This window comes from Hymenobacter sp. ISL-91 (assembly GCF_018613725.1).
Classification (GTDB): Bacteria; Bacteroidota; Bacteroidia; order Cytophagales; family Hymenobacteraceae; genus Hymenobacter.
This window is the reverse complement of sequence record NZ_JAGGPS010000022.1, coordinates 57,672-102,959: the sequence shown is the minus strand read 5'-3', so window position 1 is coordinate 102,959 and position 45,288 is coordinate 57,672. Positions and strand designations below refer to the sequence as shown.

Annotated in this window: 37 protein-coding genes (1 of these 37 cut by a window edge); 16 read left to right on the top strand and 21 right to left on the bottom strand. The window is 61.3% G+C overall.

Going from position 1 to position 45,288, the window contains the following annotated elements:
* Nucleotides 1-130 precede the first annotated feature (130 nt).
* From J7E24_RS09980 to J7E24_RS09955, 6 genes are all read right to left on the bottom strand, one after another.
* Nucleotides 131-409 (bottom strand): helix-turn-helix domain-containing protein, encoded by a 279-nt coding sequence (locus J7E24_RS09980; protein ID WP_215137648.1) that lies wholly within the window; start codon nucleotides 407-409, stop codon nucleotides 131-133.
* 148 nt (nucleotides 410-557) lie between these two features.
* Entirely contained in the window at nucleotides 558-3,524 is a 2,967-nt protein-coding gene (secDF, locus tag J7E24_RS09975; RefSeq protein ID WP_215137646.1) for a protein translocase subunit SecDF, read from the bottom strand.
* A gap of 228 nt (nucleotides 3,525-3,752) precedes the next feature.
* Nucleotides 3,753-4,127, bottom strand: a complete 375-nt coding sequence (locus J7E24_RS09970; RefSeq protein WP_215137644.1) for a hypothetical protein — start codon at nucleotides 4,125-4,127, stop codon at nucleotides 3,753-3,755.
* Nucleotides 4,128-4,257: 130 nt separating this feature from the next.
* Nucleotides 4,258-4,890 carry a uridine kinase gene (locus J7E24_RS09965; protein ID WP_176907940.1) on the bottom strand — a complete coding sequence of 211 codons (633 nt, stop codon included), beginning with the start codon at nucleotides 4,888-4,890 and terminating at the stop codon, nucleotides 4,258-4,260.
* 252 nt (nucleotides 4,891-5,142) lie between these two features.
* A complete protein-coding gene (gene rdgB, locus J7E24_RS09960) occupies nucleotides 5,143-5,724 on the bottom strand; it encodes an RdgB/HAM1 family non-canonical purine NTP pyrophosphatase (protein ID WP_215137642.1) in 582 nt (193 codons plus the stop codon).
* Between the two features lie 80 nt (nucleotides 5,725-5,804).
* A complete protein-coding gene (locus tag J7E24_RS09955; RefSeq protein WP_215137640.1) occupies nucleotides 5,805-6,206 on the bottom strand; it encodes a hypothetical protein in 402 nt (133 codons plus the stop codon).
* A 285-nt stretch (nucleotides 6,207-6,491) separates the two neighbouring features.
* Between J7E24_RS09955 and J7E24_RS09950 the strand changes: the two genes are divergently transcribed.
* The 6 genes from J7E24_RS09950 to J7E24_RS09925 all read left to right on the top strand — a co-directional run bounded on the left by J7E24_RS09950 (nucleotide 6,492) and on the right by J7E24_RS09925 (nucleotide 12,222).
* On the top strand, nucleotides 6,492-6,743 hold the full coding sequence (locus tag J7E24_RS09950; protein WP_215137638.1) for a type B 50S ribosomal protein L31: 252 nt from the start codon (nucleotides 6,492-6,494) through the stop codon (nucleotides 6,741-6,743).
* A 157-nt stretch (nucleotides 6,744-6,900) separates the two neighbouring features.
* The gene (locus J7E24_RS09945) at nucleotides 6,901-8,109 is read left to right on the top strand and encodes a GlmU family protein (protein WP_215137636.1); all 1,209 of its coding nucleotides are present in this window, start codon (nucleotides 6,901-6,903) and stop codon (nucleotides 8,107-8,109) included.
* A gap of 147 nt (nucleotides 8,110-8,256) precedes the next feature.
* Nucleotides 8,257-9,393: an ATP-binding protein gene (locus J7E24_RS09940; RefSeq protein WP_215137634.1), complete on the top strand. Its 1,137-nt coding sequence runs from the start codon at nucleotides 8,257-8,259 to the stop codon at nucleotides 9,391-9,393.
* Between the two features lie 198 nt (nucleotides 9,394-9,591).
* Entirely contained in the window at nucleotides 9,592-10,530 is a 939-nt protein-coding gene (gene hemC / locus J7E24_RS09935) for a hydroxymethylbilane synthase (RefSeq protein WP_215137633.1), read from the top strand.
* Between the two features lie 92 nt (nucleotides 10,531-10,622).
* Entirely contained in the window at nucleotides 10,623-11,261 is a 639-nt protein-coding gene (locus tag J7E24_RS09930) for a peptidylprolyl isomerase (RefSeq protein WP_410779728.1), read from the top strand.
* A 49-nt stretch (nucleotides 11,262-11,310) separates the two neighbouring features.
* Complete coding sequence (locus J7E24_RS09925) at nucleotides 11,311-12,222, top strand: SDR family oxidoreductase (RefSeq protein ID WP_215137631.1); 912 nt, start codon at nucleotides 11,311-11,313, stop codon at nucleotides 12,220-12,222.
* A 31-nt stretch (nucleotides 12,223-12,253) separates the two neighbouring features.
* On the opposite strand, the gene J7E24_RS09920 is transcribed toward J7E24_RS09925, so the two are convergent.
* The 6 genes from J7E24_RS09920 to J7E24_RS17890 form a co-directional block, all read right to left on the bottom strand.
* Nucleotides 12,254-12,883 carry a PKD domain-containing protein gene (locus J7E24_RS09920; RefSeq protein WP_215137629.1) on the bottom strand — a complete coding sequence of 210 codons (630 nt, stop codon included), beginning with the start codon at nucleotides 12,881-12,883 and terminating at the stop codon, nucleotides 12,254-12,256.
* Nucleotides 12,884-12,911: 28 nt separating this feature from the next.
* Nucleotides 12,912-13,622 carry a LytR/AlgR family response regulator transcription factor gene (locus J7E24_RS09915; protein ID WP_215137627.1) on the bottom strand — a complete coding sequence of 237 codons (711 nt, stop codon included), beginning with the start codon at nucleotides 13,620-13,622 and terminating at the stop codon, nucleotides 12,912-12,914.
* Nucleotides 13,623-13,674: 52 nt separating this feature from the next.
* Nucleotides 13,675-17,160 carry a hybrid sensor histidine kinase/response regulator gene (locus J7E24_RS09910; RefSeq protein WP_215137625.1) on the bottom strand — a complete coding sequence of 1,162 codons (3,486 nt, stop codon included), beginning with the start codon at nucleotides 17,158-17,160 and terminating at the stop codon, nucleotides 13,675-13,677.
* Nucleotides 17,161-17,325: 165 nt separating this feature from the next.
* A complete protein-coding gene (locus J7E24_RS09905; RefSeq protein WP_215137622.1) occupies nucleotides 17,326-19,368 on the bottom strand; it encodes an OmpA family protein in 2,043 nt (680 codons plus the stop codon).
* Between the two features lie 107 nt (nucleotides 19,369-19,475).
* Complete coding sequence (locus J7E24_RS09900; RefSeq protein ID WP_215137621.1) at nucleotides 19,476-20,531, bottom strand: tetratricopeptide repeat protein; 1,056 nt, start codon at nucleotides 20,529-20,531, stop codon at nucleotides 19,476-19,478.
* Between the two features lie 374 nt (nucleotides 20,532-20,905).
* Nucleotides 20,906-21,085 (bottom strand): hypothetical protein, encoded by a 180-nt coding sequence (locus J7E24_RS17890; RefSeq protein ID WP_317195636.1) that lies wholly within the window; start codon nucleotides 21,083-21,085, stop codon nucleotides 20,906-20,908.
* A 167-nt stretch (nucleotides 21,086-21,252) separates the two neighbouring features.
* On the opposite strand from J7E24_RS17890, the gene J7E24_RS09890 reads away from it, so the two are divergent.
* Nucleotides 21,253-21,675: a BrxA/BrxB family bacilliredoxin gene (locus J7E24_RS09890; protein WP_215137619.1), complete on the top strand. Its 423-nt coding sequence runs from the start codon at nucleotides 21,253-21,255 to the stop codon at nucleotides 21,673-21,675.
* A gap of 251 nt (nucleotides 21,676-21,926) precedes the next feature.
* Here the strand turns inward: J7E24_RS09890 and recQ are convergent, their stop codons facing one another.
* On the bottom strand, nucleotides 21,927-24,125 hold the full coding sequence (recQ, locus tag J7E24_RS09885; protein WP_215137657.1) for a DNA helicase RecQ: 2,199 nt from the start codon (nucleotides 24,123-24,125) through the stop codon (nucleotides 21,927-21,929).
* A gap of 181 nt (nucleotides 24,126-24,306) precedes the next feature.
* Here recQ and J7E24_RS09880 point away from each other — a divergent pair, with 181 nt between their 5' ends.
* Nucleotides 24,307-25,284 carry a KpsF/GutQ family sugar-phosphate isomerase gene (locus tag J7E24_RS09880; protein ID WP_215137617.1) on the top strand — a complete coding sequence of 326 codons (978 nt, stop codon included), beginning with the start codon at nucleotides 24,307-24,309 and terminating at the stop codon, nucleotides 25,282-25,284.
* Between the two features lie 171 nt (nucleotides 25,285-25,455).
* Complete coding sequence (locus J7E24_RS09875) at nucleotides 25,456-26,583, top strand: mannose-1-phosphate guanylyltransferase (RefSeq protein WP_215137615.1); 1,128 nt, start codon at nucleotides 25,456-25,458, stop codon at nucleotides 26,581-26,583.
* A 120-nt stretch (nucleotides 26,584-26,703) separates the two neighbouring features.
* Here the strand turns inward: J7E24_RS09875 and J7E24_RS09870 are convergent, their stop codons facing one another.
* Complete coding sequence (locus tag J7E24_RS09870) at nucleotides 26,704-27,936, bottom strand: NADP-dependent isocitrate dehydrogenase (RefSeq protein WP_215137613.1); 1,233 nt, start codon at nucleotides 27,934-27,936, stop codon at nucleotides 26,704-26,706.
* 178 nt (nucleotides 27,937-28,114) lie between these two features.
* Between J7E24_RS09870 and J7E24_RS09865 the strand changes: the two genes are divergently transcribed.
* Nucleotides 28,115-28,489, top strand: a complete 375-nt coding sequence (locus J7E24_RS09865; RefSeq protein ID WP_215137612.1) for a hypothetical protein — start codon at nucleotides 28,115-28,117, stop codon at nucleotides 28,487-28,489.
* 99 nt (nucleotides 28,490-28,588) lie between these two features.
* On the opposite strand, the gene rlmB is transcribed toward J7E24_RS09865, so the two are convergent.
* The 5 genes from rlmB to J7E24_RS09840 form a co-directional block, all read right to left on the bottom strand.
* Nucleotides 28,589-29,692, bottom strand: coding sequence for a 23S rRNA (guanosine(2251)-2'-O)-methyltransferase RlmB (rlmB, locus tag J7E24_RS09860; RefSeq protein ID WP_251047133.1), 1,104 nt, complete (start codon nucleotides 29,690-29,692; stop codon nucleotides 28,589-28,591).
* Nucleotides 29,656-30,870, bottom strand: a complete 1,215-nt coding sequence (locus J7E24_RS09855) for a GWxTD domain-containing protein (RefSeq protein WP_215137610.1) — start codon at nucleotides 30,868-30,870, stop codon at nucleotides 29,656-29,658. The genes rlmB and J7E24_RS09855 overlap by 37 nt, the downstream gene beginning before the upstream one ends.
* A 118-nt stretch (nucleotides 30,871-30,988) precedes the next feature.
* Nucleotides 30,989-33,985 carry a DUF2723 domain-containing protein gene (locus tag J7E24_RS09850; RefSeq protein ID WP_215137608.1) on the bottom strand — a complete coding sequence of 999 codons (2,997 nt, stop codon included), beginning with the start codon at nucleotides 33,983-33,985 and terminating at the stop codon, nucleotides 30,989-30,991.
* Between the two features lie 246 nt (nucleotides 33,986-34,231).
* Nucleotides 34,232-34,639 (bottom strand): T9SS type A sorting domain-containing protein, encoded by a 408-nt coding sequence (locus tag J7E24_RS09845; RefSeq protein WP_215137606.1) that lies wholly within the window; start codon nucleotides 34,637-34,639, stop codon nucleotides 34,232-34,234.
* Nucleotides 34,640-34,912: 273 nt separating this feature from the next.
* Nucleotides 34,913-35,674, bottom strand: coding sequence for a biotin--[acetyl-CoA-carboxylase] ligase (locus J7E24_RS09840; protein WP_215137604.1), 762 nt, complete (start codon nucleotides 35,672-35,674; stop codon nucleotides 34,913-34,915).
* Between the two features lie 42 nt (nucleotides 35,675-35,716).
* Here J7E24_RS09840 and rsfS point away from each other — a divergent pair, with 42 nt between their 5' ends.
* Both rsfS and ftsH read left to right on the top strand, forming a co-directional pair.
* Nucleotides 35,717-36,109, top strand: coding sequence for a ribosome silencing factor (gene rsfS, locus J7E24_RS09835; protein ID WP_176907965.1), 393 nt, complete (start codon nucleotides 35,717-35,719; stop codon nucleotides 36,107-36,109).
* Between the two features lie 164 nt (nucleotides 36,110-36,273).
* Nucleotides 36,274-38,409, top strand: a complete 2,136-nt coding sequence (ftsH, locus tag J7E24_RS09830; protein ID WP_215137602.1) for an ATP-dependent zinc metalloprotease FtsH — start codon at nucleotides 36,274-36,276, stop codon at nucleotides 38,407-38,409.
* Nucleotides 38,410-38,517: 108 nt separating this feature from the next.
* Here ftsH and J7E24_RS09825 read toward each other — a convergent pair whose 3' ends face one another.
* Nucleotides 38,518-38,715 (bottom strand): hypothetical protein, encoded by a 198-nt coding sequence (locus J7E24_RS09825; protein WP_215137600.1) that lies wholly within the window; start codon nucleotides 38,713-38,715, stop codon nucleotides 38,518-38,520.
* A gap of 289 nt (nucleotides 38,716-39,004) precedes the next feature.
* On the opposite strand from J7E24_RS09825, the gene J7E24_RS09820 reads away from it, so the two are divergent.
* The 4 genes from J7E24_RS09820 (at nucleotide 39,005) to J7E24_RS09805 (ending at nucleotide 44,328) form a co-directional block, all read left to right on the top strand.
* Nucleotides 39,005-39,670: a lactate utilization protein C gene (locus tag J7E24_RS09820; RefSeq protein WP_215137598.1), complete on the top strand. Its 666-nt coding sequence runs from the start codon at nucleotides 39,005-39,007 to the stop codon at nucleotides 39,668-39,670.
* A complete protein-coding gene (locus J7E24_RS09815) occupies nucleotides 39,645-40,427 on the top strand; it encodes a UDP-2,3-diacylglucosamine diphosphatase (protein ID WP_215137596.1) in 783 nt (260 codons plus the stop codon). The genes J7E24_RS09820 and J7E24_RS09815 overlap by 26 nt, the downstream gene beginning before the upstream one ends.
* 136 nt (nucleotides 40,428-40,563) lie before the next feature.
* Nucleotides 40,564-41,487: a hypothetical protein gene (locus J7E24_RS09810; protein WP_215137594.1), complete on the top strand. Its 924-nt coding sequence runs from the start codon at nucleotides 40,564-40,566 to the stop codon at nucleotides 41,485-41,487.
* A gap of 186 nt (nucleotides 41,488-41,673) precedes the next feature.
* The gene (locus J7E24_RS09805; protein ID WP_215137592.1) at nucleotides 41,674-44,328 is read left to right on the top strand and encodes a S8 family serine peptidase; all 2,655 of its coding nucleotides are present in this window, start codon (nucleotides 41,674-41,676) and stop codon (nucleotides 44,326-44,328) included.
* A 311-nt stretch (nucleotides 44,329-44,639) separates the two neighbouring features.
* On the opposite strand, the gene J7E24_RS09800 is transcribed toward J7E24_RS09805, so the two are convergent.
* A protein-coding gene (locus J7E24_RS09800) for a M57 family metalloprotease (protein ID WP_215137590.1) crosses the window boundary here: on the bottom strand, nucleotides 44,640-45,288 show its 3' portion. It continues 158 nt past the right edge of the window; the window shows 649 of its 807 coding nt (coding positions 159-807); its start codon lies off the right edge, out of view — the gene reads right to left on this strand; the stop codon is at nucleotides 44,640-44,642.

The following is a 45,288-nucleotide window of genomic DNA, read 5'->3' as shown; positions in this document are numbered from 1 at the left end:
CGTTTCCAGCGGTAGCCTGCTCGACGAGCCAGCCGCCGTAAGGTGCTTATGTGTAACTTGATACCCCAGGCCCGGCGGATATCGGGCAGCCAGTGGCGCAGTTGTTGGGTGGCCATACCCAGCCAGGCAACTACTTTTTTTTAACAGCCGACGGCAATTTGGTGGGTCGACCGGAGCGGCCGGCTTCAGCTAAGCCCGCCAAGCCGTGGCGCCGCCAGTTGCGCAGCCACTGGCTGAGGGTATTATACTGCACGCCAAATAGGGTGGCCAGCGTGCTGATACTGGCTCCGCGATGATGACCGAGTACCGCTTGCGCCCGGCGGCGCATACGCGGGTGCGGCCCCTGGGCACAAGCCGCTTCCAGGGTGGTTATTTCGAGGGCTGTCAGCGGCAGAGGGGCTAAAATCATGGCCCAAAGATACGCCCATACGTACCACCCGTTTACTTATGCAACACTACTTAAACGGCGTCTATACCTACAAGCAAAAGAGCCCGACCAATTGGCCGGGCTCTTTTGCTTTAGAAGCACACACACAATGCATCTGCAACAGCTGTGCTTAGATGGAGTGCGAGCTGTTGAGCTTGGGAACACCCGCTTCGTCGGTGGTGGCCAGCGTGGTGGTTTCCTTGCTGCCATAGGTGTCGATGATCAGACCAGCCGCAATGAACAGTGAGGAGTAGGTACCGAACACAACGCCGAGCAACATGGCGAACGAGAACGAGCGCAGCGTTTCGCCGCCGAAGATGTAGAGCACGAGCATTACCAGGAACACGGTGGTGAACGTAATCATGGTGCGCGAGAACGTGCTGTTCAGGGCCGGGTTGACAACCTGTGCAAACGTGAGGTGCTTGTTTTCCTGCAGATACTCCCTGATTCGGTCGTAAATCACGATGGTGTCGTTCATCGAGAAGCCGATGGTTGTCAGGATAGCAGCCACGAACACCTGGTCCATCTCGTAGTTGAGGCCAAAGGCCCGCGCAATCGGGAAGGAGGCAATAACGATGAGCGCATCGTGGAACAGGGCCACTACGGCGGCCATCGAGTACTGCCACTTCTCGAAGCGGAAGAGTACGTACACGAAAATGGCCAGCAGCGTCAGGCCCAGGCTCAGCACCGAGGTCCGTTTGATGTCGTCGGCAATGGTAGCGCCAACTTTAGCGGTGCTTTCGATAGTGGGGTTGAGGGCTCCGTACTTGGCATTCAAGCCGGCCAGCAGGGCAGTTTTCACCTTGTCGTCGGCGCCTACGCTCTCGTCATCGGCCAAATAGCCGGTCGTGATGCGCAGGCGGTTGTTGGTACCGAAGGTTTTGGCCTCGGTGCCGGTGCCGCCAAAGTACTGGTTGGTCAGCAGGTCGCGGGCATCGGAAGCCACTACGGGCTTATCGAAGCTCACTACATAGGCCCGGCCGCCGCGGAAATCGACGCCCAGGTTGGGGCCACCCTGCAGATACATCATCCCGAAACCGATGAGGATGAACACCGTGGAGAAGGCGTACGCCAGCTTGCGCTTGCCTACAATATCAAAGTTGATGTTCTGGAACAGGTTGCGCGAGAGGAAGGTGCTGAACGTGAGCGAGGTAGTTTCCTTGCCCTTTATCATCCACTCGATAATCAGGCGCGAAATGTACACGGCCGCCAGGAACGAGGTAAACACACCAATCAGCAGCGTAATGGCGAAGTTCTGCACCGGACCCGTACCAAAAATGAATAGGATGGTCGCAATGATGAGCGTGGTTACGTTGGCATCGAAAATAGCCGAGAAAGCGCGCGAGTAGCCTTTGTTGATGGCGTCCTTGGGCAGCAGGCCGTGGTCCATCTCTTCCCGGATTCGCTCGAAAATAAGCACGTTGGCATCTACCGAGGCCGCAATAACGAGCAGCAAACCGGCAATGCCGGGCAGGGTAAGCGCGAAGCTGAACTGGGCCAGAATGCCCATGATCAGGAACAGGTTGAACAGCAGCACCACGTCGGCCACAATGCCGGCGCGGCCGTAGTAGGCCGCCATAAAGGCCATAATAATCAGCAGACCGCCGAGCGTGGAGTACAGGCCCTGGTTGGTGGCTTCCTGGCCCAGCGAGGGGCCTACCACGGCTTCTTCCACAATGCGGGTAGGAGCGGGCAGCTTACCGGCCTTCAGTACGCTGGCCAGATCCTGGGCTTCCTCGATGGTGAAGTTGCCCGAGATGCTGGAGTTGCCGCCGGCAATTTCGGCCTGTACCACGGGGGCCGAGTACACGTAATCGTCGAGCACAATGGCTACCTGGCGGCCGATGTTGGCGGCCGTCAGGCGCTGCCACTTGCGGGCCCCGTTCGAGTTCATCTGCATCGATACCTCGGCGCCGGCACCCTGCTGGCTGAAGTCGCCGCGGGCGTCGCTTACTACTTCACCCCCGATAGGGGCCTCCATGTCGCGGCTCTTGCGGATGGCATAGAGCTGCAGGTATTCCTGGCCGTCAATCATGTCGGGCTTCACGGCCCACATCAGGCTCAGGTTGGAGGGCAGTACAGCGCGGGTGTCGGCGCTACGCAGCACGGCGTTTACACGGGCCGTGTCGCGGATGTTGGCGCCCAGCGTGCCGGGCATGGTGAACAAGCTGCCGAGCACGTTTTTCTGGGGTGAAGCGGAGTCGGTCGGGGCAGCGGCGGTGTTTTTCTGGGCCAGCTGGCGGGCCAGGGCCGAGGTGTCGCCGGGGGCGGCAGTAGCTGCTGCCGTGGTGGCGGCCGCAGCGGCCGGCGTAGCCAGGGCTTCCTTGGCGCTCAGCACCTGGTTGAGCTGGTTGAGGTAGGGCGCAAACTCATCCTGGCGCCATACTTCCCAGAATTCCAGCTTGGCCTGGCCCTGCACCAGCTTGCGCACGCGGTCGGGGTTATCCACGCCGGGCAGCTCAATCTGAATGCGACCGGTGCCTTTTACGCGCTGAATGCTGGGCTGGCTGGTGCCGAATTTGTCGATTCGGGTGCGCAGGATGTCGAACGAACGGTCGATGGCATCCTCCAGCTGCTTGTTGATTTCGCCGATAACCTGTTCGTCGGTCGAGTTGATGTCGATAGCACCCTTGTTGATGGTGTTGGCGAAGATGCGGGCCAGCTTGTCGTTGGGAGCCACCTCGCGGAATGCCTGGGCAAACAGCGTGGTGAAGGGCGTGCCCGGGTTGCTGCGCTGCTGCGCCTGGGCCTGGGCCATGGCCTTGTTGAAGTTGGCGTCCTTGCTCTTGCCGCTCATGGCCCGCACGATTTCCACCGGCGACACTTCGAGCGTCAGGTGCATGCCGCCGTTCAGGTCAAGGCCCAGGCCCAGCTCCGACTGCCGCACTTCTTTATAAGTCAGGGGCCCGAACACGGGCGCGCGCCATACCGAGTCGAGGTAGTGCTGGCGCTGTTTTTCTACAATCTTGCCGCCACTCGTGGCGTAGCGCTCGGCATCCCGCTGTACACCCCGCGAGATGAGCGTCAGCGAGAGGAAGTAAATGCACAACGCCGACAGAATAAGTGTCAGCGTGATGATGAGTCCTTTATTACGCATTGATTTTGTTGAGCTGTTAGCCGGCAGCTATTGGCATGCGGCTACGGTTCTGGAAAGCAAAAAATAAACCCCGTGCTCAGCCCACTACTATAGCGGGCAGTGGCCGGATGGCAGGAAAACAGGGGAAGAGGATGCCCAAAAGCGCGCGGATGAAGTTTTACCTCAGTTGAGGCCTGTCAGTGCGCTTTGGCGAACCGGGGCAGCGCCCGTATTTCTTCCCTGCCGAAGCTAGGGAGCCTGGGGTGAGAGGGCCACGCGCAGCAGCCGGGCCCGCAGCAGGCCAACCGGCCGACCAGGATATGGAGAAGAAACCGTCTGAACGAAAGCCGGCCATTGTGACCTCGTGGGCAGCAACAGCGGCGCGGGCAGCCAGGCATCGGCAACAGCGGGCAGCTCGGCCACCAAAACGGGCGTTGCCTCCAGGTTCACGCGCTCTTCTACCACGGCGGTGCGGCCGGCAACGGCGGCGCGGGCCGGCGCTTCGGCTGCTGGTAGCACCCGCAGCGTCGCCACCGACTGGTGGTTAAGGCCCAGCACCATCAGCACCGTTAGGGTGAGAAAGGCGAGGCGCAGACGCGGTAAAAAGGCGGTGAGCAGCAGCACAGAACAGATGTAAGAACTACAAATATAGGTTTTTGACCTCGCGGCTGCAACGCCCCGGCCCGCTGCTGCCGCAAATCCACGAAAAAGCCCCCGAAATTTTCGGGGGCTGCTCGCAAAAAAGCTGTTCCGGCTACTCGGCCCGGCTGGCTACCACTTTGCCGCGCAGGTAGGCTACCAGCACCTCCAGGCCCTTATCAAAGCGGTGGTTGTTTGGGATAATCAGGTCGGCGTCCTGCTGGAAGGGCTTAATGTACTTCTCGTAGGTGGGGGCCACATGGTGCGTGTAGCGATACAGCACGTCCTCCAGGTCGTAGCCCCGCTCGTCCCGGTCGCGGATGATGCGGCGCTGCAGTTTCACGTGCTCCTGGGCATCAATGAATACCTTCAGGTCGAGCAGGCGGGCCACGGCTTCAAAGTAGAACACAAAAATGCCCTCTACCACTACAATAGGCGCGGGCCGGAACACCAGTTCAGCCGCCACCACATTGGGGTTATTAAACGTGTACTCGGGCCGGCGCACCTCTTTGCCCTGGCTGATGCGCAGCACATCGGCCGCGTAGGCCGCCGAATCGATGGAAGTAGGCAGGTCGAAGTTGGTGACGCCCTGGGCATCGACCAGCTGGTTTTCGCGCGGGTGGTAATAGTTGTCCTGCGAAATCAGGCAAATATCTTCTTCGGGAAAAGAGGCCAGCAGCCGGCGCAGAAACGTGGTTTTGCCCGAGGCGCTGCCGCCCGTGATACCGACGATGAAAGGTTGTTGCATAAGGGAAAAACGAGGCCCGTACCGGCAGGGCCAACCCTGCAAAAGTAGTGAGAAGTGAGAGATGAAAGATGAGATAGTGAGAAAAGAGACGTCATTCTGAGCCAAGCCGGAGGCGTAGTTGAAGAATCTCGCGTGCCAAAGTAATTCCTGACGATAGGGGTAGCATGGCACGCGAGATTCTTCGACCTCGCCTCCGGCTTCGCTCAGAATGACAGTTTTTTTTCTCAACGGGGCCGTACCGTTTCTCACTTCTCACTTCTGATTCAGAAACGCCACCAGCTTGGCTACGGCCCGGCTGCGGTGGCTAAGGCCGTTCTTTTCGGTTAGCGGCATTTCGGCAAACGTGCGCCCGTCGCCCTCGGCCGGAATAAATACCGGGTCGTAGCCGAAACCGCCAGTACCGTGCAGCTCCGGGTTGATGTGGCCTTCCACGGCCCCGGCAAACTCGTGTACCGTACCGTCGGGTAGCACCAACGCCACCACAGTCCGGAACCGGGCCGTACGGTCGGGGTGGTTGCGCAGCTCGTGTAGTAGCTTGGCCACGTTGTCTTCGGCCAGGCGCTGCGGGCCGGCATAGCGGGCCGAATACACGCCGGGCGCCCCGCCCAGGGCCGTTACTTCGAGGCCGGTGTCGTCGGCGAAACAGGCCACACCGAAGTGGTCCCACACGTACTGGGCCTTCTGGCGGGCGTTGCCTTCGAGCGTATCCTGGGTTTCGGGCAACTCCTCAGTACAGCCAATAGCAGCCAGGCTCAGCAGCTGCACCGTAGCCGGCAGCAGCGGCCTGATTTCGTCGAGTTTATGAGCGTTGTTGGAGGCGAAACAGAGGCGCATGGCAGGCAGGAAGAAAGTGAACGGAAAGCGAAGCAAATATCAGCCATAAAAAAGCCGGCCTGAGGCCGACGCTGCTGCACTCAGCGAAACATCTGCTTGATAAGGAGCCAGCAGCTGTCCAAGGGGGTACTGGCAGCAGGTGGGGGAGGCGAGCTGAGATAAGCCTGAGCACCGGCGGCTGTGTGTACGGTGAGGCGGTAAGTAACCGCGCTGCCGTCGGCCGCTACGGGGCGGGCATGGCGGTCGAAGTAGGAGTAGCGCGACCGGGAGCCAGCCGTCAGGCTGGTCAGGCAGTCGAAATCATCCGCCGGTCCGTCCTGCCGGTCGATGCCGTAGCGGATGACGTTGGGGGCGTTGGCGGCGGCCCACTCCAGCTGCACTCCGCCGGGCAGGGCCTGGGTACGAAAAAGCAGCAGCCCCGAACCCGAGGCCAGCCCGGAAAGCAGCAACAGAAGCCCCAGTAAGGCAGGTAAGCGTTTCATAGCAAGAAGGATAAACGTAGTAGATAGAGCGGAAGGCAGTGCAAACATAGTTGGTTTCGGTTAAAAGCACAGCACGATATCAGCGGCTTCGAAAGCAGCGCGGGCTGTCTTTGAAGCCACTAATATCGGCGGCGGCCACAGCCGGAAACGACTTGGCGCCAAAGGGTTGTTGGGCTGGCACGAGGAAAAAAAAGGCGGACGTTTTTAAAATCCGGACCTAACATGTACTTTTGCAGTCCCTTCCGCAAAATCGGCAGGCACTCAGGTACAAACGGCCCTACGACCATGAAAAAAGAAATTCATCCCGAGTATCGCGAAGTGGTATTCCAGGACACTTCCAGCGACTTCAAGTTCGTGACCCGCTCCACGATGAGCTCCAACGAGACCATCACCATGGAAGACGGCAAGACTTACCCCGTTATCAAGGTGGAAGTTAGCTCGGCGTCGCACCCGTTCTACACCGGCAAAAACGTGTTTATCGACACCGCCGGCCGCGTGGAGAAGTTCCGCAACCGTTACAGCAAGAAGGCTCAGTAGAGCTGCAAGCCGAAAGCCACAAGCTGCAAGCTTATGTTTTCAAAACTCCCGCTGGCAATCCTGCCAGCGGGAGTTTTTGTTTATTCTTTTCTCCATCTCCTTCATTTTGCTCTATCAGCTTGCAGCTTGTAGCTTGCGACCTGAAGCTTATTCTATCATGCGCGTTCTGCTCTTCGATGATCCGGCCATCCGGCCCCGGCTGCTGCCGCTTACCTTCACCCGGCCTGTGGCGGCACTGCGCTGCGGCATTCTTACGCTGGCCGAAAAGTGGCAGCACCGCCTCGGCGTGGAGCAGGTTGGCTACCTGACCGAAAGCTACCTGCAGGCCAAGTTTCCGGCCGGCGACACCCGCGGTCCGGCTCTGGTTATCAACGGGGCCGTGTGCCCCGATGAGCTGCTGACCCGGCAGGTGCAGGCCCTGGCACCCGGCAGTGCCCTGTATGATGGCGAGCTGCTGGTGGCCGCTCACCTGGCCGACGCTACCCAGGTGGCCGAACTGATTCAGGAAGGCTTCCGGAACACCCACGAAGTAGCCGAGCCGGTAACCGTAATCGGCGAGCTGTGGCACCTGTTCCTGAGCAATGGAGCCGAAATCCGCCTCGATTTTGCGCTGCTGACCGCCGGCCGCGAGTCGGCCCCGGTGGGGGATGCGCACACGATTGTCTATGCGCCGGAAAACATCTTCATCGAACCGGGCGTGAAAATCCGGGCCGCCATTCTCAACGCCGAAGACGGCCCAATTTACCTGGGCCGTAACGTAGAAGTGCATGAGGGAGCCATTCTGAAAGGGCCGTTGGCCGTCTGCGAGGGAACCCACATCAACACCGGTGCCAAGCTACGCGGCGATAATACCATCGGGCCACAGTGCCGGGTGGGGGGCGAGGTGGCCAACAGCATCATCATGGGCTACTCCAACAAGGGCCACGAGGGCTACCTGGGTAATTCGCTCATCGGCCAGTGGTGCAACATCGGGGCCGATACCAACACCAGCAACCTGAAAAACAACTACGCGCCCGTTAAAATCTGGAGCCATGCGGCCAGCCGGTTCGTGAACACGGGCCAAACCTTCTGCGGCCTGACCATGGGCGACCATAGCAAGTGCGGTATCAACACCATGTTCAACACGGGCACCGTGGTAGGCGTGGCGGCCAATATCTTCGGAGCCGGCTTTCCGCGCGCATTTGTTCCGAGCTTTGCCTGGGGTGGTCCGGCTGGTTTCGAAACTTTCCGGCTGGCCAAAGCCGGCGAGGTGGCCGAGCGCGTAATGGCCCGCCGCAAGCTCGCCTACGACGAAGCCGAGCAGGAAATCATGCGCCATGTGTATGAAGCCACCGCCAAAGACCGGGTGTGGGACCGGGCAGAGTAAGGAATGCCAAATTTGTCATTCAGAGCGGAGCGAAGAATCTCGCGTGCAATAGCAACTCCCTACATCAGGGTTTACTTTAGCAAGCGAGATTCTTCGCTCCGCTCTGAATGACAGCTTCTGCTCTTTATTTTTCACTAAACTAGCGTAATGCGCTTTTCTGCTATTCCGGGGCTGAATCAGGTAAAGCAGCTGCTGGTGGGCGGCGTGCGGCGCAACCATGTGGCCCACGCCCAGCTGTTTCGGGGGCCCGAGGGTTCGGCGGCGCTGGCGCTGGCGCTGGCTTACGCGGCGTTTCTGAACTGCGAAAACCGACCAGCCGAAGCAGACGACTCGTGCGGCAGCTGCCCGAGCTGCCAGAAAATCGATAAGCTTATCCACCCCGACCTCAACTTCATCGTGCCCGTAACCACCACCAAGGCGGTGGCCAAAGACGCCACGAGCAGCAAGTTCGGGGCGGAGTGGCGCGAGTTCGTGCTTGGCAACCCGTACCAGGGCCTCAACGACTGGATGCAGCACATCGGGGCCGAAAACAAGCAGGGCAGCATTTCCAAGGACGAAAGCGTGCAGCTGCTGCGGCTGGTGAGCCTCAAGGCGTTCGAGGCGCGCTTTAAAGTGGTCGTTATCTGGCTGCCCGAGCTGATGCACCCGGCGGCGGCCAATGCCGTGCTCAAGCTGCTGGAAGAGCCGCCGCCGGCCACCGTATTTCTGCTCGTGAGCTTCGCCCCAGAGCAGCTGCTGCCCACTATCATCAGCCGGGTGCAGCCAGTGGTAGTGCGTGCCCCAACCGAGCAGGAACTGACGGATTGGCTGCGCACTACCCAGAACGTGCCCGAAGCCAAAGCCCGGCAGCTGGCTCAGTTCACCGACGGCAATGTGGGCGCGGCGCTGGCCGCCAGTTTGGCCGGCGCCAGTGCCGAGCACGACTACTACGAGCTGTTTGTGGGCTGGATGCGCACCTGCTACGGCAACAAAGTGGCCGATATGCTCGCCCGGAGCGACGAATTTCAGAAGCTGGGCCGCGAAAACCAGAAGGAGTTCTTCCAGTACGCGCTGGCGCTGCTGCGCAAGGTGCTGCTCTTCGGCCTCGATCCGCAGCTGGTGCCGCACCTGCCGGCCCAGGAGCAGGGCTTCATCAAAAGCTTCAGCCCCTTCGTGACGCCGCGCAACGCCGACGCCCTGACCCAGGAAATCAACGAGGCGCATTACCACATCGAGCGCAACGCCAACCCGCGCATGGTGTTCGTAGATGCCTCGCTGCGCCTGGCCGAACTGCTGCGACCGTAGCGCGGAACCCAGCACGTAGCGAATTATCGGCCTCTGGGAGCTGGAAACCGCGAAAATACATTCTGCTAATTTGCTATAGCAGGTGTTAAAACTGGTATAGGCAGGACTGCCCGCGGGGAGGGGTTATCTTTGCCGGAAGCATGGGCCTACCGAAGCGGTTTCGGGTCCGAGTTTCTTGTTTTCTGACGTTAATTCCTAGTGAAAAAGCATATCCGCATCGGCACCCGGGGCAGCAAGCTCGCTTTGTGGCAGGCCAACCACGTAGCCGACCGGCTGAAAGCCGCCGGCCTGGAGCCGGAAATCGTCATCATTACCACCAAGGGCGACATTGTGCTGGACCGCTCGCTGGATAAAATCGGCTCGAAGGGCGTGTTTACCGAGGAGCTGGAGGACGGCCTGCGCACCGGCCACATCGACGTGGCGGTACATAGTGCCAAAGATGTGCAGAGCAGCATTCCCGACGACCTGGAGCTGCTGGCCTTCATGGAGCGCGAAAAGGTGAACGACGTGGTGCTCAGCTTCGACGCCGACCTCGACCTGAACCGGCCCGACCTGGTGTTGGGTACCAGCAGCACCCGCCGCCGGGCCATGCTGCGCCGTTTCATGCCCCACGCCACCACCGCCGACGTGCGCGGCAACCTGCAAACCCGCCTGCGCAAGCTCGAAGAAGGCCACTACCACGGCTTGGTGCTGGCCTTCGCCGGCGTGCACCGCATGGAGTACGATGGCCTGATTCGGCATGTGCTGCCTGAAACCCAGTACGTACCGGCCACCGGCCAGGGCAGCGTGGCGGTAGAGTGCGCCCGCAACCTGGAGCCGGCCTTTAAAGCTGAGTTGCACCGCCTGCTCGACCACCCCGCAACCCACACCTGCCTGCGGGCCGAGCGCGCCTACCTGCGCACCATGGAAGGCGGCTGCAGCATTCCCAGCTTCGCGCTGGCCACCCTAAGCCCCGATGGCCAAACCGTGCAGCTGCACGCCGGCCTCATCAGCCTCGACGGCGCGCAGCTGCTCGAAGAAACCCGCACGGCTCCGGCCGCCGCCGCTGCCCAGCTCGGCATCGAAATAGCCGAAAATATCCTGAGCCGTGGGGGGCGCGAAATCCTGGAAGAAATTCGTAGCCGGAAAGCCGACTGAATAACGATCAGGGGGCATCAGTACCCATCGGAAATCTGCGCAAGGCTAAGCGCGCTTGCTTGATGACTACTCATTTTAACTGCTTTATCGCCGTGAGACAGATTTTGCGCAATACGCTGTTGCCCCTGGTACTGGTGCTGTTTATTCCGGCCGCCCATGCTGCCAAGAAGCCCCGTAAAAGCAAGAAAGACGAACTCGTTACCATCAGCACTTCGCTGGGCGACATCCGGCTGGTGCTTTCTGAGCTGACGCCAGTGCACCGGGCCAATTTCCTGCAACTGGCCCGTAGTGGTTTCTACAACGGCACCACGTTCCACCGCGTCATCCTCAACTTCATGGTGCAGGGTGGCGACCCCAACTCGAAAGATGCTGACCCCGGCAACGACGGCCAGGGGCCGGCCAGCGAGCAGACGCTACCAGCTGAAATCAGGCCCGAGCTGACCCATGTGCGCGGGGCAGTAGCCGCTGCCCGCACCGCCGATTTTGTGAACCCTGAGCGCCGGAGCAGCGCGTCGCAGTTCTACATCGTGCAGAATCCTCAAGGCACGCCACACCTCAATGGCCAATACACCGTCTTTGGCCAGGTTATCAGCGGGCAGGAGGTGGTAGATAAAATTGCGCAACAGCCTGCCGGCCCAGCCAACCGCCCCCTCACCGACATCAAGATGACGGTGAAGGTGGAGAAGCTGAAGAAGAAGAAGATTACCGAGCAGTACGGGTATCAGTACTGAGACCTCCTGCTCATGTCTGGCTTCTCACCTTCCGCCTTCTTCCCCCAAAATGAAAATCCTTGTTACGGGTTCCAACGGCTTATTGGGGCAAAAGCTGGTGGCGTTGCTGAGCCGGCAGCCGGGTATGGCGCTGGTGGCCACTTCGCGCGGCCCCAATAAGCTGGCCGGCTTGTACCCGCAGGTGCCGTTTGTGCCGCTCGATGTAACTGATGCCGCTCAGGTAGCACAGGTAATCGAAGCCGAAAAGCCCACCCACCTCATCCACACAGCCGCCCTGACCAACGTGGACGAGTGCGCGCTGCACCCCGCCGACTGCTGGAACCTGAACGTAACGGCGGTGGCGCATCTGGTGGCCGCCAGCGAGCAGCACGGGGTGCATTTGATACACTTGAGCACCGATTTTATCTTCAGCGGTGAAACGGGGCCGCTGGCGGAGGATGCCGTGCCGGGGCCGGTGAATTTCTACGGGGAAAGCAAGCTGGCCGCCGAGCAGCTCGTGCGCCAGAGCCCTGCCCCCTGGACCATTGTGCGCACGGTGCTAGTGTACGGCACGGCCCACGATTACGGCCGCACCAACCTGGTGCTGTGGGTGCGCGATGCGCTGCGGGCCGGCAAACCGATAAACGTGGTCGACGACCAGCTGCGCACGCCTACGCTGGCCGAAGATCTGGCCCAGGGCTGCTGGCTGGCGGCCCTGCACAACGCTACCGGTATCTACCACATCAGCGGCGCCGAGCTATGCACGCCCTACCAGCTGGCGCTACAGGTCGCCGCGTATTTTCAGCTCGATGCCGGCCTTATCAGTCGGGTAGATGCCGCCACGTTTTCGCAGCCGGCCCGCCGCCCGCTGCGCACCGGCTTTGTAGTGGATAAAGCGGTGCGCGAGCTGGGCTACCGGCCCCACACGCTGGCCGAAGGCATTGACTTGGTCGCCAGGCAGGCCGACGAAGCCCCATTATAGGGCCACGGCCACCGGATATTGCTGCTTTGGTTTAGGGCACCACCACCACCTGGCGGCTTACGCAGTGGCTGTCGGGGCAGGAGCCGGGACCGTTGGCGCGCAGGGCCATGCGCACGGCGTAGCGGCCGGGCCGGCGGAAGCGGTGCTCTACCTGCGGGCCGGTACCGGTGGCGCCGTCGCGAAAGTCCCAGATGACTACCATGTTTCGGCAGGCGGGCAACTGCGAGTCGGCGGCATCGAAGGCTACCGGCTGCCCCACCCGCACCGTGTCGGCGGCCCGGAAGTTGACCACGGTTTGCTTCGTGAAATCAACGTCGAGCAATTTTTCGGCTTCCCGTACTTCGCCGCTGGCTCCGTCTACCACATCCAGGCGCACGGTGTAGCGGCGGCGCTCGGCGTAGCAGTGCGCCACGGCGGGGCCGGTTAGCGTGGTGCCGTCGCCCATATCCCAGCGGAAGGTGAGCGGCCCGGCGGCGGGGTCGACGGCCTGGCGGGCGTCGAGCTCCACGCACAGCTGGGGCACGCGCGGCGGCGGGCAGGCTACGCTGGTAGTGTCGCCGGCCTGCTGGGCTGCAGCCGACAAGGCCAGTAACAGCAGTAGTGGCAGCAAAAGCAGCAGCCTTCCGGGGCAGAATACGCGGAGCAGCACGGGAGCAGGCACGGTATGAGTGGAGGAGTAATGAAGGCTGCTAAAAGCGGTTCAGACGCTGTAAGACCTCTTTCTGGTAAGTCTGGCCAATAGGAATGTGCTTGTCGCTCAGCAGAATGGAGTTGTCCTCAATGGTCTGGATCTGGCGGATATTGACGATAAACGAGCGGTGTACCCGCACAAACAGGGCCGCCGGAAACTTCTCGGCAATGCCCCGCAGCGTGCTGTACACGATAAGCTTGCTGTTTTTGGTGATGATATGCACGTAGTCGCCCAGAGCCTCTACAAACAGCACATCGTCAAACTGCACCTTTATCAGCTTGCTGTCCACCTTTACAAAGGTGAAGTCGGCATCGGCTGCAACCGGCTGGGCGCGGGCCGCCAACGCCTCGCGCGCCTGCTGGGCCGCCTGCAGAAAGCGGGCGTAGCTGATGGGCTTCACCAGGTAATCGAGCACGGCATACTCGAAGGCTTCCACGGCGTAGCCTTTGTTGCTGGTGATGAGCACTACCAGGGGCGGATTACGCAGCGTGCGCAGCAGTTCAAGCCCCGACATGAGCGGCATCTCCACATCGAGAAACAGCAGGTCGATGGGGTGCTCGCGCAGCATTTCGGCCGCCGCCAGGGCGCTGCTGCAGCTGCCGGCGTGCGCTAAAAAGGGCGTGTTGGCAACGCAGTTTTCAACAATCTGCACGGCCAGCGGGTCGTCGTCGACTACCAGGCAGCGAAGGGAAGCGGGAGTTTCGGCCATATATGCAAAGCTACAGTCTTTCTTTGCAGAATTCCATCAACGCAAAATCGGGCTACGCTCCTGCCAGCCGCTGTTCCAGCAACGGATACAGGGCCTGCAGGCGTTGCTCAATGGCCGCCAGCCGGGCCGCCAAGGCCGGGTAGGCGGGCTGCTGCCGGGCAGACTCTTCCACTTCTTCCAGCAGCTGGCAAAGCTGCGGCAACCCAAAGTACGCTACCTGGCCCCGGAGCTTATGCGCGGCCTCAGCCAGCGCCGGTGCTGGCAACTCCGGCAACTGCTGGGCCAGCGGCGGGGCCTGGGCCAGAAAGGTGCGTACCAGTTGGCCAATAAACGCAGGGCTGCCCCCGGCCAGCTCCTCCAGCAGCGTCCAGTCGGGCTGCTCGGTAGCGGTGGCTTCGGAAGCTAGAGCCGGCTCGATGGTAGCAGCCAGCAGAGCGGAGGCTGGTCCAATGGCGGCAGCGGGGGGCGTGCGGCCGGTGTAGTGAGCAAGGCGGGCATAGAGCACGGCCGGATCGAAGGGCTTGGCCAGCGTGTCGTTCATGCCGGCGGCCAGGGCCAGCACCCGGTCTTCGGGCAGGGCCGAGGCCGTGAGGCCGATGAGTGGCAGGCGGCTGGGGTCGGGGAACAGGAGCCGCAGCTGCCGGGCCGCCTCGTAGCCGTCCATTTCGGGCATCTGCACATCGAGCAACACGGCATCGAAAGGCTGTTGGCGGGCGGCCTCCACGGCCAGCCGGCCGTTGTCGGCCACGGTTACCTGCACGTTCCAGGCTTCGAGGGTGCGGCGGGCCACGAGCTGGTTGAGGGCATTGTCTTCGGCTACCAGCACCCGCAGGGCGGGTTCGAAGGGTGGCAGCACGGCCGTGGCCTCGGGTGGTATAGTGGCCGGATCGGCAGGCCGGGCCGGAATTTCGACCCAGAACGTGCTGCCTTGGCCCTCGGCGCTTTCCACCCACAGCCGCCCGCCATGCAGCTGCACAAGGTTGCGGGCGATACTCAGGCCCAGCCCGGTGCCACCGTACTGGCGGGTGGTGCTGGCGTTGGCCTGCGAGAAATCCTCGAAAATGGCCTCCTGCTGCTCGGGCGCAATACCGATGCCCGTGTCGCGCACTCCAAGCCGCAGTATCGGCCCGGGGGCCGCGTCGGGGGCTGCCGGGCTGGTTTCCAGCAGCAGCGTAATGCCGCCCTGGGCCGTAAACTTCAGGGCATTGCCTACCAGGTTCACCAGCACCTGCTGCAGCCGTACCGGGTCGCCGGTAATGGCCTCGGGTACGTGGGGTCCGATTTCGGTGTGCAGGTACAGGCCTTTAGCATCGAGGGCGAAGCGGAACATGGCCTGCACGCGCGCCAGCAGCGCAGGCAACCGGAACGGCACCTGTTCCAGCGTGAGCTTGCCGGCTTCCATCTTCGACGAGTCGAGGATGTCGTTGAGAATAACCAGCAGATTCTGCGACGACGACTGGATGGCCTCCAAATACTCCTGCTGCCCGGCATCGACGCGGGTGCCGCGCAGCAGGTGCGTAAGGCCGATAACGGCATTGAGGGGCGTGCGAATCTCGTGGCTCATGTTGGCCAGAAACTGCGCCTTGGCCCGCCGCGAGGCCTCGGCCGCGTCGCGGGCTACCAGCAAATCGGCGTTTACCAGTTCGGTAGCGTGCTTCTGGCGGCGCAACTCGGTGGTGCGCTCCTGTACGGTGGCTTCGAGCTGCTGCTTCTGGCGGCGCAGCGTGGCGGTGCGCACCCACAGAAAGCCCCAGATGCCGCCGAATACCGCCACTACGCTCAGCAGCGCGAACCAGCCGGTTTGCCAGAAAGGTGTAGCAATGGAGAAGGACGACGTAGTAACCGGACCCCAGGGGCCTTCGGCGCCGCGCCGGGCACGTACCGCCAGCGTGTAGTTGCCAGACCCAAGCCGGGGGAAATCAGCCTCAGTAAAGCCACTGGCTCGGCTCCAGGCCGGTTGGTAGCCGCGCAATTGGTACTGGTACTGCCAGGTGCCGGCCGGGGCCAGGCTGGCGGTTCGGAAAAACCAGGTGAGGTGGTGCGGACCCGTTGGCAACTCGTCCACAAAATTAGGCTGGCGCGCGGCTCCGTTCACTTCCACCGCCACCAGCGCCACCCGGGGCCGGGCCGCGGCGGGCAGCGCGGGCAGGCCCACGCGCAGCAACCCCGCCCGGCTGGCCAGCAGCACGGCCGGCACCGGGCCGGCCAGTAGCCCGACGGCGCCCGGCAGCAGCTGCCGCACCAGCGGGTTGCCGGGTGCGGTAAGCGCGCCAAAGCCTGCACTTTGCCCCAGGCTGAGCACCTCGGCATGCTGCACCACCAAACCGACGGGCGTAGGCAGCAGGCCGTAGCAGTAGTTGCTGGCCAGCCCGCTGTTGCGGGTAGTAAACTGCCGGAATCGGCCGCCTTCAAAGCGGAACAGCCCGTCGCCCTCAGTGCCCACCCACACCCGTCCGGCCGCATCCTGGCTCAGGGCCGACGCCTCGATGCCCCCGGCCAGCACGCGGTACACCCGGAATTTCCCGGCTTCGAGCACGGCCAGCCCAGTGCCGTGCGTGGCAAACCACACGCGGCCCTGCCGGTCGGGCAGAATGGCGTACACATCGTTGTGGAGCAGGCCGTTGGCGGTGGTGTAGTGGCGGAGTTGGCCGTTATGCAGATAAAAAGCCCCTTCGCCCACGGTGCCCACCCATAGCCCGCCGGCCGCATCCTGGGCCAGCGCCATTACCACCAGCCCGGCCGGCAGCTGTGCCAGCGCGGGCAGGGTTGCTTCAGAATTAAGCAGTAGCGGGAGTTTCTGCCGCCACGCCTTGGCCGCTTCGGTACCGGCTACGGCCCAAGCAGCTCCATCGGGGGCGACCGGGATGGTAGCGGCGGGTGGTACCGGCCGTGGGTTCGTTCCGGTGCCGTCGAGTTGCAACACCTGGCCGGCGCGGGTGGCGGCCAGCAGTTCCGACCCGCGGCGTACCAGCGAAATCAGGCCGGGCAGCGGCTGCAACGAAACGTGGGCATCGGTGAGCCGCCACAGGCCATGGCCGGCCGTGGCCAGCCAGTAAGTGCCTTCGGAGTCGCGCAGCATATCGGTCACCCGTAGATCGGCCAGCAGGGCAAGCCGGTGGTGCCGGCGCAGCTCGGCGAGGCGGGCCGTATCAGGCGGCAACAGGCCTTTGGCGGCGCGCAAACCCGTTTCGGCGGCTGTGGCCGGCCGGAACCCGGTGCCGTCTTCAATCGACAGCCCACCCTGAAAATGCTGCACCAATAGCCGGCCAGTGCGCGGATGCAACGCCAGTTGGGTTACAAAGTCTTCGGCCAGCCCTTCGCGGGCAGTGAAGGTGCGGAACGTGGTGCCATCAAAGCGCACCAGCCCTTCGGCGGTGCCCAGCCAGAGGTAGCCGGCCCGGTCCTGGGCTAGGGCGTAGATGAACGGTTGCGGCAGCCCCTCGGCCGGCCCGAATTGCTTTAGCGCCTGCCGGGCCGGTAGCGGCTGGGCAGTGGCAAATTGGGCAAACAGGAAGAAAAACAGGAGCAGGCGGCGCATCGGGCAGGCAAGATACGCGCAGTTGCGAGCCGCTGCCGGCTTCTGCGTTCAGCCAGCGGCTTTTCTCGGTGAAGCCATCTGCGTAGGCGTCCGGTTCATCACAAAGCCGCGGGGTGAACACCGGGCTAATCCTGGTGCTCACCCCGCGGCTTCGCCACCCGAAACTTACTTGCCCGTTACCTTGAACTCGGTGCGGCGGTTGAGCTGGCGGTTGGCTTTGGTGGTGTTGGGGGCTACGGGCTGAGTGTCGCCGTAGCCGGCAAAAGTCAGGCGGCCCTTGTCGATGCCCTTGCCCACGAGGTAGTCGACTACGGCTTTGGCGCGGCGCTGCGAGAGGTCTTTGTTGTAGGCGGCGTTGCCCACGTTGTCGGTGTGGCCCGAAATTTCGAGGCGCAGGGCGGGCGTTTCGGCCAGCAGCTTGTGCAGGCGCTCCAACTCGCTGGTGCTTTCCTTGCGCAGCGTGGCCTTGTCGAAGTCGAAGAAGATGTTGTTGAGCACCACCTTCACGCCCACGTCGAGCTTCTTGAGCGCCACGTCCTTCACAACTTCCGAATAGGCCGCGCCGGCCGGCAAATCGAAGTTTTCGGAGTGAAACAGGTAGCCATCCTTACGCACCACAATGCCGTAGTTCACGCCCGAGGGCAACGACACCAAGTAGCGCCCCGATTTGGCGTTCGACTGGAACGAGGCAATCACCTGGTTAAGCGAGTTGTCAATTACGTCGATGGTGGCTTCGAGGGGCTGGCGGCTGGCTTCTTCGGTTACCACGCCCTTGAGAATGGTTACCTGCGCCGCTACAATGGCCACCGGCGGGGCCAGCAGCGTTTCCTTCACCGGCTGCACCCGGCTGGCCAGCAACTGGTCTTCCTGGCTGAGCACAGGCGGCTTCTCGGGGCCCAGAAACGTAATCCGGTAGATGTCTTTTCCGCCCTGCCCGTCTTCGCGGAAGGACGAGTAGTAGCCGTGCCGGCCCGAAGCCGAAATCACAAAGAACACGTCGTCGTCGGGCGTGTTAATGGGCCAGCCCAGGTTCTCGGGCTTGCTCCACTTGCCGTTTTCGAGCACCGATTTAAAGATGTCGTAGCCGCCCATGGCGTCGTGGCCCTCCGAGCTGAAGTACATCGTTTTGCCATCGGGATGCAGAAACACGCCCTCCTCGCCGTACGAGGTGTTAATCACCGACCCCAGGTTCTGGGCCGGCCCGCGTCCCTCCATTTCGATGCGGTAAATGTCGCGCGAGCCCAGGCCGCCTTCCTTATCACTCACAAAAAACAGGTGGCGGCCATCGGGCGTGTAGGACGCCGACGATTCGTGCAACCTGGAGTTAATGCGCGAGCCCAGCTTCTGGGGGCGGCTCCACTCGGTGCCGCGCAGCTCGGCCTGGTGCAGGTCGCCGCCGTTGTCTTCCAGGTACACCAGCAGGCGCTGGCCATCGGGGGCCAGGCCCACGGTGGCGTCGTGGCCGTCGGTATTGATGTTCTCGCCCAGGTTGCGGGCCGCGCTCCAGCCATCTTTCCCTTCGCGGCTGCTCTGGTAAATATCTTCGAAATAGCCACCCAGCTCGGGGTCGGTTTTGCCACCCGTCGAGCCTTCGCGGCGCGAGGTGAACAGGATAACTGACTCGTCGGCCGTGATAACGGGTCCGTAGTCGGGGTAGGGCGAGTTCACACCCGGGCCGGCATTGTCAATAAACACGCGGCTGGGTTTGGCAGCCAGCCGACGGCCGTTTTCGCACTCTTTTATCTTCTTCTGAATATCGAGCACCAGCCCGGCTGTGTTTTTGGCCCCGGTAGCCGGAACAGCGCGCTTGTATTCGGCAATGGCCTCGTTCCACTTGGCATTCAAATGCAGGCCCCGGCCCAGCAGGTAGTGGATGCGCGGGCTCACATCGGGGTTGAGCTGGTAGGCGCGCTGCAGGTACTCCAGCGCCCGCGGCTTAAAGCCCGAGTGCAGGTAACAGTCGCCGATTTTGAGGTTAAGTTGGTCGTTGTTGGGGTTGAACTGCTGGGCTTTCAGGTAGAAAACCAGCGCCTGCTCGTAGCGCGGCGGGTCCGATTCGTAGAACGCGTCGCCGGCCTTCAGGTCTTTCTGAGCAGCTTTCAGGCCGTCTTTGTCGTTGCCGAACCGGTCCTTGCTGAACTCTACACTCTGTGCCGAAGTCGTGGTGCAAGCCGTGAGCAACAAGCAGGCAATCAAATACTTATACATACGGGTTGTTGAGCTGTTAGCTTTCAGCTGATAGCTGTTAGCTGCCGTTGTGATTGCCTGGGGTTTAGGCTAAAAACCAAACGTATTTAGGCGGCCTTCTGGTCGCGCTACGGGCAGCCCGAGTTGGCAGCGTGCGTGTTGCCGACTTCCAGGCCCAGCTCGGCAGCGCGGCGCCAGTCCTGGCAGGCGGCGTCGGGCTGGCGGAGCATTTCGCGGGCGTGGCCTCGGTTGAGGTAGGCTTCGGCGTACTCCTTGTTCAGGCTGATGGCCTTGCTGGCGTCGGCGTCGGCGCTTTTATAGTCTTCGAGCTTGAGGTAGGCGGCGGCGCGGTTGTTCCAGGCAAAGGCGTAGCCGGCATCGAGAGCCACGGCCCGACCGAAATCCTCCACGGCTCCTTTGTAATCCTTTAGCTCGTAGCGGGTGGCGCCGCGGTTGGTGTAGGCCAGGGCGTTGTCCTGCTTTTTGCCTAGGTAGGCGTCGTAGTCCTGCAGCGCCCCTTTCAGGTCGGCGGCGCGGCGGCGGGTACCGGCCCGATTCAGCAGGGCCGGTAGCAAGTCGGGCTGCAGCGTAAGGGCCTGGCCGTAGTCCTGGATAGCGGCGGGCAGGTTGCCGAGTTGGCGCTGGGTGCTGGCCCGGTCGTGCCAGGCGTAGGCATAGGCGGGGTCGGCCTTGATGGCGGCATCAAAATCGGCCTTGGCGGCAGCATAATCAGCCTTCTCGAAACGCAGGGCCCCACGGTAGTACCAGGCCGGGGCATAGTCAGCCTGCAGTTCGGTAGCCCGGCCGTAGTCGCGCTCGGCTTCGGCGGGCTGCTGCAGGGCCTCCTCGGCCCGCGCCCGCCCAAAGTAGGCCCCGAACGTATTGGGCTCCAGCTTAATAGCCTGGTCGTAGTCCTGCACGGCGGGCTGGTAGTCTTTCAGCTCGTAGCGGGCGGCGGCGCGGTTGGCGTAGGCGCGGGCGAAATCGGGCTTCACGGCCAGGGCCTTGTCGAAGTCGAGCACGGCGGCGCGGTAGCTCTGCTGCTTGAACTTGGCCAGCCCGCTGTTGTAAAGCCGCTCGGCCTGCTGATCGGGCGGTAAGGTAGAGGCTCGCACACTATCTACCTGGGCCTGGGCCGCCCCTGCACTCAGCAGCAGGCCCGACAGTAAAGAAATTTTCCGCATCGTATCCCGTCCATTTCAAAGACGCGGGATAAATGTAATTTTTTCTGCTGAAGATGGCTAATTGAGTTATTTAATTACTTTAATATTGATTTTTGTCAAGATTCAATAGTGCTTTAGACAAGGTCTAGGGCGGTTTTGTGCCGTAGGGGCGGGGCTTGTCTCCGCCCACCGTTCGCGCCGCTACAACGATTTTGTTCAATGATGTGAACGGCGGGCGGGGACAAGCCCCGCCCCTACGTCGTGCGTTGTCGCTCAGAAAATCAGTCAGGCAGCTGAGACTTCACCATTTTCTGCCACTCGTGGCGCAACGAACCGTCGAATTCCGGCCGGCCGGCGCGGCGGTACCAGTAGGCAGCATTGCCGGCGTCGCCCTGCTAGCGGTGCAAAAATGCGTGGAGCCAGTCGAAAAGCGGGGTGTCTTCGTGCTGCTGGGCAATGGCGTGGGCCTTATGCCACTCGTCGCGGCCGGCGTACCATAAGGCTTCCAGCAGGGGCGAGAGGCCGGCTGGCTGTTCAGGCTGGGTTTGGGAGTCGAGGAAGTTTTGGTAGGTCATAGGGCAGTGGGGAAGATCCTGATGGGTTATTGAAGAGTAAACTTCTGGGTGCCGGTTGGGGTTTCAACTGCTGGCGGCGGCCATGCGGCGGCAGTTGCGTAATTTTACGTCGCCGCCGGACAACGTGTCCGCCGAAAAAGTTTATTTCCAACGCCTAGCTTTCACCTATGGCCACCTACCCCGAATACATGGTTGCGCCCATCCGCCAGGACCTCACCGAGGCCGGCTTCGAGCAGCTCATGACCCCCGAAGAAGTTGATCAGGTCCTGTCGGCCGACAGCGGTACTGTACTGGTAGCCGTGAACTCGGTGTGCGGCTGCGCTGCTTCCAAAGCCCGTCCGGCCCTCAAAATGGCCGTTTCCAGCTCCGATAAGAAGCCCGCTAAGCTTGTTACCGTGTTTGCCGGCATGGAGTCGGAGGCCGTGGCCCAGGCCCGCCAGCACATGCTGCCCTACCCGCCCAGCAGCCCCTGCATCGCCCTGTTCAAAGACGGCGAGCTGGTACACATGATTGAGCGTTACCACATCGAGGGCAACGACCTGATGCGCATCGTGAACAACCTGCAGGGTGCTTTCGAAGAGTACTGCTAGGTTTTTTCAGGGCTTGAATGCTGGTGCTTAGGCATGTAGCCAACCTCTCCAGGCATAAAGCACCAGCAACGAAGCCCCCAATACAACAAAGCCCGCAGCCTGTAGCTGCGGGCTTTGTTGTGTTTACGTTTACTATTCCCTCATTCATTCCAACAGCTCTCGGCGCAACGCAAAGGGGCTTACTCCAGTGAGTAAGCCCCTTTACGCTCGTTTGACTGCGGGCTATTCAGCCCTTAGGCGGTCAGACTACATTAATTCGCTACTTCGCTCAGAAACTTAATCCGCATCAGGCGCAGGTCTTCCTCCGTGTAGTCGTCGGTGCCGAGTTCTTTCAGGGCTACGGCAATGTTGTCGGTGCTGGCCGACATGAAGTAGTCGTAGATGTCCTCCTGGCGGCTCTGGTCGAGCACACCGTTGATGTAGTAGCCAAGGTTGAGCTTGGTGCCCGAGTAGCAGATGTGCTCGATTTCCTCCATCAGCTCGCGCATATCGAGGCCCTTGGAGGAGGCAATTTCCTCCAGGTCCATTTTCTTGTCGATTTGCTGGATGATATAAATCTTAATTTTCGACTTGTTGACGGCCGACTTTACCACTACGTCGGCAGCCGTCGTGATGTCGTTATCCTCCACGTATTGCTTGATGAGCGTCAGGAAAGGTTCGCCGAACTTTTGGGCCTTGCCCTGGCCCACACCCGAAATGTGGGCCAACTCCTCCTGCCGGGTGGGGAAGGTGGTGGCCATTTCCTTGAGCGAGGGGTCCTGGAACAGCACGTAGGGCGGCAGGTTCTTCTGGTTGGCTACTTTCTTGCGCAGCGCTTTCAGCATCTCGAACAGCGTTTCGTCGTGGCCGGCGGCGTGTTGCACGTCTTCCTGCTGCTGTTCCTCCTTTACTTCTTCGTCGTAGTTGTGGTCTTTGGTGAGTTTCATGGAGTGCGGCTTTTCGATGAAATCCAGGCCCTTCTGGGTAATCCGAATTACGCCAAAATTTTCCACATCCTTGGCCAGCAGCCCACTAAGCATGCTCTGGCGCAGCAACGAGTGCCAGAACTGGGCATCGTGGCCCTTGCCCTGCCCATAAATCGGGAGCTGGTTGTGGGCGTAGCTGATGACGTGCGGGTTCGACATGCCCATGAGTACCGTGCCGATGTGGTCGAGCCCAAACCGCTCGTCGGTTTGCACCACGGCCTTTAAGGCCAGCAGCACCTCATCGCGCGCCTCGAACCGCTCACGCGGGTGGCGGCAGTTGTCGCAGAAGCCGCAGTCGGTGGCGTACACCTCACCGAAGTAGTGCAGCAGCTGCTTGCGGCGGCAAACGGCAGAATCGGCGTAATTGGCCATTTCCTGCAGCAGCTGCTTGCCGTTGTCGCGCTCGGTTACGGGCTTGTCCTTGTTGAACTTCTCCAGCTTTACAATGTCGTCGTAGCTGTAGAACATCAGGCAGTCGCCGTCCATGCCGTCGCGGCCGCCGCGGCCCGTTTCCTGGTAGTAGCCCTCGATGCTTTTGGGCGTGTCGTAGTGGATTACAAAGCGCACGTCGGGCTTGTCGATGCCCATGCCGAAGGCGATGGTGGCCACAATTACGTCGCACTCCTCGTGCAGAAACGCGTCCTGGTTGGCCATGCGCACCTGCGGGTCGAGGCCGGCGTGGTAGGGGCGGGCGCGCACATCGTTCACGCGCAGCAGCTCGGCAATTTCCTCCACCTTTTTGCGGCTCAGGCAGTACACGATGCCCGCCTGGCCCTGGCGCTGCTTCACGTACTGAATCAGCTGCTTTTTAGTGTTGTGCTTGGGCCGTACCTCATAATAAAGGTTGGTGCGGTTGAAGCTGGTCTTAAACACCGAGGCATCATCCATCTGCAGGTTCTTCTGGATGTCCTGCTGCACTTTGGGCGTGGCCGTGGCCGTGAGGGCGATGATGGGCACGCCGGAGCCCAGGTTGTCGATGATGCCGCGAATTTTGCGGTACTCGGGCCGGAAGTCGTGGCCCCACTCCGAAATGCAGTGGGCCTCATCAATGGCCACGAAGCTGATGGTGGCCTTGTTGAGGAATTCGATGGTTTCGTCCTTGGTCAGGCTTTCGGGCGCCACGTACAGCAGCCGCACCTCGCCGCTAATCACGTCGCGCTTCACCCGGTTCATCTCCGATTTGCTGAGCGTGGAGTTCAGAAATTGGGCATTCACGCCAAACGCGTTGAGCTGGTCGACCTGGTTTTTCATCAGGGCGATGAGCGGCGAGATGACGATGGCCGTGCCCGGCAGCACCAGCGCCGGCAGCTGGTAACAAAGGCTTTTGCCGGCCCCGGTGGGCATAATTACGAACGTGTTGTGGCCGGCAATTACGTTCTGAATGATATCCTCCTGCACGCCCCGGAACTGTCCGTAGCCGAAAACTTCCTTTAACTTGCCCTTCAAATCAGCTGCTTGCTGGACTTCGGGGGTTTCCACTGACATCGACATCCGCACGTACGCTTGTTTAGTTAATAGACTGATAGAGCGGCTACTTCGGGCCGCTTCCTCAATCTAAGGATTTTACCGGGATTTGAGGCCGGGCAGGCGAAACGGCGGGGCCGGCTGCGGCCAAATGTCCCCTCTCGCTCCGGCCCCGATTTCGAACCGCACTATCAAATTTAGATTGAAACTGCCAACCGAACTTCATAGCCTCGCAAAAAAAGTGCTTCTGCTCGAAGCGGAAGCCATCCAGGGCGTGGCTGCGGCCCTCGATGAACGCCCCGATTTTGCACAATGCGTAGGCGCCATTCTGGCTCGCCGGGGGCGGGTGGTGGTCACGGGCATCGGTAAGAGCGCCCACATTGCGGGCAAGATGGTGGCTACCTTCAACTCTACCGGTACGCCCGCCCTGTTCATGCACGCCGCCGACGCCATCCACGGCGACCTGGGCATGATTCAGGCCGATGATTTCGTCATTGCCATCAGTAAGTCGGGCGATACGCCCGAAATAAAGGTGCTCGTGCCGCTGCTCAAGCGCAAGGGCGTGCCGCTGGCCGCGCTGGTCAGCAACGCCGACTCCTACCTGGGCCAGCAGGCCGACTTTATTCTGCACGCGCCGGTAACCCGCGAGGCTTGCCCCCACAACCTGGCGCCCACCACCAGCACCACCGCCGCGCTGGCCCTGGGCGACGCGCTGGCCGTGTGCCTGCTGGAAAGCCGCGACTTCTCGCGCCACGACTTCGCCAACCTGCACCCCGGCGGCACACTGGGCAAGCAGCTGTATTTGAAAGTGGGCGACTTGAGCCGGCAGAACCAGCAGCCCCAGGTGGCCGAGTCGGCGCCGCTGCGCGACATTATCCTCGAAATATCGGGCAAGCGCCTCGGCGCCACCGCCGTGCTGAGTGAGGCCGGCGCATTGGTAGGCATCATCACCGACGGCGACCTGCGCCGCATGCTCACGGCCCACGCCGGCCGCCTCGACGCCGTAACGGCCCGCGACATCCTCACGCCCGGCCCCGTTACGGTGGAAGTGGACGATTTTGCCGTGGAGGCCCTGGCCCGCATGCAGGCCCGCAACATCACCCAACTGCTGGTAACCGAGCAGGGCCGCTTCAGCGGCTTCATTCATTTGCACGATTTGCTGCGCGAGGGGTTGGTGTAGGGATGGGGCACGTCATTCTGAGCGCAGCGGAGCGTAGTCGAAGAATCTCTACTGCTTCGTTGCAACAGACAGAACCAGCTTTACGGTAGAGATTCTTCGACTACGCTCCGCTGCGCTCAGAATGACGTTCTTTTCCCTAGCCCTACCTTTCTGGAAAACAAGCTCGACTCCATGGACCAACATACCTATATAGTGGTGATGGCCGGCGGCATTGGCAGCCGCTTCTGGCCGTTCAGCCGCACTCACCACCCCAAGCAGTTCCACGACGTGCTGGGCCTGGGGCGCTCCATGCTGCAGTTGACAGTGGACCGCTTTGCCGGCATCTGCCCGCCCGAAAATGTGTTTGTGGTTACCAACCGCGACTATATCGAGCTGGTGCAGCAACATCTGCCCGAGCTGGCCGCCGACCAGATTCTGGGTGAGCCCATCGGCCGCAACACGGCTCCCTGCATCGCCTACGCCAGTTACCGCATTGCCCGCCTCGACCCCGAGGCCGTGATTGTGGTAACGCCCGCCGACCACGCCGTGATGCATGAGGAGAAGTTCCGCGCAACCATCCGCACCGCTCTCGACGGCGCCCGTACCCACAATGTGCTCATTACGCTTGGCATCCAGCCCTCGCGGCCCGATACCGGCTACGGCTACATCCAGTTCATCGATGACGCGGTGCAGCCCGAACAGGTCCAGACTATGCCCGGCCACGCCAATGGTTCGTTTCCGAAGGAGCTGCGCAAGGTGAAAACCTTCACCGAAAAGCCCAATGCCGAGCTGGCGCAGATGTTTGTGAGCAGCGGCGAGTTTCTCTGGAATTCGGGCCTGTTTGTGTGGCGGGCCGATGCCATTGTGCAGGCGTTCCATCAGTACCTGAGCGACATTGCCGAGGTGTTCGATGAGGGCCGCGAGCAGCTTGGCACGCCCGCCGAGGAAGAGTTCATCACCCGTGCCTACAGCCTCTGCCGCAACATCAGCATCGACTACGGCGTGATGGAAAAGGCCGACAACGTGTATGTACTGCCGGCCGACTTCGGCTGGAGCGACCTGGGCACCTGGGACTCGCTGCACCGCATGGGCCAGCACGACGCCGACGAGAACGTGGTCGACGGCAACGCCCTGCTCTACGACACCCGCGAGTGCGTTATTAAAACCCCGCCCGAGCGCCTGGTGGTAGTGCAGGGCCTCGAAGGGTACATTGTGGCCGAGTACGACAACGTGCTGCTCATCTGCAAGCGTACCGAGGAGCAGCGCGTCAAGGATTTCGTGGCCGACGCGAAATCAAAGAAAGGTAACGGGTATAATTGACTTTAGTTGTTAGTGCTTAGTTGCTAGTTGTCAGTGCATAGAAAAGCCCGTTATCCAATCAGCAGATAACGGGCTTTTCTATGCACTGACAACTAGCAACTAAGCACTAACAACTAAGCACTACTTAGCCAGCTTCGCTTTTAGGTTCTCGTCCAGCGCGGCCAGGAACTCCTCGGTGTAGAGGTAGTCGCGGCCGTGCTCGACCTTGTTTCCGTGGATGTTGACGGCGAGGTCCTTGGTCATCTTGCCGCTCTCCACGGTTTCAACGCACACGGCCTCCAGCGCGTGACAGAAGTCAACGAGCTCCTGGTTGCCGTCGAGCTTGCCGCGGAACTCCAGGCCCCGGGTCCAGGCGAAGATGCTGGCAATGGGGTTGGTACTGGTGGGCTTGCCCTTCTGGTGGTCGCGGTAGTGGCGCGTCACGGTGCCGTGGGCGGCTTCCGCCTCCATGGTTTTGCCATCGGGCGTTACCAGCGTCGAGGTCATCAACCCCAGCGAGCCGAAGCCCTGGGCCACGGTGTCGCTCTGCACGTCGCCGTCGTAGTTTTTGCAGGCCCACACAAAGTTGCCGTGCCATTTCAGGGCCGAGGCCACCATGTCGTCGATCAGGCGGTGCTCGTAGGTGATGCCGGCTTCCTGGAACTTGGCGGTGTAGTCCTGCTCGTAAATCTCCTGGAAAATGTCCTTGAAGCGGCCGTCGTACTTCTTAAGGATGGTGTTTTTGGTGCTCAGGTACAGCGGCCAGCCCTTGCTGAGCGCCTGGTTGAAGCAGGCGTGCGCAAAGCCCCGGATGGACTCGTCGGTGTTGTACATGGCCAGCGCCACGCCGTCGCCCTTGAAGTTGTACACCTCAAACGACTGCGTTTCGCCACCGTCTTCGGGCTGGAAGGTAACCGTGAGCTTGCCTTTGCCCTTGGTCACGAAATCGGTAGCCCGGTACTGGTCGCCGAAGGCGTGGCGGCCGATGCAAATGGGGGCCGTCCAGTTGGGCACGAGGCGGGGCACGTTGCTCATCACAATCGGCTCGCGGAATACGGTGCCGTCCAGAATGTTGCGGATGGTGCCGTTGGGCGACTTCCACATCTGCTTGAGGCCGAACTCCTCCACCCGCTGCTCGTCGGGCGTGATGGTGGCGCACTTGATGCCCACGCCGTACTGCTTGATGGCGTTGGCCGCGTCGATGGTTACCTGGTCGTTGGTTTCGTCGCGGTACTCAATGCCCAGGTCGTAGTACTTGATATCGAGGTCGAGGTACGGGGTGATGAGCTTGTCTTTGATAAATTTCCAGATGATGCGGGTCATCTCGTCGCCGTCCAGCTCAACAACTGGATTGGCTACCTTGATTTTAGTCATGGGGTGGGGGATAAGAAAAAGAAGGAAACAGCCTCAGCCAACCAGTGTAGCGGGCCTTAACAGCCCGTAATATAGCTACGAGCCGCTAAGCGTCCCACATGAGGGCCAGGCTGGCTAGGCAAGCGGTTTGGGGTTTTCGCTTATTTTAGGCCTTATTTCGTCCCTGTTCGTCGTCCTTATGCCCAGTTCCGCGCCGCTACGCAAGCGCGACCACCTAGCCGATGCCGCCCTGGCCGGTACCCACCGCCTGCGCCCGCTGCTGGAGCTGGTCGAGCGCATTCGTCCCCATGTCGGCCACGAATCGGTGTTTAGCTCACGCCGCGAGAAAATAAGGGAGCAACTGGCGCTGGTGCAGCAGCAGTTGCGAACCGGGCAGCCCCGGCATCAGGCGTTGCGCGAGGCCTTTCGGCAACTCAGCGAGTTCGTGGGCGAGGAAGTGCGCGAGGTGAGCCGCGACGAAGTAAAGGAATCGGGCAAGCGCTTTGTAGCCGCCACGCTCAAAAACGCGCCGCAGCTGCTAGCGGCGGCCAAGCAGGCCGGGTTGCTGAGCTGAAAGGGAATTAAAAATTAAAAGTGAAAAATTAAAAATGGCCGTTGAACGTCCCATCCGGGAGTCGTTCAACGGCTATTTTTAATTTTTCACTTTTAATTTTTAATTCCCTTTCAGCCGCTGCCGCAGCACTTCATACAGCATAATGCCGCTGGCCACCGACACGTTGAGCGAGCTAATCTGGCCGGCCATTGGGATGCGGAGCTTGTAGTCGGCCAGGCGCAGGTACTCGGGGCTGATGCCATCTTCCTCCGAGCCCATCAGAATGGCCAGCGGGCCCGTCAAATCTACGGTTTCGGCCTCCAGGCTGGCATCCGACTTCTCGGTACAGGCGACAACCTGCACGCCCGATTCGCGCAGAAACGTGAGGGTTTGCTTGAGGTTGTGTTCTCGGCAGACTGGAATCAGGTTAAGGGCGCCGGCTGAGGTTTTGAGCGCGTCGCCGTTGATCTGGGCCGCGCCGTGGCTGGGCACCACAATGGCGTGCACACCCAAACACTCAGCGTTCCGGGCAATGGAGCCGAAGTTACGCACGTCGGTAATCCGGTCGAGCACCAGCAGCAGGGGCGTTTTGCCTTCCTCGTACAAGCCGGCCAGAATGTTGTCCAGCGGCATGTAATCAATCGGCGACACGAAGGCCACCGCGCCCTGGTGGTTTTTGCGGGTGATATTATCCAGCTTTTCTACCGGCACCATCGACACGGGCACATTGGCCTCGCGGGCCAGGGCGTTGATGTCCTGGGTCATGGAGTTCTTGGTGGCCCGCAGCAGGAATATCTTATCCAGCGTACGGCCCGCGCTCAGCGCCTCCAGAATTGGGCGCAACCCGAAAATCATGTCGATGCTGCGGTCCTGGGGCGGGAGGTGGGGGTAGCGGGGCTTGTCAGAAGACGATGACGAAGCCGGACGGCGGCCCTCCTCGCGGTTGCCCCCTTCGCTCCAGCGGCCTTCCTCGCGGCGGTTTTCGTCGCGCCGGCCTTCGGGGCGCTGCTCGTCGTCGCGGCGGCGGGGCTCGCCAAACTGCTCGTCGTTTCGGCCGTCATCGGCGCGGCTGCGCTCGAAGCGCGGGGCCTCGTCGGAGCGGCTGCCGTCGCGGCCCTGGTCTTCGCGCGGGTTGCGGCGGTTGGGCACCGGGCGGTTCTGCGAGTCGAAATACTGGCGGCGTTCGGTTACTGGCCGGCCCGGGCGATTAGTCCTTTTCTCCATAGCTCCACGGCGGCATACCAGAGAAATTCATGCTCGGGACGGCGCACCAGTTCGTAATTGTCGGGCGCAAAGATACTGGGTTTGGCGCGGAAGACGAAGGTGCTACTTAAGGATTGGTAGCCGCGGTACACCCACCGTTCTTCGTTGCCGCTGCGGTACACAGTTTCGGGGGCACCCAGCACCTGGAACAGCATGCCCCGGTCGGTGAGCCAACCAGCTTTATGAGCTGAAAACAGCTGACTGGCCGCTATTACCCGGCTATAGAACATGCGAATCAATTGGCGGGCTTTATTTTGGTCGTCGTCGGCAACACCCAGCCAGAAGTAATCCACGGCCTTCTTTGGGTCGGGCGCATCAAAGAGCTTCTGCCGCTCCTCCGAAGTCGAAACATAAATGAGTGGAGCAATCAGCTCGTCGGCCGTGGTAAGCTGCGGGAAACGGTTTTCCTCCACCAGCAAGCCCTGGCTGGGGCCCCGGTTGCCCAGGCGCAGCAGGTACAGGCCGGCCGGCAGCCGCAGCAGCTGGTCGGCGTTGAAGCGGGCCGAATCCTGGAGGCTCAGGGTGCGGGGCTGCTCGCCCAGGGTGCTGCTGGTGGCCATGGGTGGGGCAGCGGCCAGCGAGCTAAGCGGGTAGCGGTAGGCATTCAGTGTCTGGCTGGGGGCGTAGGCATCAACCCCAAATACCTCCTGGGCGCGCACGTAGCGGCGCATCAGCGGCCGGCTTAGCGAGTCGATAAAAATAAAGCTGCGGTTGAGGGTTGAGGGCGTGAGGCGCAGCCAGGCCGCGTCGCCGCTCATGGCGTCCTTCGCCTCTCCGAAGGCCACACTCAGCGCATGCCCCGATACCAGGCGGCTTATCGGCAGTGCGAAGCTCAGGCGGTCCACGTCGCCGTCGGTGCGCAGGCGGCGGGTGGCCCCGCGCACGGTGTCCTGCCAAAGAGGCCGGCGGGCATCAAAATCGAGCCAGCCCATCACGCGCAGTGGCACCTGGCGTCGCTGTGCGCTGCGGTTCGGAAACCGGAGGTACACCCGCAGGCTGTCGCCCTCACGGCGGGTATCCACCTCAACAGTACGCCCGGGCTGGTACTGGTTGGCAAAGTCGCGGCGCGGGGCGGACTGCAACGGCCCCGCCGCAAGCAAAGTCAGGAGTAGCAGTAGCAGGGAGGCCAGGTTTGTCATACTAGAATGGAAGAATGTGGACAGATAGGCGACGTTGCGGAAGGCTCAGGTAGGCCAATTCTACGCGAAAAAGCCGGCCCCGTTCCCGGAGCCGGCTTCGGCGCTCAAAAACCGTGCACTATTGGCGCGGATTGTAGTACTGCTGCAGCAACCGGATGGCCCGCTCAGCCCGTTTCTGGTCGCCGATTTCCTCGGCGGCGCGGCCGATGCTGTTGAGCGTCATCAGGTAGGTCTGGAACTCCTGGTCGAACAGCGCCTGGTTGTGGGTGCTGTAGTAGGCTAGGCCGCGTTCGGCCCGGTCGGTCATGGTGTCCATGATTTCGTTGGCCCGCTGGGTTTCGCCCACCACAATAAGCGCCGGGATGAACTGGGGCACGTAGTAGTCGTAGGGAATGGCCTTGTCGGGCATCACCTCGAACGCCTTGTTGAGCACCTGCTTGGCCCGCACTTTGTCGCCCTCCATCAGCAGCGCATCGGCCAGGCGCGAGAATTTGTCGCGGTAGTTGGCCGGGAAGCGCAGGTTGTTTTCGTCGTAGAAAATACCGTCGTTGTCGAGGCCGCGGTAGGCGAAGGTCTTCATCAGCTTCTCGTACATCAGGTCCGTCTGCACGTAGCCTTCGTCGGCGGCGCCGGTTTTGGCGTCGTAGTCGGGGTTGCGGGCGGGCAGAATGCGGTAGGCCATGCCTTCGAGCTGGAAGTAGGGCTGCAGGCCCATAAAGTCGCGCGAGTCGACGGTGCTCGAAAAGTACACCGGCCGCTCCCAGTTGTTGGTGGCCAGAATATCGAGAATGAACAGGCTCTTCTTTTCGATGGCGCTCTTGCCCACGCTCCAGTCCATCTGCGGCACCAGCTGCTTGCGCCGGCTGGCCGGAATGATGCCCGACTTGGCCACAGCGGCGGTATCAACGGGCAGATAGAAGTTGCGCGAGGGGAAGGAAAGAAGGTTTTTGCCGTCGCCATAGCTTACCTGTAGCAGGGGGCTGTTGGCTTTCACCAGCTGCATAAACTGGCGCACATCCACGGCCGGCACCGCCGGGTTTTCGGCGTAGGGCAGGTAGTCGTTGGTGCCCTGCTTGTAGTCCTTGTTGTCCATCGAAACCGGCAGCGGGGCCGATTGGTAGGCGCGGCGCTTCATCTGGTCGATGTACCAGTCGGTGTTCAGGTAGCTAAGCACGGCCACGCGTACATCGGTGCGCACGCCCTCCACTTCCTGGGCGTACCAGAGCGGGAAGGTGTCGTTGTCGCCGTTGGTGAACAGGATGGCGTTGGGGGCGCAGGAGTTGAGCAGGTTCTTGGCCGAGTCAACCGACAGGTAGCGGTCCGACCGGTCGTGGTCGTCCCAGCCCTGGCTCACCATAATGCCGGGTACCACCAGGCCCGCCAGGGTTACCACGCCGGCGCGGGCAGTATCGGCCTTGATGACGGATTGCAGCAGCTCGGCTAGCGCCAGCACGCCCAAGCCAATCCAGATGGCAAAGGCAAACGTGGCCCCCGCGAAGGTGTAGTCCCGCTCGCGCGGCTCGATGGGGGGCTGGTTGAGGTAGAACACAATGGCCAGGCCCGTGAACAGGAACAGCAGGCCCACGATGAAGGCGTTGCGCCCGTCGCGGCGGATGTGGAAGAATAAACCCAGCAAGCCCAGTATCAGCGGCAGCGCGAAGAAGGCGTTGCGGGCCGGGCTGTCGGCTACGCGCTCCGGCAAACCATTGCCATCGGCGCTACCCCACAAAATGCCCGACTGCTGCAGGTCGCCCTCGCGGCCCACGTAGTTCCACATAAAGTAGCGCCAGAACATGTGGCCCATTTGGTAGCGGAACAGGAACGCCAGGTTCTGGCCCATCGTCGGCTTCACGTCTTTCTGCACATCCACCCATTTCTGGTAGTTGTATACATGCAGCGGGTCGGGGCTGTAAATGCGCGGAATCAGCATCTTGTCCTCGGAGCGGTACTCCAGCACCGGGCGGTATTCGGCTACTACATACTTATCGCCCTGGCGCACGTAGCGCGGCGCGCCCTCGTTTTGGGCAATGGGCTGGGCGTTCAGCTGGGGGCCGTACAATAGGGGCCGGTCGCCGTACTGCTCGCGCTTGAGGTAGCTTACAAACGAAAGCACATCCTCGGGGTTGTTTTCGTTGATGGTAGGGTGGTAGGAGCTGCGGATGGGAACAATCAGGTAGCTCGAATAACCAATCAGAATGAACATGAAGCTCAGCATCACGGTGTTCAGCAGTCGGCTACGACGCTGAAACGACTGCCGGAACCCGAACCAGATGAGGCCCACAAACAGCAGCAGGAAGATGATGATGCCCCAGTTAAAGGGCAGGCCCACGGTGTTCACGAAAAACACCTCGAACGCGCCCGCCAGCGTGGGCAGGCCCGGAATAATGCCGGCCAGAATCAGGCCCACAATTACGCTGCTGATAGCCAGCGTGGCCACCCCGCCCCACAGGGTAGGGTTCTGGGTGCGGCGGTAGTAGTAAATGAAGCCCAGTGCCGGAATGGCCAGCAGGTTGAGCAAGTGAACCCCGATGCTCAGACCGATAACATAGGCAATGAGCACCAGCCAACGGTCCGAATCCGACTCGTCGGCGCGGTTTTCCCACTTCAGCATCAGCCACACCACGGCAGCCGTGCACAACGACGACATAGCGTACACCTCGGCTTCCTCGGCATTGAACCAGAACGAGTCGGAGAAAGCGTAGGCCAACGCGCCCACGGCGCCCGCACCCATAATCAGCAGCGTCTGCCCGAAGCTGGGCTCCAGCTGCCGGTCGTCGTGCATGCCGGGGCGGTGCATAACGAGCTTCTTGGCCAGCATCGTGATGATCCAGAACAAGAATAGCACCGTGAACGAGGAGCTGAGCGCGGACAGCGCATTCACCAGCACCGATACCTTGGTTACGTCGCCGAAGCTGAGCATGGAGAACAGCCGGCCCAGCAGCAGGAACGTGGGCGCGCCGGGCGGATGCGGCACCAGCAGCTTATACGAGCAGGCAATGAACTCGCCACAGTCCCAGAACGAAGCCGTGGGCTCCAGGGTCATCAGGAAAACGACGGTGGCCAGGGCAAATACCAGCCAGCCCACGAGGTTATTCAGGCTTTTGTAACTCCGCATATAGGTAGAAAGAGAGGACCGCCGCTTGTAACAGGGCGGGGAAATCGGGAAAGCAGTCAGCGAAAGTTCAAAAGTAGCCAATAAGTACCGAGCCGCATGCCTAAATCAACCAATGCCCGCCTCCGCTTCAACCAACCCCCAGATTCACTCATCTGCAACGGGCAAACCAAACCAGCCGAAAACACAAAACCCCCGCCGGTAGGGGCGAGGGTCTGGTGGTTCGTTGTAGATGGGTGACTCGAAAAATCAGTTCTGCAGCACCAGCCGCTTGGTCGAAACCACCTTATCGTTTTGCAGCAGGCTGTAGAAATACATACCGGAAGGTAGGTCGGCGAGGTTCAGGGCCATGCCACGGTCGGCGGCTTCGGGGCGCAGCGCCACAGTACGTACCTCGCGGCCGATGATGTTGCTTAAGCGCAGCCGGTACTCGGTGCCTATGGCAAACTTGCTCATCGAGAGCGTAACCTGACCGTGGGCCGGGTTGGGGGCCAGCGAAAACGTAGGTGTCAGCATGCGGCCGGCCAGCGTAGGCAAGCCAGCGGCCGGGGCCTGCTTGGCAGCCGCTGTGCGCGGTACGTAGCTGGCAGCGGCCAGCAGCGGCAACTGCCACAGCAGCAGAAACAGGAAGGTGAAAAAGCGGGGCGTAAATTTCATGACATTCAGTGAAGCTATAGGGAGGAAGCGGCAGGCCGGAACCAGAAAAAAGGTGTTTCGGGTAGCCGGAGCGGTAATTTGCAACTACCGTGCCCACCCTGCCGGGAGTGGCAAGCAACTGGGAGATACCTCTTGGAGGCTGTAAGTTGCCTGCGGTTTAACGCTTTGGGGTTCAAGATACGTAAATAGTTGGTTTGTAGTCGTATGGCCACGTATAAATAATCGGCTGTGCTGCCCGACGGATGACAATGGGCCGGCGGGTGGCAGCGCGTGCTACAGGTACCGGATCTGCTTCAGGTCAAAATGGCGTACCTGCCCGCCGGTTTCCAGTGCCAGCCGGCCCGCCTCATCAAGGCCCACAATGCGGCCGCTCAGGCGCTGGCCATCGGCTTCGTAGGCATGTAGTTCTCCGAACCGGTAAAGTACGGCCAGGTACTCGGTGCGTAGTTCGCGCACCCGGCCGGCTCGCAGCTGCAGGTAGCGGCGCTCCAAGCATTCGAGCAGGCGCTCGGCCAGCGGCTCCAGCTGGTACACGCGGCCCGTGAGGCAGCTGAGCGACGTAGCCGTTGGTACCGCAAATTGCTGCTGGTTGATATTGAGACCGATACCCACAATGCTGTGCTGAATTTTTGAGCCGTTGAGCGTGTTCTCGATGAGAACACCGCCCAGCTTTTGCGCGCCGTAATACAGGTCGTTGGGCCACTTTACCCGAAGGGCGGGTGTGGGGCCAAGCAGCGCGCTTAGCCAGTCGTGCAGGGCCAGGGCCACAGCCTGGCTGAGCAGAAACTGGTCGGCGGCGGGCAGAAACACTGGCTTCCAGACCACCGATAGCGTTAGGTTTTCACCGGGCGCGGCCTCCCATTGGTTGCCCCGCTGGCCCCGGCCGGCGGTCTGTTTGTCGGTAACCACGCAGCAGCCATCCGTGGCCCGGTTTTCGCCTAGCAGTGTTTGTGCTTCCGAGTTCGTGGAGCCGCATTCGGGCAGCCAGACAAGCTGTTGGCCCGTGAAGAGCGTTTGGGGGGAAAGTGCCGCCATCTGTTTTTCGTACTTTGTGCTAGTCAAACCTACCAAGACCCTATGAAAAGTACCTCAGTTCGACAGGATTCGGACAAGTTGGCAGAAATTGTCGTGAGCGGCATGCAGGAGAAGAAAGCGTCCGATATCGTGGTGCTCGACCTCAGAGAACTCAAGAATGCCGTAGCCGATTATTTTATTATTTGTTCAGCTTCTTCCGACACCCAGATCGAGGCAATTGCCCGCTCGGTGGAAGAAGAAGTGGAAAAACTCATCGGCCAGAACCCCTGGCAGACCGAAGGCCGCACCAACCGCGAGTGGGTGCTGCTCGACTATGTTGATGTGGTCGTACACATTTTTCTGCGCGACCGTCGCCAGTTCTACGCACTCGAAGAGTTGTGGGGCGATGCCAACATCACGTACGTGGAAGAAGAAGCGTCTGCCGCGGCAAACTAAAAGGTGGGTTGCAGTGTCATTAGGCTGGCAACGAGATAATGGTGCCAGGCAAGGAAAGGAACTTTGTGCTGACTGGTTTAAGGCCGCGCAAATACCGGAGTCCAACTTGCCACCGTTTGTCCGTTGCTTGCCTCATTCTGTACTCCATAATTACTTAGCAATTCATGTCTGATACGACGCCCAAAAAGAAAAAATCCCCCCTGCCCAGTCCGGCTCCCAAGCCCGGTATGCAGTTGTGGGTCCTCTCCGGGTTGGTGGCGCTTATCCTCGGGATGGTCTATTTCTCCGGCGGTAGCCGGTTGGTAGAAATCAAGCAGCGCGATTTTGAGCAGATGCTTACGGCCGGCGACGTAGCCGACGTGGCCCTGGTGAATGACCGCGAGGTGCAGGTAACCTTGAAAAAAGAGGCCCTGCAGAAACCTGAATACAAGAGCCGCCTCACCACTCAGCGCAGCCCATTGGCATTGCCCGGGGCTGGCGTTTCTGCTACCGGGCCGCAGTTTGCGTTCCGCGTAGTCGAAGGCAAGGTATTCAAGGAAGACTTCGACAAGCTGCAGGCTACCCTGCCTGCTGACCGGCAGATTGGCCTGAAAATAACCGAGGAGCGTGGCTTCGGCGACTTCCTTGGCACATGGGGCTTTATGATTCTGCTCTTCGTGGGTTTCTGGTTCCTGATGCGCCGCATGAGTGGCGCGGGCGGACCCGGCGGCCAGATTTTCAACATCGGCAAGAGCCGCGCCGCCCTGTTTGAGGGGGGCGACAAGGTAAAAATCACGTTTAAGGACGTGGCTGGCCTTGAGGAAGCCAAAGAAGAAGTAGAGGAAATCGTGGAGTTCCTCAAGAACCCTTCGAAATTCACTGTGCTCGGCGGCAAAATTCCGAAAGGTGCCTTGCTGGTAGGCCCTCCTGGCACCGGCAAAACCCTGCTGGCCAAAGCCGTAGCTGGTGAAGCCGACGTGCCATTCTTCTCGCTCTCGGGCTCCGACTTTGTAGAAATGTTCGTGGGTGTGGGCGCGGCCCGGGTGCGCGACCTGTTCAAGCAGGCCAAGCTAAAAGCGCCATGTATCATCTTCATTGATGAGATTGACGCCATCGGCCGCAGCCGTAGCCGTGGCAACACGCCCGGCGGCAACGATGAGCGCGAGAATACGCTCAACTCGCTGCTGGTAGAAATGGATGGCTTCGGCACCGATTCCGGCGTTATTATTCTGGCCGCTACCAACCGCCCCGATACGCTCGACTCGGCCCTGCTTCGTCCCGGCCGCTTCGACCGTCAGATCAGCATCGACAAGCCCGACATCAACGGCCGCACCCAGATCTTCAGCGTCCACCTCAAGCCCCTCACGCTGGGCCCCGATGTGGATGACCGCAAGCTGGCGGCCATGACGCCCGGCTTTGCCGGTGCCGAAATTGCCAACGTCTGCAACGAAGCCGCCCTGATTGCCGCCCGCCGCGACAAGAAGATGGTGACCATGCAGGACTTCACCGATGCCGTTGATCGTGTAATTGGTGGCCTGGAAAAGAAAAACAAAATCATCAGCCCCGGCGAGAAGCGGATTGTGGCTTACCACGAAGCCGGCCACGCGGTGGCTGGCTGGTTCCTGGAGCACGCCGATCCGTTGGTGAAGGTTAGCATCGTGCCGCGCGGCGTGGCTGCGCTGGGCTATGCGCAGTACCTGCCCCGCGAACAGTTCCTGTATAACACCGAGCAGCTCATGGACGAAATGTGCATGACGCTGGGCGGCCGCGCTGCCGAGGAGTTGGTGTTTGGTAAGATTTCGACCGGCGCGCTAAGCGACTTGGAGCGCATCACGAAAACGGCCTACAGTATCGTAACCATGTACGGCATGAACGAAAAGCTGGGCAACGTATCGTTCTACGACTCAAAGGGGCAGGACCAGTATGGTTTCAGCAAGCCCTATTCGGAGGCTACTTCGCAGATGATTGACGAAGAGGTACGCGCCATCATCAGCCAGGCGTACGTCCGGACCAAGGAACTGCTCACGGAGCGCCGCCACGAGCTGGAAGTAATTGCCAAGGAGCTGCTGGAGAAGGAAGTGCTTTTGCAGGACGACCTGTTGCGCCTCGTGGGGCCCCGTCCTTACGACACCCAAACCAGCTACCAGGCCCACATGGCCGGCACCGACCGCTCGGAAACGCTGAGCGAGCGGAAGCAGGAGCACCCCGTAGCCTTGGATAATGATCTGCCCGAGTTAAACCTGCCCGGTCTGGATCAAAATGGGGATGTTGCCGGTGGTTCCTCTACCGGATCTACAGGCTCAGCCGTGACCCCTATGTAGTCTACAGCCGAAGAACACAAAAGAGCCCGCTGCCAGATGTTGGCAGCGGGCTCTTTTGTGTATTATCTAAACAGGTCTGTTCTTGATAATGCAGGACCAGCTAATTGGTTATGCGGCCCTTTCTTGCAGAAACTGCTGAAAGGGTTTCAGTGTACGGATTTTCTCGAAGCCCTGATGAGCCAGTGCCGCCCGCACGCCGGGCAGCAGCTCTTGTAGCCAGTCCTGGAAATCTGCTTCGGTGGCCGGGAGATACTGGGTGGCCGGCGCGGTCGGGGCGGAGTAGCTGACGGCAGGCGTATTGTGCATGGCGGGTTTAAAGAGTAGGTTCGATGGCGGAAATACCAAAAAGATGCCACTATCCCGGCAGGCTGGCTACAGTTCAGCTAGTTAAAATGAATTCACCAGCACTTATGGCCTCTAGTGGGGCTGCAGAGTACAACTGGACGGTTGGCACATGCCCGAATTTTATAAGTCGCTTTTTTCTCCTACTAACGGAGTTAGCTCTGATTCCCGTAGTGGGGCAGTGAGCGGCCCCGATTCCCATAGCGAGCTTTGGCCGTGTTTTCTACAAGTGAAACCCGCTTACCTTTGCTGCATGGCCGAAAGCTCCCGTGACCTTGTTCTACGCCGTATCCGTGAGGCCCTGCAGACGCCCGGGCCCGCCCCCGTGCCCCGGCCCGATTTTGCGGCTCCGCTACACCCCAGGCCTGCCGCCGCCGATGATTTGGCCGTGGCCTTTGCCCAAAGCTTTGTGCGGGTAGGCGGGGCGTTTTACTATTGCGAATCGGAGGAGCACTTCTACGATCAGCTTTTTCTCTATAAAAAGGAGCAGCAGTTGGAAAACCTATACGTATGGGAGCCGGAGTTGAAAAAGCTGCTACACGCTGGCGGCCTGGTTTTTCAGGGTGATGAAAATGATTTTCGGGAGCAGGCCGATGCGGGCCTGACGAGTTGTGAGGCCCTGGTGGCCCGTACCGGCAGTATTCTGGTGTCGGGGGCTACGGGTAGCGGGCGCCGGCTGAGCATCTATCCCGACCAGCACCTGGTACTGGCCCGCACCTCGCAGGTAGTGGCCGACATCGTCGACGCGCTACAGCTGATGCAAACCAAATACGGCCCCGGCCAGCTGCCCTCCATGATGTCTCTGACCTCGGGGCCCAGCCGCACCGCCGATATCGAAAAAACGCTGGTACTCGGGGCGCATGGTCCGCGCCGCCTGGCCCTTTTTCTACTAGATGACGCGCCCGCTCCAACTGCCTGATCTGGCCCTGCCGCCCGGCCGCCGGGTGTATTTTGCCTCCGATTTCCATCTTGGCGCCCCCGATGCCGCCCGCTCGCGCGAGCGGGAAAAGCGTATTGTGCGCTGGCTCGATGAAGTGGCCCGCGACGCGGCCGCCATTTACCTGCTGGGCGACATCTTCGATTTCTGGTTTGAGTACCGCCACGCCATCCCGCGGGGCTTTACGCGCCTGCAGGGCAAGCTGGCCGAACTGACGGATACGGGTTTGCCGGTTACCTTCTTCACCGGCAACCACGATATGTGGATGTTCGATTACTTCACCCAGGAGCTTAACATTCCCATTTTGCGCCACCCGGTCAGCCAGCGCATAGGTGGGCACCAGTTCCATATCGGCCACGGCGACGGGCTCGGCCCCGGCGACCACACCTATAAGGTGCTAAAGAAAGTATTTGCCTCGCCGGTGGCCCAGTGGCTGTTTGCGCGGCTGCACCCTAACTTCGGCATCGGGCTGGCCAACCGCTGGAGCCGCCACAGCCGCCTGCAAAACGGCCCTTCCGACGACCACTTCCTCGGCGACGACGAGTGGCTGCTGACGTATTGCCGCGAGATGCAGCAGCAGTTCCCGCACGAGTACTATGTTTTCGGCCACCGCCACCTGCCCCTCGACGTAGAAGTAGCCCCCGGCAGCCGTTACCTCAACCTCGGCGAATGGGTCAATTATTGCACCTATGGCGTGTATGATGGGCAGCAACTGGCGTTACGGGAATATGAGAAGTGAGAAGGTTAAGCTGAGAAACGAGCGGGTGGACGTGCAAAGCCCTTGTCATCCTGATCAGCGCGCGGGATCTTGTCCCGCGAGCCCAACACTCGCTGCTAGTTGGGCTCGCGGGACAAGATCCCGCGCGCTGCTCAGGATGACAGTTTTTTCTATTCGCTTTCTTCTGGTCTCACTTCTCATTTCTCATCTCTCACTTCTAACACCACTTCTCACCAGCGCCCAAACCACTGCGCCCCCGGCGGGCTCGGTGGCGCCGGCTGGGCAGGCCGCGCCGGTAGCGCGCCTGCTCCCCGATACAGCCGGTGCCGCCCGGGGCTGGCAGCTGGTGCGCAGCTTGGCCCTGCCCCAGCCGGGCGCGGCCTCGCTGGATAGGCGCGGCAACCTGTATGTAACTGACCGCCAGAACAACCTGCGCCAATATGGGCCCGAAGGGGAGGCTCTGAACGTGTATGCCCCGCCGTTGCCCGGCCACGTGATGCAGGTAGAAGCCTGGAACACGGCTAAAGTGCTGGTTTTCTACGACGACCGCCAGCAGGTGCTGCTGCTCGACCGGTTTCTGTCGCCCATCAGCGAGCTGCCGCTGCCCCAGCTGCTCGATGGCCAGGCCCGCGTGGTAACATTGGCCCCCGACGACCGGTACTGGCTCTTCAACGAGTCGGACCTGACGCTGCGGCAGTTTGATGCCACCCAGAAACGCTTTACCATTTCCACGCCGCTTGATATTCTGATTGGCCGCTCGCGGCCCGATTTCCGGTTTCTGCGTGAGTACCAGAACAACCTCTATCTGGTAGATAGGGTAGGGGGCGTGTACGTATTCGATAACCTGGGCAACTTTCGCAAGAAGCTGCCGCTGCCGGGCCTGAACTATGTGGGCTTCCGCTCCGACGAACTTTACTACTTAGGGCCGGCCGGCGAGCTACGGTTTTTTCACTTGTACAACCTCACCGAACGCGCCCTGCCGCTGCCGCTGGCCGGCGTGCAGCAGGTGCTCGTAAGCGAGCAATATGCCTACCTGCTGACAGCGGCCGGCGTGCAGGTGTACAAAATACCGGGCAGGTAAAGCCAATGGGCCAATGTAGGTTGGATGGTGTTGCTGTATCAGGTTGGCTGATAGTTGTTTGTGAGACTTGAAGTTGGGCCGGCTGCTTAACGCGGGCGGGTACTACAGGGTGGCCGGCCAACGGTATTTCTGGCTATATTTGAGAACTGCCCGCTCGCTCTGCTCCGCCACAACCACTTCGTCTGTATGCCCATTGCTCCGCGCCGCCGCGCCGCACGCTTTTTGCCGTTTGCGCTGCTTTCTACGCTGCTGAGCGCGGCTTTCTCTTTCCAGGCGGAAGCCCAGAATCCGGCCCGGCCCGTGCTGCCGCCCGCCCGGCTGGCCCCCGAACTGCGCCGGCCAGGCAACTCCGGGTTACGTGCGCTGCGGGTCAGCGTGGCCAACGAAACGGCGTTCCGGCAATGGCTCGGGCGCAGCCATCCGGGAGCAGTGGCTGAGGCGGAGCCGCGCCAGCCCAACATGCTGCGGGTGCGTGGCATCGGGGCGGCAGCCCTGGCCGAAAGCCCCTTAGTGCTTTTCGTGCAGGCAGCCGACCGCAGGGCGCGGCCCGAACGGGAGTTGGGCGGGCTCGATTTGGGGGCAAACAAAGTAACAGCCGTCCATGCGCGTTATCCTACGCTCACGGGGCAGGGGCTCACCGTTTCGGTGAAAGAAAGCCCGCTGGATATAGCCGACCTCGACTTCCGGGGCCGGCTGCTGGAGCCCGATCCATTGGCCCCGCTGCTTAACTCGCACGCTACTACCATGGCCACCATCATTGCCGGGGCCGGCAACACCTCGCCCGATGGCCGCGGGGTGACCTGGCAGGCGCGCATTGCCCAGTCGAGCTACGACAACCTGCTGCCCGACGATGGGGTGCAGCTTGCCGCGCGGAGTGTATCGGTGCAGAACCACTCCTATGGGGTGGAAGTGGAGAATTTTTATGGCCTGGAGGCCCGTGCCTACGACCAGCAGGCGCGGCAGTATCCCACGCTGCTCCACGTGTTTTCGAGCGGCAACTCGGGCCCAAGGCCGGCTCCGGCTGGCCCCTATGCCGGCCTCGACAGCGTGGCTAACCTTACCGGCGAGTTCAAGAATGCCAAAAACAGCCTTAGCGTAGGCGTTACCGATGCTTTGGGCGCAGTCAGCCCGTTCAGTTCCCGTGGCCCCGCTGCCGATGGCCGTTTAAAGCCCGAGCTGGTGGCATTCGGCGACGGGGGCAGTTCCGACGCGGCGGCGCTGGTGTCGGGTATTAGCCTGCTGGTGCAGCAAGCCCACCAGCAGCGGCGCAACACCCTGCCCACCGCCGCGCTGGTGCGGGCCGCATTGCTCAATTCGGCTGACGATGTAGGCCGGCCGCAGGTTGACTTTGTGGCCGGTTACGGCCAAGCCGATGCGTTGGGAGCCGTGCAAACTATGCTCGACGGTCGGTTTGTAGAAGGCACCGCCACCACCGGCCAGGAGCGGATGTTTTCGGTTACCGTGCCCCCCGGTGTGCATCGCCTCAAAATAACCCTGGCCTGGACCGACCCCGAAGCGGCTGCGGGCACGGCCTCGGCCCTCATCAACGACCTCGACCTGACCCTACGCCGGCCCGCTACCAATCAGCAGTGGCTGCCCTGGACGCTGAGTGCCTACCCGCACCGCGACTCGCTGGCCCGTCCTGCCCGCCGCCGCCCTAATCACCGCGACAATGCCGAGCAAATTACCCTCGATACGCCAGTAGCCGGAACCTATGAGCTGCGGGTGCGTGGTTTTGCCGTGCCCCAGGGCCCGCAGGCGTTCAGCGTAGCCTACGAGTTCGAAACGGGGTTAAGCTGGGTAGCGCCCACCAAAGCCCGGGGCCTGGAAGCTGCCGGAGCCGGCCAGCTGCTGCGCTGGCAGTGGGCTGGCCCGGCCACCACAGCCCGCCTCGAATACAAGCCCGTGGGCCAGCCCGCCTGGACCGTCCTGAGCCCCAGCGTGAATCTGGCCGATAAGCTGTACCGCTGGACGGCCCCCGACATCACCCAGCCCGCCCAGTTACGGCTGGTATCCGGGGCCGTTACGGCCGTGTCCGATACATTTTTTGTGGCCCGTCCGTTGGTGCTTTCCGTGGCGTATAGCTGCCCTCAGGAAGCGCTCCTGACGTGGCGGCGCGTACCCGGTGCTACGCAGTATCAGGTATATAGCCTTGGATCTACGCTGCTCACGCCGTTCCGCCGGGTTGCCGATACGGTGCTGGTGCTAACGGCCGCCGAGGCCACTGCCCGCTACTTTGCTGTCGCGCCGGTTATAGCCGGGCGCGTTGGCGTACGGGGCCCGACGCAGGATCTGGAGCAGGCTGGCAATGGTTGCTACGTACGCTCCTTTCTGCCCCGCCAGCTGGTAACCGATACGGTGCAGTTCGACCTGACGCTGGGCTCTACGTTTCGGTTGCAGACGATAGCGCTGCAACGCCAACGTTCTGATGGCAGCTTTGAGGACGTCCACCTGCTGAATGCCGGGCCGAGCACTGACCTGGTGCTGACGGACCCTACCCCTGTTACGGGGTATGCGCGGTATCGGGCACGGCTTCGGCTCGATAACGGCAGCGAGATATACAGCCAGCCCGAACGGGTATTCCGGGTGGCCGAGGCAGCCGCCGTGCTGGTTTACCCGGTGCCGTTAGTGGCTGGTGAGCCATTGCGCATTGTGCTGCCCCCCAACGAAACCGCCCAAGTACGCTTGTTCGACCTGACAGGCCGATTGTTGCGTGATGAGGTAGCTGAAGTAGGCGTCATCAAGCGCATCGCCACCGATGCGCTGCGGCCCGGCACCTACTTGCTGCGCATCCGGCTGCAATCCGGCGCCCAAATCACCCGGCGCATTTTGGTGCTATAGCTAACTCAGGTTGCGGAGGGCAAGGCAGGGGCGGGGCTTGTTCCCGCCCGCCGCCTGAACGATACGGTAAACGCTAGTTCAACGGCTCCTCAATGCCTCGTTCAACGGAGGGCGGGGACAAGCCCCGCCCCTACAGCGAGCCAACGGACTTACTGTGCAACTTGGATTATAGAAGCAGGTTAGAAAGTAACCGGAAGCAAAGCTGACTGTCATGCCTCCCTGAAAAGCCTCATAAGCAGCCCAAATAAAAACCGCCCCAACTCGTTTGAGTTGGGGCGGTTTTTATTTGGGCTGCTTATGAGGCTAACAGCTTAGTACACGTAGTTAAGAGCCGTACGGTCGTTGGCGGTGAAAGGACGGTCGCCAGTCGAGCCAATGCAGGCCAGCATCCACGAGTTCGGATCGGCACCGGAAGGCGTACCGGGAATCAGGATGGCTCCAACGCCGCTGGATCCTTCGTTGGAAGCTGCTCCGCCGCAGCTGTATGCGCGGTTGAAGTAGTCGGTGTGGCGGAAGCCGAGGCAGTGACCCATCTCGTGGGCCATGATGGTGGCTACGTTATTGATAGAGCGAGCCCCAATTACGCTCGGAGCCAATTGAAAGCCGGGAGCAGGATTACCGTTGGATGGGAAACCACCCGAGCGGCCCAGTACGCCGGGGCCCAGGTTGGCCGAGTACGTAATCGGCAGGTCGGCCTGACCCGAGGTGATGCGGCGCATGGTGATGCGCAGGCCCAGCGCGTTGTAGCGGCGGATGGCCTCGTCGGCAGCCTGCACGTAACCGTTCGGGAACTGGCTCGATACGCTTACCGTCAGTACCCGGGGCAGGCGGCCTACCAGGTTGGTAGTGCGGTACTGCTCATCCTGGCCCACACGCAGCAGGTTCTGCTCAGGCTGGCTGGCCAGCATTTCGTTGGTTAGCAGAATATCGCCTTCTACAACTACGCCTTCGTCCGTTTTC

What these genes read in the sequence shown, in the direction of transcription:
- J7E24_RS09980 (WP_215137648.1), bottom strand. Translation starts at nt 409, where the DNA reads ATGATTTTAGCCCCTCTGCCGCTGACAGCCCTCGAAATAACCACCCTG.
- secDF (WP_215137646.1), bottom strand. Translation starts at nt 3,524, where the DNA reads ATGCGTAATAAAGGACTCATCATCACGCTGACACTTATTCTGTCGGCG.
- J7E24_RS09965 (WP_176907940.1), bottom strand. Translation starts at nt 4,890, where the DNA reads ATGCAACAACCTTTCATCGTCGGTATCACGGGCGGCAGCGCCTCGGGC.
- rdgB (WP_215137642.1), bottom strand. Translation starts at nt 5,724, where the DNA reads ATGCGCCTCTGTTTCGCCTCCAACAACGCTCATAAACTCGACGAAATC.
- J7E24_RS09955 (WP_215137640.1), bottom strand. Translation starts at nt 6,206, where the DNA reads ATGAAACGCTTACCTGCCTTACTGGGGCTTCTGTTGCTGCTTTCCGGG.
- J7E24_RS09950 (WP_215137638.1), top strand. Translation starts at nt 6,492, where the DNA reads ATGAAAAAAGAAATTCATCCCGAGTATCGCGAAGTGGTATTCCAGGAC.
- J7E24_RS09945 (WP_215137636.1), top strand. Translation starts at nt 6,901, where the DNA reads ATGCGCGTTCTGCTCTTCGATGATCCGGCCATCCGGCCCCGGCTGCTG.
- J7E24_RS09940 (WP_215137634.1), top strand. Translation starts at nt 8,257, where the DNA reads ATGCGCTTTTCTGCTATTCCGGGGCTGAATCAGGTAAAGCAGCTGCTG.
- J7E24_RS09925 (WP_215137631.1), top strand. Translation starts at nt 11,311, where the DNA reads ATGAAAATCCTTGTTACGGGTTCCAACGGCTTATTGGGGCAAAAGCTG.
- J7E24_RS09915 (WP_215137627.1), bottom strand. Translation starts at nt 13,622, where the DNA reads ATGGCCGAAACTCCCGCTTCCCTTCGCTGCCTGGTAGTCGACGACGAC.
- J7E24_RS09910 (WP_215137625.1), bottom strand. Translation starts at nt 17,160, where the DNA reads ATGCGCCGCCTGCTCCTGTTTTTCTTCCTGTTTGCCCAATTTGCCACT.
- J7E24_RS09905 (WP_215137622.1), bottom strand. Translation starts at nt 19,368, where the DNA reads ATGTATAAGTATTTGATTGCCTGCTTGTTGCTCACGGCTTGCACCACG.
- J7E24_RS09900 (WP_215137621.1), bottom strand. Translation starts at nt 20,531, where the DNA reads ATGCGGAAAATTTCTTTACTGTCGGGCCTGCTGCTGAGTGCAGGGGCG.
- J7E24_RS17890 (WP_317195636.1), bottom strand. Translation starts at nt 21,085, where the DNA reads ATGACCTACCAAAACTTCCTCGACTCCCAAACCCAGCCTGAACAGCCA.
- J7E24_RS09890 (WP_215137619.1), top strand. Translation starts at nt 21,253, where the DNA reads ATGGCCACCTACCCCGAATACATGGTTGCGCCCATCCGCCAGGACCTC.
- recQ (WP_215137657.1), bottom strand. Translation starts at nt 24,125, where the DNA reads ATGTCAGTGGAAACCCCCGAAGTCCAGCAAGCAGCTGATTTGAAGGGC.
- J7E24_RS09875 (WP_215137615.1), top strand. Translation starts at nt 25,456, where the DNA reads ATGGACCAACATACCTATATAGTGGTGATGGCCGGCGGCATTGGCAGC.
- J7E24_RS09870 (WP_215137613.1), bottom strand. Translation starts at nt 27,936, where the DNA reads ATGACTAAAATCAAGGTAGCCAATCCAGTTGTTGAGCTGGACGGCGAC.
- J7E24_RS09865 (WP_215137612.1), top strand. Translation starts at nt 28,115, where the DNA reads ATGCCCAGTTCCGCGCCGCTACGCAAGCGCGACCACCTAGCCGATGCC.
- rlmB (WP_251047133.1), bottom strand. Translation starts at nt 29,692, where the DNA reads ATGGAGAAAAGGACTAATCGCCCGGGCCGGCCAGTAACCGAACGCCGC.
- J7E24_RS09855 (WP_215137610.1), bottom strand. Translation starts at nt 30,870, where the DNA reads ATGACAAACCTGGCCTCCCTGCTACTGCTACTCCTGACTTTGCTTGCG.
- J7E24_RS09850 (WP_215137608.1), bottom strand. Translation starts at nt 33,985, where the DNA reads ATGCGGAGTTACAAAAGCCTGAATAACCTCGTGGGCTGGCTGGTATTT.
- J7E24_RS09845 (WP_215137606.1), bottom strand. Translation starts at nt 34,639, where the DNA reads ATGAAATTTACGCCCCGCTTTTTCACCTTCCTGTTTCTGCTGCTGTGG.
- J7E24_RS09840 (WP_215137604.1), bottom strand. Translation starts at nt 35,674, where the DNA reads ATGGCGGCACTTTCCCCCCAAACGCTCTTCACGGGCCAACAGCTTGTC.
- rsfS (WP_176907965.1), top strand. Translation starts at nt 35,717, where the DNA reads ATGAAAAGTACCTCAGTTCGACAGGATTCGGACAAGTTGGCAGAAATT.
- ftsH (WP_215137602.1), top strand. Translation starts at nt 36,274, where the DNA reads ATGTCTGATACGACGCCCAAAAAGAAAAAATCCCCCCTGCCCAGTCCG.
- J7E24_RS09825 (WP_215137600.1), bottom strand. Translation starts at nt 38,715, where the DNA reads ATGCACAATACGCCTGCCGTCAGCTACTCCGCCCCGACCGCGCCGGCC.
- J7E24_RS09820 (WP_215137598.1), top strand. Translation starts at nt 39,005, where the DNA reads ATGGCCGAAAGCTCCCGTGACCTTGTTCTACGCCGTATCCGTGAGGCC.
- J7E24_RS09815 (WP_215137596.1), top strand. Translation starts at nt 39,645, where the DNA reads ATGACGCGCCCGCTCCAACTGCCTGATCTGGCCCTGCCGCCCGGCCGC.
- J7E24_RS09810 (WP_215137594.1), top strand. Translation starts at nt 40,564, where the DNA reads ATGACAGTTTTTTCTATTCGCTTTCTTCTGGTCTCACTTCTCATTTCT.
- J7E24_RS09805 (WP_215137592.1), top strand. Translation starts at nt 41,674, where the DNA reads ATGCCCATTGCTCCGCGCCGCCGCGCCGCACGCTTTTTGCCGTTTGCG.